This is a genomic window from Bhargavaea ullalensis (assembly GCF_042432615.1).
GTDB lineage: Bacteria > Bacillota > Bacilli > Bacillales_A > Planococcaceae > Bhargavaea > Bhargavaea ullalensis.
Genome location: NZ_JBHLWY010000011.1, coordinates 1 through 57,671, shown reverse-complemented (window position 1 = coordinate 57,671; position 57,671 = coordinate 1). Strand labels below are relative to the sequence as shown.

The 57,671-nt window shown below is 53.6% G+C and carries 53 protein-coding genes (1 of these 53 running past the window's edge); 45 read left to right on the top strand and 8 right to left on the bottom strand.

Features of this window, described 5'->3' with window-relative positions; all coding sequences use genetic code 11:
- From ACFFIY_RS03140 to ACFFIY_RS03105, 8 genes are all read left to right on the top strand, one after another.
- Positions 1-387, top strand: partial view of a pyridoxamine 5'-phosphate oxidase family protein gene (locus ACFFIY_RS03140; RefSeq protein ID WP_354197851.1) — the 3' portion only. It extends 93 nt beyond the left edge of the window; only the last 387 of its 480 coding nucleotides appear in the window; its start codon lies beyond the left edge, outside the window; its stop codon occupies positions 385-387.
- A gap of 250 nt (positions 388-637) precedes the next feature.
- Positions 638-1,717 (top strand): TRAP transporter substrate-binding protein DctP, encoded by a 1,080-nt coding sequence (dctP, locus tag ACFFIY_RS03135; RefSeq protein WP_052455725.1) that lies wholly within the window; start codon positions 638-640, stop codon positions 1,715-1,717.
- A gap of 12 nt (positions 1,718-1,729) precedes the next feature.
- Entirely contained in the window at positions 1,730-2,227 is a 498-nt protein-coding gene (locus tag ACFFIY_RS03130) for a TRAP transporter small permease subunit (RefSeq protein WP_052455727.1), read from the top strand.
- A complete protein-coding gene (locus ACFFIY_RS03125) occupies positions 2,224-3,543 on the top strand; it encodes a TRAP transporter large permease (protein ID WP_052455728.1) in 1,320 nt (439 codons plus the stop codon). The genes ACFFIY_RS03130 and ACFFIY_RS03125 overlap by 4 nt, the downstream gene beginning before the upstream one ends.
- Before the next feature lie 20 nt (positions 3,544-3,563).
- Positions 3,564-4,463, top strand: a complete 900-nt coding sequence (dapA, locus tag ACFFIY_RS03120) for a 4-hydroxy-tetrahydrodipicolinate synthase (protein WP_354197854.1) — start codon at positions 3,564-3,566, stop codon at positions 4,461-4,463.
- A 106-nt stretch (positions 4,464-4,569) separates the two neighbouring features.
- Positions 4,570-5,112 (top strand): helix-turn-helix domain-containing protein, encoded by a 543-nt coding sequence (locus ACFFIY_RS03115; RefSeq protein WP_354197856.1) that lies wholly within the window; start codon positions 4,570-4,572, stop codon positions 5,110-5,112.
- A 119-nt stretch (positions 5,113-5,231) separates the two neighbouring features.
- Positions 5,232-6,236, top strand: coding sequence for a TIR domain-containing protein (locus ACFFIY_RS03110; RefSeq protein ID WP_354197858.1), 1,005 nt, complete (start codon positions 5,232-5,234; stop codon positions 6,234-6,236).
- Complete coding sequence (locus ACFFIY_RS03105) at positions 6,229-6,441, top strand: hypothetical protein (protein ID WP_354197860.1); 213 nt, start codon at positions 6,229-6,231, stop codon at positions 6,439-6,441. Before ACFFIY_RS03110 ends, ACFFIY_RS03105 begins: the two co-directional genes overlap by 8 nt.
- Before the next feature lie 92 nt (positions 6,442-6,533).
- Here ACFFIY_RS03105 and ACFFIY_RS03100 read toward each other — a convergent pair whose 3' ends face one another.
- Positions 6,534-7,406: a LysR family transcriptional regulator gene (locus tag ACFFIY_RS03100; protein ID WP_354197862.1), complete on the bottom strand. Its 873-nt coding sequence runs from the start codon at positions 7,404-7,406 to the stop codon at positions 6,534-6,536.
- 115 nt (positions 7,407-7,521) lie between these two features.
- Here ACFFIY_RS03100 and ACFFIY_RS03095 point away from each other — a divergent pair, with 115 nt between their 5' ends.
- The 3 genes from ACFFIY_RS03095 (at position 7,522) to ACFFIY_RS03085 (ending at position 9,719) form a co-directional block, all read left to right on the top strand.
- On the top strand, positions 7,522-8,319 hold the full coding sequence (locus tag ACFFIY_RS03095) for a YczE/YyaS/YitT family protein (protein WP_354197864.1): 798 nt from the start codon (positions 7,522-7,524) through the stop codon (positions 8,317-8,319).
- A 431-nt stretch (positions 8,320-8,750) separates the two neighbouring features.
- The gene (locus ACFFIY_RS03090) at positions 8,751-9,314 is read left to right on the top strand and encodes a DUF6036 family nucleotidyltransferase (protein WP_354197866.1); all 564 of its coding nucleotides are present in this window, start codon (positions 8,751-8,753) and stop codon (positions 9,312-9,314) included.
- Between the two features lie 42 nt (positions 9,315-9,356).
- A complete protein-coding gene (locus tag ACFFIY_RS03085; protein WP_354197867.1) occupies positions 9,357-9,719 on the top strand; it encodes a hypothetical protein in 363 nt (120 codons plus the stop codon).
- A 51-nt stretch (positions 9,720-9,770) separates the two neighbouring features.
- On the opposite strand, the gene ACFFIY_RS03080 is transcribed toward ACFFIY_RS03085, so the two are convergent.
- Both ACFFIY_RS03080 and ACFFIY_RS03075 read right to left on the bottom strand, forming a co-directional pair.
- Positions 9,771-11,006, bottom strand: coding sequence for a metal-dependent hydrolase family protein (locus ACFFIY_RS03080; RefSeq protein ID WP_354197868.1), 1,236 nt, complete (start codon positions 11,004-11,006; stop codon positions 9,771-9,773).
- Between the two features lie 27 nt (positions 11,007-11,033).
- The gene (locus ACFFIY_RS03075; RefSeq protein ID WP_354197870.1) at positions 11,034-12,206 is read right to left on the bottom strand and encodes a hypothetical protein; all 1,173 of its coding nucleotides are present in this window, start codon (positions 12,204-12,206) and stop codon (positions 11,034-11,036) included.
- A gap of 327 nt (positions 12,207-12,533) precedes the next feature.
- Between ACFFIY_RS03075 and ACFFIY_RS03070 the strand changes: the two genes are divergently transcribed.
- Positions 12,534-12,683, top strand: coding sequence for a hypothetical protein (locus ACFFIY_RS03070; RefSeq protein ID WP_354197872.1), 150 nt, complete (start codon positions 12,534-12,536; stop codon positions 12,681-12,683).
- Between the two features lie 147 nt (positions 12,684-12,830).
- Here ACFFIY_RS03070 and ACFFIY_RS03065 read toward each other — a convergent pair whose 3' ends face one another.
- Positions 12,831-13,703 (bottom strand): alpha/beta fold hydrolase, encoded by an 873-nt coding sequence (locus ACFFIY_RS03065; protein WP_354197874.1) that lies wholly within the window; start codon positions 13,701-13,703, stop codon positions 12,831-12,833.
- A gap of 361 nt (positions 13,704-14,064) precedes the next feature.
- On the opposite strand from ACFFIY_RS03065, the gene ACFFIY_RS03060 reads away from it, so the two are divergent.
- The 12 genes from ACFFIY_RS03060 (at position 14,065) to ACFFIY_RS03005 (ending at position 28,522) form a co-directional block, all read left to right on the top strand.
- A complete protein-coding gene (locus ACFFIY_RS03060) occupies positions 14,065-15,435 on the top strand; it encodes a serine hydrolase (protein ID WP_354197876.1) in 1,371 nt (456 codons plus the stop codon).
- A gap of 60 nt (positions 15,436-15,495) precedes the next feature.
- The gene (locus ACFFIY_RS03055; protein ID WP_354197878.1) at positions 15,496-17,040 is read left to right on the top strand and encodes an ABC transporter substrate-binding protein; all 1,545 of its coding nucleotides are present in this window, start codon (positions 15,496-15,498) and stop codon (positions 17,038-17,040) included.
- Between the two features lie 107 nt (positions 17,041-17,147).
- Positions 17,148-18,068 (top strand): ABC transporter permease, encoded by a 921-nt coding sequence (locus ACFFIY_RS03050; RefSeq protein ID WP_354197880.1) that lies wholly within the window; start codon positions 17,148-17,150, stop codon positions 18,066-18,068.
- A 54-nt stretch (positions 18,069-18,122) separates the two neighbouring features.
- Entirely contained in the window at positions 18,123-18,983 is an 861-nt protein-coding gene (locus tag ACFFIY_RS03045; protein ID WP_354197946.1) for an ABC transporter permease, read from the top strand.
- Between the two features lie 30 nt (positions 18,984-19,013).
- A complete protein-coding gene (locus ACFFIY_RS03040) occupies positions 19,014-20,033 on the top strand; it encodes an ABC transporter ATP-binding protein (protein WP_354197882.1) in 1,020 nt (339 codons plus the stop codon).
- Positions 20,030-21,058: an ABC transporter ATP-binding protein gene (locus ACFFIY_RS03035; RefSeq protein ID WP_354197884.1), complete on the top strand. Its 1,029-nt coding sequence runs from the start codon at positions 20,030-20,032 to the stop codon at positions 21,056-21,058. Before ACFFIY_RS03040 ends, ACFFIY_RS03035 begins: the two co-directional genes overlap by 4 nt.
- A 34-nt stretch (positions 21,059-21,092) precedes the next feature.
- The gene (locus ACFFIY_RS03030) at positions 21,093-22,535 is read left to right on the top strand and encodes a serine hydrolase domain-containing protein (RefSeq protein WP_354197886.1); all 1,443 of its coding nucleotides are present in this window, start codon (positions 21,093-21,095) and stop codon (positions 22,533-22,535) included.
- Positions 22,536-22,539: 4 nt separating this feature from the next.
- Positions 22,540-23,961: a serine hydrolase domain-containing protein gene (locus ACFFIY_RS03025; RefSeq protein ID WP_354197888.1), complete on the top strand. Its 1,422-nt coding sequence runs from the start codon at positions 22,540-22,542 to the stop codon at positions 23,959-23,961.
- 13 nt (positions 23,962-23,974) lie between these two features.
- Entirely contained in the window at positions 23,975-25,000 is a 1,026-nt protein-coding gene (locus tag ACFFIY_RS03020; RefSeq protein ID WP_354197890.1) for a D-cysteine desulfhydrase family protein, read from the top strand.
- Positions 24,981-25,814 (top strand): MurR/RpiR family transcriptional regulator, encoded by an 834-nt coding sequence (locus ACFFIY_RS03015; protein ID WP_354197892.1) that lies wholly within the window; start codon positions 24,981-24,983, stop codon positions 25,812-25,814. The genes ACFFIY_RS03020 and ACFFIY_RS03015 overlap by 20 nt, the downstream gene beginning before the upstream one ends.
- A 314-nt stretch (positions 25,815-26,128) precedes the next feature.
- Positions 26,129-27,583, top strand: a complete 1,455-nt coding sequence (locus ACFFIY_RS03010; protein ID WP_354197894.1) for an ABC transporter substrate-binding protein — start codon at positions 26,129-26,131, stop codon at positions 27,581-27,583.
- 24 nt (positions 27,584-27,607) lie between these two features.
- Entirely contained in the window at positions 27,608-28,522 is a 915-nt protein-coding gene (locus ACFFIY_RS03005) for a serine hydrolase (RefSeq protein ID WP_354197896.1), read from the top strand.
- A gap of 66 nt (positions 28,523-28,588) precedes the next feature.
- On the opposite strand, the gene ACFFIY_RS03000 is transcribed toward ACFFIY_RS03005, so the two are convergent.
- Complete coding sequence (locus tag ACFFIY_RS03000) at positions 28,589-29,977, bottom strand: YfcC family protein (protein WP_354197898.1); 1,389 nt, start codon at positions 29,975-29,977, stop codon at positions 28,589-28,591.
- 121 nt (positions 29,978-30,098) lie between these two features.
- Between ACFFIY_RS03000 and ACFFIY_RS02995 the strand changes: the two genes are divergently transcribed.
- The 10 genes from ACFFIY_RS02995 to ACFFIY_RS02950 all read left to right on the top strand — a co-directional run bounded on the left by ACFFIY_RS02995 (position 30,099) and on the right by ACFFIY_RS02950 (position 42,102).
- Positions 30,099-30,896 (top strand): MurR/RpiR family transcriptional regulator, encoded by a 798-nt coding sequence (locus ACFFIY_RS02995; RefSeq protein WP_354197900.1) that lies wholly within the window; start codon positions 30,099-30,101, stop codon positions 30,894-30,896.
- A gap of 16 nt (positions 30,897-30,912) precedes the next feature.
- On the top strand, positions 30,913-32,046 hold the full coding sequence (locus ACFFIY_RS02990; protein ID WP_354197902.1) for a M20 peptidase aminoacylase family protein: 1,134 nt from the start codon (positions 30,913-30,915) through the stop codon (positions 32,044-32,046).
- Positions 32,043-33,188, top strand: a complete 1,146-nt coding sequence (gene menC / locus ACFFIY_RS02985; protein WP_354197904.1) for an o-succinylbenzoate synthase — start codon at positions 32,043-32,045, stop codon at positions 33,186-33,188. The genes ACFFIY_RS02990 and menC overlap by 4 nt, the downstream gene beginning before the upstream one ends.
- A gap of 189 nt (positions 33,189-33,377) precedes the next feature.
- On the top strand, positions 33,378-34,997 hold the full coding sequence (locus tag ACFFIY_RS02980; protein ID WP_354197906.1) for an amidohydrolase: 1,620 nt from the start codon (positions 33,378-33,380) through the stop codon (positions 34,995-34,997).
- A gap of 13 nt (positions 34,998-35,010) precedes the next feature.
- Positions 35,011-35,895, top strand: coding sequence for a nitrilase-related carbon-nitrogen hydrolase (locus tag ACFFIY_RS02975; protein WP_354197908.1), 885 nt, complete (start codon positions 35,011-35,013; stop codon positions 35,893-35,895).
- Positions 35,892-36,089, top strand: a complete 198-nt coding sequence (locus ACFFIY_RS02970) for a DUF3311 domain-containing protein (protein WP_354197910.1) — start codon at positions 35,892-35,894, stop codon at positions 36,087-36,089. Before ACFFIY_RS02975 ends, ACFFIY_RS02970 begins: the two co-directional genes overlap by 4 nt.
- A complete protein-coding gene (locus ACFFIY_RS02965; protein ID WP_354197912.1) occupies positions 36,086-37,582 on the top strand; it encodes a sodium:solute symporter family protein in 1,497 nt (498 codons plus the stop codon). Before ACFFIY_RS02970 ends, ACFFIY_RS02965 begins: the two co-directional genes overlap by 4 nt.
- 216 nt (positions 37,583-37,798) lie before the next feature.
- On the top strand, positions 37,799-39,154 hold the full coding sequence (locus tag ACFFIY_RS02960; RefSeq protein WP_354197914.1) for a sigma 54-interacting transcriptional regulator: 1,356 nt from the start codon (positions 37,799-37,801) through the stop codon (positions 39,152-39,154).
- A gap of 274 nt (positions 39,155-39,428) precedes the next feature.
- The gene (locus ACFFIY_RS02955; RefSeq protein ID WP_354197948.1) at positions 39,429-40,715 is read left to right on the top strand and encodes an aspartate aminotransferase family protein; all 1,287 of its coding nucleotides are present in this window, start codon (positions 39,429-39,431) and stop codon (positions 40,713-40,715) included.
- Positions 40,716-40,737: 22 nt separating this feature from the next.
- Positions 40,738-42,102 (top strand): YjiH family protein, encoded by a 1,365-nt coding sequence (locus tag ACFFIY_RS02950; protein WP_354197916.1) that lies wholly within the window; start codon positions 40,738-40,740, stop codon positions 42,100-42,102.
- 362 nt (positions 42,103-42,464) lie between these two features.
- Here the strand turns inward: ACFFIY_RS02950 and ACFFIY_RS02945 are convergent, their stop codons facing one another.
- Positions 42,465-43,721, bottom strand: coding sequence for a cysteine desulfurase-like protein (locus ACFFIY_RS02945; RefSeq protein WP_354197918.1), 1,257 nt, complete (start codon positions 43,719-43,721; stop codon positions 42,465-42,467).
- Between the two features lie 469 nt (positions 43,722-44,190).
- Between ACFFIY_RS02945 and ACFFIY_RS02940 the strand changes: the two genes are divergently transcribed.
- Positions 44,191-44,457 (top strand): hypothetical protein, encoded by a 267-nt coding sequence (locus ACFFIY_RS02940; RefSeq protein WP_354197920.1) that lies wholly within the window; start codon positions 44,191-44,193, stop codon positions 44,455-44,457.
- Between the two features lie 132 nt (positions 44,458-44,589).
- On the opposite strand, the gene ACFFIY_RS02935 is transcribed toward ACFFIY_RS02940, so the two are convergent.
- Positions 44,590-46,119, bottom strand: coding sequence for a long-chain-fatty-acid--CoA ligase (locus ACFFIY_RS02935; protein ID WP_354197922.1), 1,530 nt, complete (start codon positions 46,117-46,119; stop codon positions 44,590-44,592).
- 39 nt (positions 46,120-46,158) lie between these two features.
- A complete protein-coding gene (locus ACFFIY_RS02930; protein ID WP_354197924.1) occupies positions 46,159-46,944 on the bottom strand; it encodes an enoyl-CoA hydratase/isomerase family protein in 786 nt (261 codons plus the stop codon).
- A gap of 258 nt (positions 46,945-47,202) precedes the next feature.
- On the opposite strand from ACFFIY_RS02930, the gene ACFFIY_RS02925 reads away from it, so the two are divergent.
- The 10 genes from ACFFIY_RS02925 to ACFFIY_RS02880 all read left to right on the top strand — a co-directional run bounded on the left by ACFFIY_RS02925 (position 47,203) and on the right by ACFFIY_RS02880 (position 57,573).
- The gene (locus ACFFIY_RS02925; protein ID WP_354197926.1) at positions 47,203-47,640 is read left to right on the top strand and encodes a hypothetical protein; all 438 of its coding nucleotides are present in this window, start codon (positions 47,203-47,205) and stop codon (positions 47,638-47,640) included.
- Positions 47,641-47,792: 152 nt separating this feature from the next.
- Positions 47,793-49,364: a spore germination protein gene (locus ACFFIY_RS02920; protein WP_376837173.1), complete on the top strand. Its 1,572-nt coding sequence runs from the start codon at positions 47,793-47,795 to the stop codon at positions 49,362-49,364.
- A gap of 19 nt (positions 49,365-49,383) precedes the next feature.
- A complete protein-coding gene (locus ACFFIY_RS02915; protein WP_354197930.1) occupies positions 49,384-50,541 on the top strand; it encodes a Ger(x)C family spore germination protein in 1,158 nt (385 codons plus the stop codon).
- A 23-nt stretch (positions 50,542-50,564) separates the two neighbouring features.
- Positions 50,565-51,686, top strand: coding sequence for a GerAB/ArcD/ProY family transporter (locus tag ACFFIY_RS02910; protein ID WP_354197932.1), 1,122 nt, complete (start codon positions 50,565-50,567; stop codon positions 51,684-51,686).
- Positions 51,687-51,952: 266 nt separating this feature from the next.
- Positions 51,953-53,020, top strand: a complete 1,068-nt coding sequence (locus ACFFIY_RS02905) for a Gfo/Idh/MocA family protein (protein WP_354197934.1) — start codon at positions 51,953-51,955, stop codon at positions 53,018-53,020.
- Positions 53,010-53,903, top strand: coding sequence for a sugar phosphate isomerase/epimerase family protein (locus tag ACFFIY_RS02900; protein WP_354197936.1), 894 nt, complete (start codon positions 53,010-53,012; stop codon positions 53,901-53,903). Before ACFFIY_RS02905 ends, ACFFIY_RS02900 begins: the two co-directional genes overlap by 11 nt.
- Before the next feature lie 16 nt (positions 53,904-53,919).
- The gene (locus ACFFIY_RS02895; protein WP_354197938.1) at positions 53,920-54,891 is read left to right on the top strand and encodes a BadF/BadG/BcrA/BcrD ATPase family protein; all 972 of its coding nucleotides are present in this window, start codon (positions 53,920-53,922) and stop codon (positions 54,889-54,891) included.
- Positions 54,892-54,952: 61 nt separating this feature from the next.
- Complete coding sequence (locus ACFFIY_RS02890) at positions 54,953-55,309, top strand: glyoxalase superfamily protein (RefSeq protein ID WP_354197940.1); 357 nt, start codon at positions 54,953-54,955, stop codon at positions 55,307-55,309.
- 348 nt (positions 55,310-55,657) lie between these two features.
- On the top strand, positions 55,658-56,344 hold the full coding sequence (locus tag ACFFIY_RS02885; protein ID WP_354197942.1) for a FadR/GntR family transcriptional regulator: 687 nt from the start codon (positions 55,658-55,660) through the stop codon (positions 56,342-56,344).
- 11 nt (positions 56,345-56,355) lie between these two features.
- The gene (locus tag ACFFIY_RS02880; protein WP_354197944.1) at positions 56,356-57,573 is read left to right on the top strand and encodes a CynX/NimT family MFS transporter; all 1,218 of its coding nucleotides are present in this window, start codon (positions 56,356-56,358) and stop codon (positions 57,571-57,573) included.
- The last annotated feature ends 98 nt before the right edge of the window (positions 57,574-57,671 follow it).

Genomic DNA, 57,671 nt, shown 5'->3' with positions numbered 1-57,671 from the left:
CGTCCGATGAAGACGCAGGAAGTGGAGTTTGACGGGGACTTGTGGTTTTTCACGAAGAAGGAGACGGACAAGTACCGGGAGATTCTCCATGAGAAAGACGTGAACGTCGCCTACGTCGGCAAGTCCTACGTCTCCGTCCGCGGCCGCGCCGAGATTGTCGATGATCTCGCCAAGAAAAAGGAACTCTGGAGTAAAGCGTACGAGAAAATCATGCAGACGACCTACGACGACCCCGACGTCATCCTGATCAAGATCGAGGCAGAGGCCGCCGAGTACTGGGAATCCGGCAGCCTGATCAAGAACATCGCGTTCATGTACAAGCGGATGAGAGGGAAGGATGCGGAGTCGGCGGAGATTAATGAGACGGTGGAATTGGATAAGGAATAGTGAGAGTGGATTGTCCGTTGAGGGCAGTCCTTTTTTTATGGAAGGAAGTGAGTTGGGGAGCAATCTGGTGCAGATACTTCCGTGCAATATCCTTTATTTAGGATTAAGCATCAAAAGTCTTCATGTTTTCTATCCGCACATAAATTTCACTCACAGTGAAAATTCCATTGACTTTGATTCTTAAGTGAAATACCATCTCAATTAGAACTGTTTAAATAATTCAGTTTAAATGGATCGAGGGGGCAAATGAATGAGAAGAAAAGCGTGGGGACTGCTTGTTGTTGCTGTCATGTTATTGCTGAGTGCGTGCCAGCCGTATCAGACGATTCCCGATGGGGAGAGCAAGGTCTATAAATGGAGGATGGTGACTCACCAAATTCCGGGGACTGCCCGCTATGAGGGGACTGTCGTGCCGTTTGTAAAGGCGGTGGAAGAGATCACGGGCGGTCGACTGGTGATCGAGCCATTTGGGGCAAACGTTCTTTTCCCGAACGATGAGACGTTTGACATGGTGAAAAACGGGGTTGTGGAATTGGCCGCGATTTACACGGGCTTTTGGACAGGAAAGGACCCGGTCTTCGCACTGGGCGGCGGAACGATCCCGGGAGATCCCATCACCGGTTTTGATGAACACTTCTACCGGTCGGATCAGCTAAAACCCATCATCGATAAAGCCTATGAGGAGCACGGCATCAAGAACCTGGGGGCTTTTGACTATGCTCCTGAAGAGATTTTGATGTCCAAAGTTCCGATCCGGTCACTGGAGGACTTCAAAGGGAAGAACATCCGGGCGGCGGGCGTTGCCAGTTTGTATTATGGGAAGTTGGGAGCTTCGGCTATTTCTCTTTCCGCACCGGAAATTTATACGGGTCTGCAATTGGGAACAGTGGATGCAGCTGAATACAACGACTATCTCGTCAACGGGGAAATGGGCCTGGATGAGGTGACCAAATATATCATCGAACCCGCGATGCACGTCGGCCCAAGTACGGATAAGGAATTGATCGTCAACCCGAAGGCGTGGGATGAACTCCCGGATGACCTGAAGGCCGCACTGTATGTAGCCCGTGATAAGGTACGCTACGAATCGGCTATTGCCTACGGCGTGGAAAGCCGAAAAGCGAAGAAAGAGTGGGAGGAAAACGGAAACATCGAGTTCATTCAACTTCCTGAGGAAGACGTGGATGAAATGCGGCGTCTGGGCGTTGAGTTGTTGAATGACTATAAAGATAAGAGTGAGCTGAGCAGGGAGTACGTAGAGGGCTACGCCAAAGTGTTGGCAGAGCTTGGATATACGGAAGAAGCAAAAATACTAGGCTATGAAGAGTAAGGCGGTGATTGGATGAACGTATTACTGAGAGGAATTGAAGCTCTTTCGTCAGCAGTGGGAAAACTCGCAGGACTATTGATGATCCCGCTGACTCTTGTCATCGTCTATACCGTCATCATGCGCCGTTTCCTTTCCAGCGCGCCGGACTGGGGGTTTGAAGTGCCGATTTTTATATTCGGCATCATGATTTTACTTTCAGGTGCCGATACATTAAGGGTCAAGGGACATATCGCGGTAGATATCATTCTGCAGTATGTATCTGAAAAAGCGGGGAAGCTTTTGATCACCTTCGGGCTTTTGGTTGTTTTGTTTGTAAGCGCATTCCTGGTGTTCAAAGGGGTTGATTCAGCGGTAGAGTCGACAAGGATCATGGAAAGATCGTCCCATCAAAGTTCATTCAATCCGCAGATCTGGTGGTTCAAATGGTTCATTCCGATTGGCGGCTTGCTGATCTGGTTGCAGGCATGGGTGGAAATCTACAAAGTCTGGCGCGGAGGTGACGCGAAATGATGTTCATCTTCGAATACGCGCCGATCGCGATGTTTGTCCTGCTGCTCCTTCTGTTGTTCCTTGGCGTGCCGATCGCATTTGCGCTTGCTTCTGTCGGGATCGTCTTTGCTTTGATGATGTGGGGAATCGACAGTACTGCTTTATTAACGAGCGCCACATGGGGGATCATGAATAACTTCACGCTCATTGCGATCCCCCTGTTCATCCTCATGTCGGTCCTTCTTGAGAAAACGAATATCATTTCCGACCTGTTCGATGCGGTATATAAGTGGTCAGGGGGGCTGCGCGGCGGGCTGGCCATCACTGCGATTGTCGTCGGTGCAATCATTGGCGCAATCTCGGGGGTCGTGGCAGCCGGCGTGATCGGCCTCGGACTGATCGCACTTCCGCAGATGATGAGATACAAATACAACGAGACGCTGAGCCTCGGTTCGATCATGGCGGGAGGAACACTCGGCCAGCTGATTCCGCCGAGCCTGAATATGGTCGTCTACGGGGCGATCACGGGTGTCTCGGTATCAAGCCTGTTCGCAGGAGGGCTCAGCTCAGGAATCCTGCTGATCCTTCTGTTCGTGGCCTATATCCTTTTCCAGGCTTACCGGAAAGATGACATGGCGCCTGCTCTGGCAAAGGATGACCGGGCAACGACTGAGGAGAAGTTTAATTCATTGAAATCCGTCTTCCTGCCGATGCTCCTTATCGTGCTCGTACTGGGCTCGATCTTCACCGGTGTCGCGACGCCAACAGAAGGGGCGGCCGTCGGTGTGCTGGGCACCGTCATCATCGGTGTGGCTTCCAAGCGGCTGAACTGGGTGAAGATGAGAGAATCCATCTATGAGTCAATGAAGATGACGGGCATGGTCGGATGGATCTTGATCGGTGCCGCGGCTTTCAGTGCAGTTTTCTCAGGAGTCGGCGGCAATCAGTTTGTTTCTGAAATGGCAGCCAGCGCACCGGGTGGCAAATGGGGCGTACTCTTCTTTGCCCTCGCGTTCATCATCCTTCTCGGGATGTTCTTGGAGACAATGGCCTTGATCATGCTCGCAGCACCGATCATTACGCCGGTGGTCGTCGATGCAGGGTTCGATCCTCTGTGGTGGGCAATCATCTTCATGGTCGTCTTGCAGATGGCGTTCCTGACGCCGCCGTTCGGTTTTGCGATCTTCTATCTGAAGAGTGCCGTCGGAGAGCGCGTCAGCATCGGGAAGATTTACCGGGCCACGGTGCCGTTCATTATCATTCAATTGATCGCGGCGATCTTGCTGATCGTATTCCCACAGCTGGCAACTTGGCTGCCTGAACTGTTAAGAGACTAAAATTAATGGAGGTTATGAAAATGGTAGATTTTAAAGGCGTTTACCCTGTACTTGTAACACCGATGCATGAGGACGGAACTGTGAACTGGGAAGGCTTTGCAAACAATATTGAGTATTATATCGGAGAAGGCGTGGATGGACTTGCCATCAACGGAAGCACCGGAGAATTTGTCAGCCTGACGAAGGAAGAGCGTTACAAAGCAGTGGAAGTGGCGGTCAAGCAGGTGAACGGACGTCTGCCGTTGATCGTCGGAACCGCAGCCGAAACAACAGCCGACGCCATTGAATACACCCGGCAGGCAGAAGAAGCAGGCGCGGACGGGGCGTTGCTGATCAACTCTTACTATGCTCATCCGAAGGAAGAAGAAATCTATGAGCATTTCAAAGCGGTCGCAGAGGCAGTCTCTTTCCCGGTCATGATTTATAACAATCCATTCACAAGCGGAGTCGATATCTCGGTTGGAACGATTCTCCGTGTGGGAAGGGACGTCAGCAACATCACCCATATCAAAGAATCCAGCGGGGAAATCCGGAATGTCCGGGATATCTCCAGACAGGGCGCAGGATCCATCAAGACATTCTGCGGAGCGGATGACATGGTGCTGGAATCATTCCTCGTAGGAGCAGTAGGCTGGATCTCGGTCGCCGGAAATATCTCCCCGCGGACAGCGAAAGCCGTATACGACGCCTTCGAAGCAGGAGATCTTGCGAAAGCGTGGGATGTATACGACCGCCTACTGCCGCTCTGCAATTTCCTCGAAGGATCCGGCAAATACGTCCAGGTGGCCAAGCGGGCAATGGAACTGAAAGGACTGGCAGGCGGACCCCCGCGCAGGCCGCGACTCGGACTTACAAAGGAAGAGGAAGAAACGTTGAAGAAGCATATGAGAGAACTGGGTGAGTTGAAAGAGAATAGATGAATGATGTCCCGGAGTGCGAGTGCTCCGGGAATTTTTGTTGAGAGTGGAAGAGTTATGTGTATAGTGGAGATACAGATGATGAAACACGAACGGGAGTGGATGCTAAATGACTGATTCAATCGGAGGAGAGTTCAGACGGATCCGGAAAGAGAAGAAAATGACCTTGAAAGAACTGAGCGAGCGCAGCGGCCTGTCCATGAGCTTCCTGTCCCAAGTGGAGCGGGGCATCAGCACCGTGACATTCACATCGGTCAGGAAGATTGCCGAAGCCCTCGGGGTAAGCGTGAACTTCTTTTTCGAACCCGAAGAAGAATCCCCGATCAAAAGAAAATCTCTAAAGAAAAGAGCGGATCAACCGAACTTTACATACACAAGCCTCACAGGAGATCTGGATCAACCGCAATTCACACCTGCCAGGATCGAACTGAAAGCAGGCGAATCCCAAACAGCCCCCTACTCCCACCGCGGACAGGAATTCGTCTACGTCTTGGAGGGAGAACTGAAAGTGATGCTCGAAGGACATGAAGAGACGCTATATCCCCATGAATCCCTGCATATTGACTCCTCCAAGGAACACACCTGGTACAACGAAACAGACAAGCCGGTCATCCTGCTTGTGGTGAGTACGAATGAGGGGAGGGAGGGGTGAGGTTGAGGCTTGGAATGCAATTGTGCGCCTTTAGATTTGAATAATTAAAATAGTGTGATATGATATTGGGAACATGCGTTCTCGATGGAGGAATTAATTAATGATTCCAAGGAGGGTCTATGGATAATAGGATGCCAAGGGTTTTTATCGGTTCTTCAAGAGAAGCGCAGGACTACGTGGATGCCATACACCGCCAGCTGAGATATATTGCAGAGGTTACTCCGTGGACTGCTGGAGTTTTTGGAGCGAGCCGTTACACTTTGGATGATTTAGATGAGCAATTAAACAGCAATGACTTTGCAGTTTTTGTTTTCGCCCCGGATGATTTAGTGATCTCTAGGGGAGAGGGGACGTATCGGACCCGTGACAATACCGTGTTTGAAATGGGAATGTTTTGGGGTAAATTAAAAAGGGAAAGAGTGTTCTTTTTAGTTCCGAATAAGTTGTCCCGAAATGACAGAGATATGGCGGGCTTCGCGTTACCTTCTGACTTTAACGGACTCGGATCGCTTGAATATGAAGTCAGGGACGACCAAAATTATATAGCTGCAGTTAATTGGGCATGTACTGAGATTAAACAGCGAATCCAAGAGTTAAAGCATTATCCTGATCCCGTCGTCTTATTGGAGGAAATGGATAAAGATTTAACGACGATGAAAAAGATTCGGCGTTTTTATATCCGGTTTACCAAGCTGTTGATCCGAGGAGAGACCCGCCTGCATGATTGTTTATTCGAAGCTATCCGTGACTCTCATACCTGTCCGGCTGATTACGATGTGATTGGGGTAGGCATTTGGACGGCAACAGATGAAGGAATCCGCTACCTTTCCGGAGACGTGGGTATTGATCGGTTTTACCCTTTTTCTATAAATGAAGACAGGGATGAAAAGGATAAAATTCTTGTAGTGGACAGTTATTTAACCTCGAAGGAACGAGTGGTTGAGTTGGAAAGCTCCATTATTAGCGCATACTTGGTGTGTTATCCAATCAATACTCATATGATTTCTGTCCATATGGAAGGCAGGGCAAAATTATCCCTTGAAGAATTAAGAAATATGCTTGACTCCAACAGCGAGTTAATCAGAAGCGTTGAGGACATTTTAGGAGAGATGCCTAATGAATAAGAAAATGACAGTTAACAGGTCGACCAGAAAGGCAGTATATACTCCAGTGAAGAATAGAGTTATTGCTTATGCGGTTAATGGAGAAGAACAGGTCGGGCGAGTCGTTATTGAACGGGCCGCTAATTACTCCAAGCCTGAATTTCTGGAAGACGAAAACTTCTGGAAGAAGAAGATCCAAAGATTAAAGATGGTATCTGCGAAGTAACGGAGTTTGGCTAGAACTTCCTACCACGGGAAGCAAAATCGGAGTTTTCACTATCATGCCGTTGTCCGGTGTGGTAAAGCTGTTCCTTCCTTTCACTCCACCATCCCCCAAAACCGTTCCGCTGCCCTCGTGACGGGGGCGTTTTTTAATTTCACGAGAATGGGTTCGACGTGGTATTCGATTTTGGGGAGTTCGTAGATTTTCAGGTTGTTGAAGAACATGGATTTGTAGTGCATGCCCGGGATGATGGAGACGCCGAGGCCGCGGTTGACGAGGGCGACGGCGAGCGGGACGTCTTTGCATTCGGCGACGATGTCGGGTTGCAGGCCGAGCGTTTCGAACGCGCGGAGGACGGCGGTGGAGAAGGAGTAGCCTTCCATGGCGCTGAGCAGAATGAACGGGAGCCGCGCGATTTCTTCGAATGACGGTTTGTCGGACAGTTTGTCGGACCAGGATTCGGGGGCGAGCAGGACAGCTGGCTGGGTTTTCAGCTTTTTTGTTTCAACTTCTTCCAGTTTGGCGGGGCTTAGGATCAGCGTGAGATCGAGATCCCGCTGACGCAGTTTGGCAAGCAGTCCTTCCGAGTCCCCTGTGGTGATTTCCAGGTGGGTTTTCGGGAATTCATCGCGGAAAGAGGCGATGAATTCGACCAGCAGGTTATAGCAGGCGGAAGAAACACCGATTCGCACGGTCCCCGCGATGCCGGATTCGATTTCCCCGATGCGGCGTTTGATGTCGTCCATCCCGCTCAGCAGCTGCTCGGCGTATTCATAGAGCAGCCGGCCGGACTCCGTCACTTCCCATTTCTGGCGGTAGCGATGAATCAGCACCGTGCCCAGCTCCAATTCGAGCTTCTTCAATAGCTGGCTCAGCGGCGGCTGTGCGATATGGAGCGCTTCCGCCGCTTTGGAGATGTTCCCATGCTTTACGATTTCCCGATAATATTGTAGTTGGCGGATATCCATTTGATCAGCTCCATCATATGTTGTTGGATATAATATTACTACTAAATAGATATTATTAGTATAACGAGGATTGTGTTAGCATAGAAAGCATAGTCTTAGAACAGCGAGGGATGTAATGAATCATATTCATGTAACAATCAAACGGCTTTCCTTGTACGTGGTCGGCCTGTTTTTCCTGTCACTTGGCGTCAGCTTCTCGATTCTGGCCAACTTCGGCGTCTCGCCGGTGTCTTCGCTCGCCTATGCATTCTCACTGACAACGGGCCTGTCGGTCGGCATGATGACCATCGTCGCCAATCTGTTGTTTATTATCCTGCAAATTATGATCAGCAAACGGTTTAACCCACGCGAAGCAATTGTTCAATTGATGATTGCCTTTTTATTTGGCTTCTTTATGGACCTCACTCTCTATCTTCTGCAACTCCTCCCCGTCTCTGAAACCCCGGCGGTCCGCGTGCTGTTCCTGATCGTCAGCCTCTTTGTCGTGGCCGTCGGACTGCTCGATTATACGAGCGTGAAGCTCCCGCTCATGCCATACGATGAACTGACCGCCGTCATCGCGACACGGTTTAAATGGGCATTCAGCAAAGCCAAAATCACGAGCGACCTCCTGAACGTCGTCCTCGCCGGGCTCGTCTGCCTGACTTTTATTCGGACACTCGGATCAATCGGGATCGGAACAGTGGTCGCCGCCGTCTTCATCGGCAAAATCCTCGGATGGCTGATCATCCACTTTCGGGAACCGATGCTGGGCTGGGTGTACCGCGGCCATGAAGATCTCCAGGTGACAACCATTGCTGCCCAAGCGGAACAAGCAGTACTCGAAGAAAAGGAAAAAGCCGAACGCGAACGACTGGAAGCGTTGAAGCATTCTGCATCTGGGCAGGTAAAGGATGAGGACTGGTCAGTCTGAATAGGTGTAGAAGGGACACTCTTTGTGTGGTCAATGGGATCATGCGGAGGGTGTTTTTTGTTGTGTCCTATTTTGTAAACTCCATCAATCGAGGAAATCCGCTCACTCCTCGGGCGTCACCTCAGCCTGCGCCAATACGAAGATGTTGGTTAAAGTGATACGGACTGGTTGTCTTAACAGTTGTACTCCCGCCCACAAGAAGGTTAGAGCCAATGCGTTTCCCTGGCAAGTATTGATATACTCCTTGATAAATGTTGGCACCGGATGTTAAGGGCTTTATATTGTTAGCATGCGTTTTAAGAAAGAGTTAGAAGGAACATTTGTTCTTATCTGGGGCGGATGATATACTAATAGGTAATGAGCATTGAGCAGAGAAGAAAACTTTAATGAATACTTTTTATGAACCACCATAACCTGTTAGGGAAGAAGAAATGGAAAAAGATCACGATCAATACACCAAGTCAGAAGAGATTGTGGATCATTTATTTCTTCTGGATTTTCTTTGTATCCAGGCTGGAGTGAAGGCGGAACTTGTTGTCTTAGGTGGTTCAGGTATTTTATTGCAGCTTGAATTAAACAATCACACGGATTTTCGTCCTACACAAGATATTGATGTAAACGTGACATCTGCCACTAATTTTGATGCCATTTATGAACAACTAAAAAAGGCAAACATCCATCCGGTCGGTGGTGTTATGGAGGTCCCTCCTCTTGAAGACTTTCAGGAGGAAGATTCCAGACAAGAGTTGGATGTGCCGTTCTCCAATATTCGCGTATTTGTACCCTCCATTGAACTTTTAGCGTGTTGTAAAATCTTTTCTAAACGCGAAAAAGATCTTGAAGATCTCGAGAGCAGTTCCTTGTTAGAGATGTGTAATCAAGAGTTGCTTGGTGATATGATCGCCGAGTATGAAGAGAATTTGCTGAACAAACATGATCCAAATCTAAATTTACACCAGTTAGAACGTATTTTAGACGAAAAGGGTATAGTATAAGAAGAAGTGCGTAAAAATAACTTGGAAGGAGGCGACTTGGTCATGCAGCGGACAATGAGTTATTCAGATTTCCTGAAGGAATTGGATAAAGAAAAGAATTATTTAAGCGGGAAAGGAACTGCTTATCGCCAGCAAACTGTAGTCATGGCAAAGGAATTGGCAAACCAACAAAATGAGATAGACCGTTTTTTAAATCGTGATGAACTGTACAGGAATGTCAAATCTGCTTTTCCATATGCAGATAAAGAACGTGTTCAGGATGTAACAAAGATGCTGAGTGTAGCAGCCGGGAATATCCGCTTGCGGGCTGCTATTTCAGACGAAGCCGCCGAATATATCCAGTTAAAGAAAATAAACAGAAGGCAAAAGCCTTTAGCGTTAATTAAGAACTCCAATAACCGATAAGAAACGCGCTTCTCAATTGAGATGCGCGTTTCTTCATATAAAATATTTTTTTTAAATCTGCTTCACAAACTCCCCGCCCTTGATCACTGTCCGGATATTCCCTTGATCCGCCAACAAATACACATCCTCCAGCGGATTCCCGTCCACGATCACGACGTCTGCAAATTTCCCTTTTTCGAGCGTACCCACCTTATCATCCCAGCCCATGCACTCGGCGGCGACTTTGGTGGAGGCGACGATGGCGTCCATCGGGGTCATGCCGTCGTCGACCATGAGGCCGAGTTCGCGGAGGTTGGTGCCGTGTTTGAAGACGCCGGCGTCGGTGCCCATGGCGATTTTCACGCCGGCTTTGTAGGCACGGGCGAAGCTTTCTTTGTGGGCTTCGATGACTTCTTTCGACTTCTCGACGGCGGACTTCGGCATGCCGACTTCTTCTGCCGTTTCCAGGACGGCGACCGGAGCGAGGAGTGTCGGGACGAGGTACGTGCCGTGTTCCTTCATTAATTCAATCGCTTCCTCGTCAATGTAAATCCCGTGTTCGATCGAGTGGACGCCGGCACGGACGGCGTTTTTGATGCCTTCCGCTCCTTGTGCGTGGGCCATGACTTTGACGCCTTTGCGGAATCGGGCTTCTTCGACGATGGCCGAGAGTTCCTCGAACGAGTACTGAGTGAATTCGGGATGGTCGGTCGGGCTGAGGACGCCTCCGGTCGCGTGGACTTTGATCACTTCGGCGCCTGCGCGCAGCATTTCGCGCGTCTTTTTCCGGACTTCGTCCACGCCGTCCGCGATTCCGGTCGGCATGCCGCGGTAGCCGGACGGGGAGATGTCGAGCACATCTCCGTTGATCTGCATGCCGTCGCCGTGTCCGCCCGTGATCGTGAGGGCATTGATGCTGAGCTGGATGCGCGGGCCTTGGATCAAACCGTCTTCGATGGCGCGCTTGACGCCGAGGTCGGTGCCGAGTGCATCGCGGACGGAGGTGACGCCTGCATCAAGCGTCGCTTTCATGTAGTTCATCGCTTGATAGTACATGTAGCTGAACGGGGTGGTGAGCCGCTTTTCCATCGGGGTATATTCGAACATCATATGGACGTGCGTGTCGATGAAGCCGGGGAGGACCGTCTTGCCGGCAGCGTCGATGACCTCCTCGTCACCGGCTTTCGTGTAGCCCGAAGCGTCCCCGACATACGCAATTTTGTCGCCGTCCGTGACGACGATTCCCCGGACCGGCTCGCTGCCTGTTCCGTTGATGATCAGTCCGTTTTCAATGATGGTCTTTGTCATGATGAATTCCTCCAATGATAAATGGTTTTACAAGAATGAAACGAGAATGCCGGCGATGACGACCGATGCGATGGTCACCGTCGTGAATCCGCCGATCAGCATCGGCGTCAGCAGTTCGTTGAAGATCTGTTTTTCTTCTTCTTTGTTGCGGGCGGTGCTCCGGGCGACTTCTTCGCACAACAGGTAATCCGCCGGGAAGCCGAAGAGGGCGGTCAGGGCAACCGGCATTCCTTTGAATGGATCCCATTTCACCAGCTTGGAACCGACATATCCGCCGAGCGCGATGCCGGCCGTCCCGAGTATGATGATCATGGCCACTGCCGGCAGCTGCTGAAGCACTTCCTGAGGCGAAACGCCGGCCATTGAACCGATGACGACGAAAATGATGCCGAGCATCGTGATCGTAAACGAGTTGGCTTTGACGAGAGATTCATGCTCAAGGAACCCGATTTTGGCGCCGAGAATCCCGAACAGCAGGCACCAGAGGCTGTAGTGGATCGGGGTGACCGAACCGAGCACGACCCCGACAGCGCCGACAAGGAAGACGAGGAACAGCCGGATGGTCATGCTGGAGCGGACCGGACCGAGTTCTTTTTCCTTTCCCTCCCCCTCCGAAGAGGCGGCGTTCATCGGCTTGAATGTTCCGCTGTCGATTTGCCCGATCAGCCGTTTGGAGTAAGAGCGCATGAAGTTCAGGGCAAGCGGCATGCCGATGAGTCCCTGGAAAGCCACGATCAGTGCGGGGATGAGCGCGACCGTCCCGAGATTGAGTTCTGTCAGCTTCTCGGTCGTGATGATCATGGCGACGATGCCCCCGCTCAAAGGTCCGATGCCCGCCACGGCCGTGGCGAAGTCGAAGAGGAACGGGATGACCGCGAATATGAGCACGGAGGCCCCGGCGATCCCCATCAGAGAAATTACGACCGCGCGGTATTGCACCTGCAATACTTTAAGCGGGATGAGCGTGCCCATGTGGACAATCGCAGGTCCGATCAAGATCGCTCCGAGCGCGGCGAACTGTGAGCTTTCCAGCAGGTCGGACGGGAAGATGCCGGTCCAGGAGAGGATCATGAAACTGACCATCGCCGTGAGCAGCATCGGGATCCGCGCCCGCGACACGATCGACAGCCACTCCCCGAACGCAATCAAGGCGAAGATCAATACGGTGGCAACCAAAGGAGAGTGAATGATGTCTGACATGAGAAGTCCTTCTTTCTTTTTGGCGGTTTGTTCTGAAAAATCCAAGCAACTCATAACTCAATGGTCTGATTTTACTTACCGCAACAGAAGAAGTCAATGGAATTTTCAGAGATATATCGGATAAGATATTTTGTAAGCGCATTCTTTTTGAGTGGTTTTTTTGGCGCTCCATCGCTTGTATGAAGAGCGTGTTTTTGGTAAAAAATACAAATGAAAAGCGGATTGAGAAAACAAATTGGCCGTATTGCATCGAAGGTGTTTATTGGCGTTTAAGAGGAGAGGGTGAGGGGAATATTGGAAATATCGATATCGGACGGAGGAAATGCGATGTATGAACAATCCGCAGAACAAATGATGTTCCAATATGAACTGTCGCGCCTGGCCATGGATCACGAAAACTGCGAAGACCACGAAATTCGTCTGCAAATCGCCGATGACATGGAGCTGCTGGAAAGCGCGCTCTGTGCTCTTCAATGACTGCCCCGGGGTGGTCTTTTTTAATGGGAAGATTATTAGGGAGGATGAGTGAGACACAATGCGGTGCGAGTGAGACGCAAACCGATTTCCATATAGAAAAGGGCCGGGGGAAACGAATGGTTTCCCCCGGTCCTTCCTTTTCTATTATTACGCGTGCTTGGCGAGGAAGTCCGCCATGAGTTCGTTCGTTCCGCTGGTGTCGTCGGCGAAGAGGTTGTGGCTGCTGTGTTCCATGATCTGCAGTTCGCTGCCGGGGATGAGCCGGTGCATTTCTTCGCTTTCGGTGTAGTGGGTGATCCAATCATGACGGCCGGCAATGATCAGTGTCAGAACCTTTAAGGATTTCAGCTCTTCGCGCACATCAAAGCGAAGCAGGAAATCGCCAAAGCCTTTGTTGAGCGCTTCATAATTGCGTTTGACTGCGGGACGATTTGCCGGAGTTTCCTGGAGGCTTTCCGTTTTTGCGGTTTTGGTGGAGTACATGGGAGCCATCACCCGGTAGTATTCCTGGAGTTGTTCCTGGGATTCGAATTTGCCTTCCCATAGCACATCGGCCACGGCCATCTGTTCGGCATTGCCATGTTCTTTAACATGCTGTTTCGCCTTTTCCAAGAAGTTGTGGGAAGGGGATGTGGCGGCCAGGATGAGGCCCGCCGTGTGTTCCTGATGTCGGATTGCATAGCTCATTGCCACCATGCCGCCGTAAGAGTGGCCGAGAATCCAGATTCGCTCGACACCGAGATGTTGCCGCAGCGCCTCTACGTCTTCGACATTTTGATCAAGTGTGTATTTCTCCGGATCATCCGGGTCTGAATAGCCGCAGCCGCGCTGGTCAACGTAAACCAACTGGGCGGTTTTTGTAAGTTCGTCAAGGTACGGCTTGAAATTTAGATGGCATCCGCCCGGCCCGCCGTGAAGTATAAAGATGACCGGTTTGTGCCTGACTTCGCCGCCTTCCACTGAGACTCCCGCTCCGTCCACATCGTAATAAATTCTAGTGCCGTTAATTGCTGCATACATCGCAATCTCCTCGATTCATTGGGATAGTAAAAGCTCTGAAAGCACAGTTTGACCGCCCGGCACGGCCTTTTCCGCAGCGGCCACAGTCACACTAATAAACATACTATCATGGATAAACAAGCAATCAATAGAATAAATAATTATATTCAAATAATATAAAAGATTCTGTTGTATTGGCTTGATTCATGTACTATAATGGTGAGAAATCTTGAGAAGCATTTGATTCCAAAGAGAAAATATGAAGCATCCGCTTCAAGAAGATCGCTTGCTCCATAAGTCTTAATGGGCGGCCAAAGCCCAATTGGAACGGACGACTGCTCATGTGTTACCGCTTGAATAATATGATGGGGGGGTCAGCGAAGTGCAGACTGGGTTACTTTCATTGGACAAGGCTGAACGGCATATCACAGCTTTGATGGAGAAGCACTCCATTCCCGGCTATGCGATCGGAGTGAATAAAAACGGCGAACGTCTTTATGAAAAAGGGTTCGGGTTTCGTGAGATGGAAAAGCAACAACCGGTCACGATGGATACGGTATTCGGAATCGCATCGATCACCAAATCATTCACATGCGTTGCCATCATGCATCTTCAGGAAGCTGGTTTGTTGAACGTTAATGACGCGGTCACCAAATACTTGTCCGAGTTTAAAACGAAGGATCCGGAAAAGACCGCCAAGATGACCATCCGGCAGTTCATGAGCCACACATCCTCTCTTCCGCCGCTGCCTTCGCACCTCAATCATGACCGGCCGGTAAATAATTTCACGGACTACATGGAATTCATCGGGGACTTGAACATGGAGCTTCTGGGCGAGCCGGGGGAGACATTCAGTTATTCCAACCACGCCTATTCACTGCTCGGCTGTGTGATTGAGCGTGTAAGCGGTCAGTCATACGAAGCTTACATCAAGGAGCATATTCTCCTTCCGGCGGGGATGCATCGCACGGTGATCGAGTTGGCTGACCTGGAAGGGGACCCGGACATCACGGTCCTGTATGAAGCGAAGAAAGTCCGAGGGGAAGTGGTTGTTTATCCGCTGGACGGCTGGCAGGACCACGAACCGCTGGAGTTTGCCTCCGGATACTTAAAGTCAACGGTCCGTGACATGCTCCGGTATGCGGAGATTTTCCGGACAGGCGGGTGTGTTGGAGAAAACCGGATTTTGTCCGCAGACAGTGTCCGTCAAATGACGACTCCATGCATTGAAGTCGAACCCGGGAAGTCGTACGGCTATGGTTTGTTTTTGACCGAAGATCCTGACGGCTCTCGGGTGGTGGAGCACAGCGGAAGCATGGATGGCATCGCCTCACTGATGAGGATCATACCGGAGCAGGGTCTGACCGGCATTGCGATGACGAACTTATCGGCTGTTCCTTCCGGTGCCATGCTCAGAAGCACGATGAATGCCATTCGGGACATCGATCTCCATGCAACACGGTATCCGTCAGAATCGATTCAATTGCCCCAAGAAGCATTGCAAGAGTATGCGGGCACTTATCGGTCCAAAGAGGGGGTCACGGTGGAAATCGGCACGTACGGCGGGCAATTAACCTTGTTCACAGACTCTGAGTACCATCCCGTCCGCTGCATAGAAGAAGATCTGTTCATCACCAACATCAGGGATGATGAAGAAATCATGCAGTTTCTCCGTGACGGGTCCGGAGCAGTCATCCGGCTCGCCTATCACTCCCGGCAGCTGATGAAACAAACCGGCAACGATGAGCAATAGATTCAACCAAATTTATTCATACAGGGGGAAAGCAATGTGAAAAGGATCGTAGCAGGAATCATGTTGACTTCGGCAATGATGCTTGCGGCCTGCAACCCGGGGGCCGACGCGGGCGAGAAGAAAAATGCGGGTTCAAACAGCGATGAGTTGGTGATCGCGCATGTCAGGGAGCCGGACACGGTCGATATTCATAACACGACCTGGACAGACGATGCAAACACACACTTGTATGGCACTTTGTTCAGGTTTGATGATGAAGGAAATGTGATCGACGGGCTGGTCGAGGATTATAAAGTTTCCGATGACTCAAAGTCCGTCACTTTTACACTGAAAGAGGGCTTGAAGTTCCATAATGGAAACCCGATCACTGCAGAAGCCGTTGTCAGCAACCTGCAACGCTATCTCGATGTTTCCCACGGAACTCATCTCGGACCGATTGAATCGATGGAAGCCCTCGATGACCGGACGTTCGTCATCAACTGGGAAACGCCATTCGCTCCATTCTTCAGCAACACGACCACGTCAAATGCGGGCGGAGTACTCGATACGTCCGTTCTGGATGCAGACAACGCTGGGTTTGAGAAGAACCCTGTGGCGTCCGGCCCGCTGAAGCATGTGGAGACAAAGCGCGGCGAATCGATTACGTATGAGCCGTTTGAAGATTACTACTGGGGAGAGGCGGGCGCTCCTGAGTTCAAGAAAGTCACGTTCCGTTTTGTCCCTGACGATGAAACAAGGATGCTTGAATTCAAAAAAGGATCGGTTAACGTATTGACCGATGTCCCGCCACAAAGCATCAAAGAACTCGAAGCCGACAAGGACGTGACGGTCCAAAAAGTTCTGGATGCCGGCAATACGTACATCGGCTTCAACATGAAACGTCCAAAGTTTGAGGACATCCGGGTAAGGCAGGCACTTGCATTGGCAATCGACCGCACCCCGATCGTTGAACAAGCGCTGCAAGGCGCTGCTCAGCCGATTTACGGCCCGCTGCCTCCAACGATTTTCGGATACAGCCAAGAAGTCGAAGATAAAGCCAAGGATATGTATTCATACGATAAAGAGAAAGCAAAACAACTGCTGGCAGATGCAGGCTGGGATGAAACGAACGGAAAAGGCATTGTGATGAAAGACGGCGAGCCGCTCACAATCGAACTTTGGAGCACAGACGAGCCGGCGATGCAGCGAATCGGCCAGATCGTCCAGAACCAGCTGGCTGAAATTGGCGTGGATCTGAAGCTTGTTGTAAAGGAAGACTCTGCGATCCGTGCCCAACTGCCGGAAGGTGCGCACGAAATGGTGATCTGGCAATACGGCTGGTACGATGCGGATATTCTACAGGCTTTGTTCGGCAAAGATCAGTCCACACGCATGCACTGGGAGCCGGAAGACCTGAACTCCATGCTCGTTGATGCGAGCGCTGAAATGGATATGGATCAGCGGCTGAAGGACTATGAAGAAATCGGTGACTACCTTGTTGAAAACAGCCCTTGGATTCCGCTGTTTGTCCGCGAAAAGGTGACTGCATTCCGTGGTGTTGAAGGGCTGCATAAGCACCCGATTTCGGACATGCTCATCTGGGACGGCGCCAAGTTCGGTAATTAAGCAACCTGTATCCAATGCAGTGAAGGAAATCGGAAAAGTGGATGACGCTTTTCCGATTCTTTTTTTAAAGCTTCCATATCTCCAACATAAGAAAGGAGTCAATCAGTATGTCTTCTTACCTTTTAAAGAGAGTGTCCTCCATGGCGCTCACCCTTTTTGGTGTCTCCATCATTGTCTTTTTGATGGTTCACTTGATTCCGGGTGACCCTGTTACATACATCTTGGGGGATTTCGCGACAGAAGATGCAGTGAATAAGCTGGAAGCACAATTGGGCTTGGACCAGCCGCTTCTCATGCAGTACTTCTCTTATATTCTCGGCGCACTCCAAGGCGATCTCGGTACTTCTTACATCACCGGTTATACGGTGTGGGAAGAGATATTGAACCGGATTCCCGTAACGGCACAGCTCGCCCTGTACAGCGTCATCTTGGGAACCGTTTTCGGTGTTTTACTGGGCGTATTGGCTGCAGTCAAGCAAAACACGATTTTTGACCGCCTGGCGATGATGATTGCGCTGGTCGGCATTTCGGCTCCGGGATTCTGGATTGCCCTGTTCCTGATCTTGATTTTCTCTTTCCAATTCGGTTGGTTCCCGATTTCGGGATATGACGGCATCTACTCGCTGATCTTGCCTTCGGTTACGCTTGCCCTCGGTTCAGCCGGCAATATCGCCAGGATGACCCGTTCCAGCATGCTGGAGGTGATCAGGCAGGATTACATTCGGACCGCTCATGCAAAAGGGGCAAATATGTATCGTTTGATCTTCAAGCACAGTCTTCAAAACGCCATGATTCCGGTGGTTACACTGATCGGACTGCAGTTTGGGTATCTGCTTGCAGGGGCAGTGGTGACCGAAACGGTTTTCGCCCTGCCCGGCATCGGCAATTTGATCATTGACTCGATTTCGACCCGTGACATTCCAACCGTCCAGGGACTGATCCTGTTCATCGCTTTAACGTTCATCGTTGTGAATCTGCTCGTTGATGTGGTTTATACGATGCTCGATCCGCGGATCAAGTATGAATAAAAGGAGGGGATCAAAGTGACGACGCCACAAATCGAACACCCGAAAGAATTGTTGATGATAGAGGAGGATCCAAAGTCAAAACCCTATTTTATAAACGTCTTGATCCGGTTGTCAAAAAACAAGAGTGCACTCCTTGGAGCGGCTATTTTGCTTCTGTTCACCATTGCCTCTGTGTTTGCCCCGCTCCTTGCCACTCATCCGATCAATGAGATGAATTACGGAGAAAGTTTGGCCGGGCCAAGCTCGAGCCACTTCCTTGGAACAGACGAGTTTGGCAGGGACTTGTTCTCCAGAATCTTATACGGCGGCCGTGTTTCCCTACTGATGGGGCTTGTCGTCGTATCCATCGCCGGCACGGTGGGGGTTCTGCTCGGTGTGATTGCAGGCTACTTCAGGAAGATTGACATCTTCATCATGCAATGTGTGGATGTTCTGCTTGCGCTGCCGTCGCTGCTTTTGGCCATTGTCATCGTCGCCATCCTAGGCGTCGGATTGACGAACGCCATGATTGCGGTCGCCATCGCGGTCATTCCTTCGTTCGTCCGGGTTGTCCGGGGGTCGGTGCTCTCTGTGAGGGAAAGTGAATACGTGGAGGCGGCGCGTGCACTGGGTGTGAAGAATCATAAGATCATTTTTAAACATATTTTGCCTAATATCGCGTCTCCAATCATCATTCTGGCCACGCTCGAATTCGGAAGCGCTATCTTGGCAGCCGCTTCACTCAGTTTCCTCGGGTTGGGTGCGCAGCCGCCAAACCCCGAGTGGGGCGCTCTTGTATATGTCGGCAAGTCATTCTTGAGCCAAGCCTGGTGGATGACGGTGTTCCCGGGGCTTTGCATCATGCTGGTTGTATTGGGATTCAACTTGCTGGGTGACGGCCTGCGGGATGCGTTGGATCCGCGTCTGAAACTGTAATGAAGGCAGTTTGAAAGAGGAGGTTGAGCGATGGAAAGCGTGAAAGAACGCAACAGCTTTGAAGTTCGGACAGAACTGGTGAAAGTAGAGAATTTGAACATTCATTTCAAGAAAAATAAAAAAGAAACCATGGCGGCCGTCAGAGATGTGAACTTCCATATCCTCGCAGGGGAAACACTTGCCGTAGTGGGGGAATCCGGATGCGGTAAAAGTGTGACCGCCCTCTCCATCATGAAACTGATTTCGCCGAACGACGGATTCGTGGAAGGTCAAATCCGTCTGGGCGATACTGATCTCAATAAGCTGACTGAAAAGCAGATGCGGGATGTGCGCGGCAATGAGATCTCAATGATTTTCCAGGAACCGATGACTTCGCTGAACCCGGTCCATAAAATCGGTGACCAGATCAGCGAGGTATTGAAGATTCACCATGCGACGCCGAAGAAGCGGCTGAAACAAGAATCAATCGACATGCTGAAAAAAGTCGGAATCCCTCGTGCAGACAAGATTGTGGATGAATACCCTCACCAGCTTTCAGGCGGGATGAGACAAAGGGTCATGATCGCGATGGCGATGGCTTGCCGGCCGAGGCTGCTCATTGCAGATGAACCGACCACTGCGCTTGATGTGACGATTCAGGCACAGATCCTGGACCTGATGAACGACCTGAAAGAAACGATGAACACTTCCATCTTAATGATCACGCATGATCTCGGTGTCGTGGCAGAAGTCGCGGACCGGGTGGTGGTCATGTATTACGGGCAGATTGTGGAAGAGGCCGATGTCATGACGTTGTTCAAAAGTCCGAAGCATCCCTACACCGTCGGACTGCTGAATTCAATTCCGAATATCCACGCGGAGGAAGATGAACGCCTTGAGCCGATCAATGGCAATGTCCCGAATGTCGGAGCAGTGAAACAGGGTTGCCCGTTCCGGTTCAGATGCAATTTTGCAATGGCCAAATGCGGGGAGGAAAACCCGCCTATCTTCAAACATGGCGAACAAGGAGTCCGGTGCTGGCTTTATGAGGAAGGGGGAGCAATCGGATGAATGAGGAGCAAAATGTCTTATTGGAAGTAACGGATTTAAAGACGCATTTTCCGGTTGGGAAATCGATCTTTGGAAAAGCAAAAGGAGCCGTAAAAGCGGTGGATGGAATTTCGTTTGTATTGCGCGAAGGAGAGACGTTGGGCGTTGTAGGAGAGAGCGGATGCGGAAAATCTACTACCGGCCGCAGTATCCTTCAGCTGATCAAGCCGACAAGCGGTTCTGTCAAGTTCAAGGGACAGGAAGTGACAAATTTAAAAGGGGATGAAATGCGGAAATTGCGCAGTGAAATGCAGATTGTATTTCAAGATCCGTATGCCTCCCTTAATCCGAGGATGACGATCAGCGCAATTTTACACGAAGCTCTCGAAACGCACCAGATCGGCAAGACAAAAAAAGAACGGGAGCAGCGGATCCAGGAACTGCTGGAAGTGGTCGGGCTCAATAAAAGCCATGCCTCCCGTTATCCTCATGAGTTCAGCGGAGGCCAAAGGCAGCGTATCGGGATTGCCCGGGCGATCGCCGTTAATCCGAAGCTGATCATTGCGGACGAGCCTGTTTCGGCCCTGGACGTTTCCGTACAGGCCCAGGTCGTCAATTTGTTCGAGGACCTACAAAAATCCCTTGGGCTGACTTACATTTTCATCGCCCACGATTTAAGCGTCGTCAAGCATGTCAGTGACCGGATTGCAGTGATGTATCTCGGACGCATGGTGGAGGTTTCAAACAAGAAGGACTTGTTTGCAAACCCGCTTCATCCCTACACGCAAGCCTTGATGTCCGCGGTTCCGGTCCCCGATCCGAGCATTAAAAAAGAACGGATCATATTGGAAGGCGATGTGCCGAGCCCGGCCAATCCACCGGCAGGATGTCCGTTTAATCCGAGATGCAAGTTTGCCATGGATGCCTGCCGATCCGTGAAGCCAAGACAGATTGAAGCCGAGGCGGGCCACTTTGTAAGTTGTCATTTATACGATCCTGAAATCATGAAGAGCGAGCAGAAACGGGATATGCCGGTTCCTGTATAAAAAGCAGACATTTCTGAAGGAGAGACTCAAACAGATGGAAAACAAGCCAATGCGCCAGTTTGAAGACTTTACAGAACAACTGATCCACAATCACCAGATCCCGGGTGTTTCGATTGGTCTCAATCAAGACGGCAAAGCAGTTTATTTCAAGGGGTTCGGACATCGGAATGTTGAAAAGAATTTGCCTGTCGAGCCTGAAACAGTGTTTGGAATTGCCTCCATCACCAAGTCATTCACAGCCGTGGCGATCATGCAGCTGCAGGAATCCGGAAAGCTGTCTGTGCATGACCGTGTCAAAAAGCATCTTCCGGAATTCCGGACAACAGATCCGGAGAAGACAGAACAAATGACCATCCACCACTTTTTAACGAATTCCTCGGGCTTGCCGCCATTGCCTTCCCTGGTCTATGCCAATAAACGCTCCATGGATGAAGACCCGTCGACTGCAGATTATCCGGGTCTTGAAATCGACGAAGATGACCAACAATCCCCGCTGGATTCCTATGAAGACTTGATGGACTTTATAGGAGGTCTGGAATTTGATCTGCTGGGTCCGCCGGGACTGCATTTCAGCTACTCCAATGATGCATTCGCCTTGCTGGGGGCGATTATCGAACGGGCGAGCGGGATGCCTTACGAAAAATACGTCAAAAATCATATTTTGGATCCGGCGGGAATGAAAAACAGCACATTTGAACTCGATGAACTGTCCGCCCAGGAAGACATTACAATGTTGTATGCAAAAAAAGAGAGCCGGAACAACACGACCGCGATTTATCCTGCGCCGGTATGGTGGGATGCCCCTTCGATGAGGGCGGCGGGTTACTTGAAGTCCAGCGTGCAAGACATGCTGAGGTACACCGAGATTTACCGGAACAACGGAGTAGTTGACGGAAGGCGAATTCTATCCGAGGACAGTGTGCGCCAAATGACCTATCCCTACATTGAAATAGAGCCAGGAAAGTTTTATGGGTACGGCCTGGTGATCACACCCGACTATTACGGCCATAAATTGGTTGAACACGGTGGAAATCTGAAAGCGATTGCATCTTTGATGGCAGTAGTTCCGGAGATCGGCCTGGCCGGCGTCGTATTGACAAACCTTGCCGGCGTCCCGGCTTCGACCATTTTGATGGGGGCGCTCAATGAGCATCAAGGGTATGATGCGGAACATCCTCATATCCGTTACCGGGATGCCGAAATTTCTGGCGAAGAGCTGGAAAAGTACACCGGAACCTACGCTTCAAACGAAGGAATGAGTTTCTCGATTTCCGTGAACCAAGGTTCGCCGGTATTCACTACTCAGGGATCTTCGTACCCGATCCGCTTTATCGGGGAAGACCGCTTCTTGGTGGATATTGAAGACCAGCAGGAAATTCTGAGCTTTAAATCAGACTACCAGGGGAACATTGACCGGGTTTCCTATCATTATCGGCAATTTCCAAAAGTAAAAGACACGAGCAAAGCGGGGGTGTGAAGAAATGAGCGTAATCCAAGTCGAACAAATTGACGGCCGCATCGAATCCTTGAAGGGGAAGTATAGGATTCCGGGGGTTGCCGTCGCTATTGCAAAAGACGGCAAGCCGGTTTATGAAAAGGGGTTTGGCCACCGGAACATCAGACAAGAGCAACCGGTAACGATGGACACTGTGTTTGGGGTTGCCTCCATCACAAAGTCATTCGTCTGTGTTGCCATTATGCAGTTGCAGGAAGCCGGGAAACTGAATGTGCATGACCCTGTCGTTGACTATCTTCCGGCGTTTCAGGTTAAAAACGGAACGGTCGATTCCATTACCATCCATCATTTGATGACACATACTTCCGGACTGCCGCCGCTGCCGACGTTGTTTTATGCAGGCAGGGAAAGCCGGATGAAAGATCCGTCACTGGCGGATTATCCGGGGCTGAAATTCCAAAGTGGTGATGACGGAGAGTCGATTGAAACATACGATCAATTGCTCCGGTTTATTTCACAACTGGATTTTGATTTGCTGGGGGAGCCGGGAACGGAATTCAGCTACTCGAACGATGGATATGCCATGCTCGGCATGATCATCGAAGCGGTGAGCCATGAAACGTTTGAAGGTTACCTTCGCAAGCATGTGTTCGAGCCACTGCAGATGAATCATTCCTGTGTCTTGATCGACGATCTGAAAAACTCGGATGAAGTTACAATGCTATATTCCAAACGCAAAACTGAAGAAGGCGAGGAAGTGTATGAAGCCCCGATCTGGTGGGATTCACCTGCCATGAGAGGAGCAGGTGCCGTCAAGTCCACGGTGAGGGACTTGCTAAAGTACGCAGAAATTTACAGAACAAACGGCATATCGGGCGGCAGGCGGATTTTGTCGGAAGCCAGCGTGGAAGCGATGACCTCGTGCTATATCGAATGCTCGCCGGGCCAATTTTATGGATACGGTCTGATGGTCACGCCGGACTTCTTCGGAAGTAAGCTGATCCAGCACAGCGGAAACTCCAAAGCCATTGCCTCCCACATGTGCATCATTCCTGAGCGGGGAATCACAGGCGCGGTTTTGACCAACCTTGCGGGAGTTCCGGCACCGACAATTCTGGAAGGTGCGATTAATCTGATGGAAGGGCGGGAATTCGACGCCTTCCCTGTGGAAGCCGGCGGACACTCATACACCGACCGTGAACTGAGCGGCTACACCGGGCGGTATGTATCCAGTGAAGGGATGGAGCTGGCCGTTGCCCAGGATGGCACGAAGCTATTGTTCGAAGTACCAGGCGAGGAACAGCCGATCCAGGCTGCCGCTTTATCGGAAGACGTGTTCCTCATCTACGTCCGTGACCAAGCCGAAATCGTGCAGTTTAAGTGGAAGGACGGCCAAGTTGAGCGGGTCTTCTTCCACCACCGGCAATTCCCGAAAACCAAATCATGAAGGGGTGAAGGTGATGAATGCCACAACCAGGGCGAAAAGAAACTATACGAGTTATATGACGCCGCTACAGTTCCTGGGGAATTTCACGGAAGCTTTGAACGGCCCCAATATTTATATGAAGCGGGATGACTTGTCCGGACTGACCGCCGGAGGCAATAAAACCCGCAAGTTGGAGTACATCATGGCGGATGCGATTGAACAGGGCGCAGACACGATCATCACATGTGGTGCCACGCAGTCCAACCACTGCCGGCTTGCACTGGCCGCCGCCGTCAAAGAGGGGCTCAAGTGTTCCCTGGTATTGGAAGAAGTCATATCGAACAGTTACCATCCGGAAGCAAACGGAAATATCCTCCTGTATCACTTGCTCGGCGCCGACATCACCGTCGTTCCGAAAGGCACAAACATGCAGGAGGAAATGGAGAAAGCCGCTGAAAAGGTTCGAACGCAGGGGGGGCGCCCATACGTCATCCCCCTCGGCGGCTCCAATGTGCTCGGCGGATTGGGCTACGTCAAATGCGCCCATGAAATTATTCAACAGACAGAGGAAATGGGCGTGAATCTGGATGCCATCGTAGTGGCGTCCGGGAGCGGGGCGACCCATGCAGGGCTTTTGGCCGGTTTGGTTCAATCACGCCGTCCGATACCTGTGATTGGCATTAGCGTATCGCGCAACAGTGAAGATGCAGAAGGAATTGTAAGGGGGTTGGCAGAGGGCATATTGGAGGAGTTGGTTGTTCCAAAAAGCTTATCTGACCGTTCCGTCCAATGTTTAGATGACTATGTGGGCGACGGGTATGCCATCCCAACGTCTTCCGCCCTGGAATGCATCCGGTTGTTGGCCAAAACAGAAGGCATTTTGCTTGATCCCGTTTATACCGGCAAGGTGATGGCGGGGCTGGTCGGCCTAATAAAAGAGAAAGTGTTCAATAAGGGAGACAATATTCTCTTTATCCATACGGGTGGCCTGCCGTCTGTTTTCGGTAGCGCCTCTATTCTAATCGGAAGCGGAAAAAGCGATGGACGAGATTCTAAGTAAGATTAAAGAACAGCAGCCAACTTTTTCGAACGCACTCAACAAAATCGCCGGTTTCTTTTTCAGCGATCCAAAGATATTCGCCGTCAGCTCCGCCAAAGAAGCGGGTTACAAAATCGGCGTCAGTGAAACATCCATTATCCGGTTTTGCCAAAAGCTCGGCTATGAAGGATACGGGGAGCTGCAACAGGATGTCCAAAGCCGGATCTTTGAAAAAAGCAGCCTGTCAGTTTATGTGAGCCAGAAGGAAAGTCAGGATGATTCAATTAAAAGTACAATGGCGCGAGACTTGGAAAACATCAAGAAATTGATGGAGAACTCTAGTGAAGAAAACTTGACGGAAGCCGTTAAGCGGTTAAGCCGATCAGAGCGGACGCTGGTTACTGGTGCAGGACCGTCTAGTTCAATGGCTGCCTGGTTCAGTTTTGCACTCGACATGGTGTGCGGGAATACGCGGGTGTTTTTTCCTGACCATGACAATATTCTGCTGCGGATCAATGAATTGAACGAAAACAGTGTGTTCGTCGCCTTTACTTTTCACCGCTACAACAAAGGAACGATCCTCAGTGCCAAAACAGCCAAGGAAAAAGGTTCGTTTGTCATCGGAATTACGGACCACCGGTTTTCTCCGATTTCGGAGGTGGCCGATCTGCTCCTTCCTGTAGAGCTGGGGATTAAGTCCTCATTGGACAGTGCACCGGCAGTGTTTTCACTGATGAACAGTATTGTTTTCGCTATTTCCTCGCAAAACCCCGAGTTTATCCAAGAACGCATGAAACTGTTGGACACGGCAAATGCCAGAGACTTCTTTATTTAAACGATTGTCTGTTAGTCATTGTAATGGGGGTGATGCATGAGAATGAGGGAGATCAAATGGCAGAAGGATAGTCAGTTGAAGTGAAATCGTCAGGAACATGTTCTTCTCCACTGCATGAGTTACAGTCAGTGATCTATCCATCAATGCAGACAATGGAATGGATCACACAACGATGACCTGAAAATGGAGGGACCGAGATGAAGAAAGGTTCAAAGTTATGGGTGGTGATTGTTATATCTGTATTGTTGCTGAGTGCCTGTGATATGGGGAAAGCAAGTGAGGGGAAAAACGGGAAGGGGAACCGTGAAATTGTCGTGGCCACGGTTACGGAACCAGATTCAGTGGATGTCCATAAAACAAGCTCGATCAGTGACCCGACCGCCGCTGCCTATCTCTCATTCCTGAATATGGATGACCAAGGGAGCACCATTCCGGGGGCCATCAAAGATTACGAGGTATCAGATGACGGTAAAGAAATCATTTTCAGCCTGGAAGAAGGACTCACTTTCCATTCCGGGGAGCCGTTCAACGCGGATGCACTGAAGAGTTCGATGGACAGATTCCTTGAGACGTCCCCGTTTTATGATAACGCCGGTGAGATCACCGATATTGAAGTGATGGATGATTACACGATTAAGTTTACATGGGCCGAGCCGTATGCCCCGTTTTTCAGCAATGCGGTTTCGCCATACTTGGCTCCGCTTGATACGTCCGTGTTGGACGGAAACGGAGAGGGTTTTGAGAAGAACCCGAGCGCACTGGGGCCACTCAAAATCACGGATATCAAGCGTGGCGATTCCATTACGTATGAACCGTTTGAAGATTACAAGTGGCCTGACGGCAAACCGAACTTTGACAAGGTGAAGTTCAGGTTTGTTCCTGACGAAGAAACACGCGCGTTGGAATTCAAAAAGGGAACCGTCAATATCCTGATGAATGTTCCGGGACAATATGTGGGCGAGTTGGAGAAAGATCCCGAAGTCAACATTGAGAAGGTTCCTGACTACGTCCTGAACTATTTGGGTTGGAACAACAAGTTGCCGAAGTTCCAGGACGAGCGGGTCAGAAAGGCCATCGCCCTGGCAATCGACCGGGCACCGATCGTGGATACTGCACTCGAAGGATTTGCCAGACCGGTTTACGGTCCTCTTCCGGAAGCGACATTCGGCTACAGCGAAGAAATTGAAGAAAAAGCGAAAGAAATCTATGCACGGGACACAGAAAAAGCGAAGAGCCTTTTGGAAGAAGCCGGTTGGACAATAAATTCCAAAGGCCTGGCTGAAAAAGACGGTGAGGAATTCAGCGTTGAATTGTGGGTGGACACAGACCCTGTGAATCACCGGATTGCACAAATCCTGCAGAACCAGCTGATGGAAATCGGGATCAAAATGAATATCTCGACCCAGGAGTCAGCTGCCATCATTGAACAGACGCCGCAGGGCAAGCATGAAATGATTTTGTGGGCGTACGGCTGGCTGGATGCGGATGTCATGTACTTCCTCCTGTTCGGAGAAGGCAGATCTACGCGGTTGCACTATGAAGATCCGGAGCTGAACCGAATTCTCAAAGAGGCACGAGTGGAAATGGACGTAGACAAACGGTTGGCCCTTTATAAGGAAGCACAAGAATTCGTGATGAAAGAAACTCCTTTTGTTCCTCTGTATGTGAAAGAGACGATTCATGCCACCCGCGGACTGGATAGCTTCAAAGCCCATCCGATCAGAAACTACATTGAATGGGAGCATGTAAAGGCTTCAGAAAACAACTAATCGTTTAGTGGAGGCGGAGAAGTCATGTCATTACAACAAAAAATCGAAGACGTACTAAAGGAGCAAAAAGGGGAGTTCGGCATTTACATCAAGCATCTTCAAACCGGAGAAGAAGTCAGGGTCCATGATGACCGCTTGTTCCAGATGGCAAGTGTCTTTAAAGTTCCCATCCTATTGACGCTTTTTGAACAGGTGAATCAAAGCAGACTGAAATTAGACCAGCGCATCACCATTACAGAAGAAGACAGGGTGCCGGGATCCGGTGTGTTTCAGGAGATGGATGTTGACCTGTCGGTGACGATCAAAGATCTTGCGACGATGATGATCATTGTCAGTGATAACTTGGCGACGGATATGCTTTACCGGCTGCTTGGCCGGGATGCCATCCAAAAGACCATGGATGAATTGGGTCTGGAGCAGCTGACCATCAGGCATTCCTGCCGGGAACTGCTTTGTCTGACGGTTGGTTTGGAAGCGGCACCCTATAGCCCCGAGAGCCATAAAGAGTTGGTGTCAAGATTATATGGCGAGGGAGACTACAGCGACAGCTACGTGTTGCAGACTGACCAGGAAAACAATGTGTGCACACCAAGAGAGATGGCCGTGATTTTTGAGAAGCTGGCATCGGGCGACTTTATCAGTGACAAAGTTTGTGCAGACATCCTCGATATCTTGTTCCGGCAGCAACTGGGCCAGCGGATTCCCGGCCGCCTCCCGTCTCACGTCAAAGTAGCCCATAAAACAGGGACGATCGCCACGACGGTGAATGACGCAGGGATTGTGTATTTGCCGGGCGGAAAGGGTGAATACGTCATCAGCGTCTTCTCGGTCGGCAATGAAGAAACATATAAAGGCGCCGAGACGATCGCCTTGATATCAGAGTTGGCCTATCACCATTTCGTTGAAAACACAGCGGGCAGTCCTGTGTTGGCTGATTAAAGGCAATAATCACAAAAGCGGAATCTCCAATTGGAAATTCCGCTTTTCTTTATTTCTATATATCCGTCAAAACGGTCCCCAGCCCATCCATACGCCGATCATGAGGTAGACGGCGCCGATGACGGTCCAGATGAGCAGGAGGGGGGCGACGAACTTGGCCCACTTGGTCCACGGCACACCGGCGACCGCGAGGCAGGCCATGAGGACGCCGGATGTCGGCGTGATGATGTTTGTAAACCCGTCGCCCATTTTGTAGGCCTGCACGGCGACTTGGCGCGGGACTTCCATGATGTCGGCGAGCGGGGTCATGATCGGCATGACGATGACGGCCTGGCCGCTTCCGGATGTGACGAGGAAGTTGAACAGCTCATTTGCGATGAACATGGCCACTGCACCCGCTGCGCTTGTGAATGGCGTCATGACCATGGCCATTCCTTCGACGATGGTGTCTAGGATCTTGCCGTTTTCCAGGATGACGACGATGGAGCGGGCCATCCCGATGATGAGGGCTCCGTAGACGAGTCCTTTGGCACCGTTGAAGAACTCGGCGACGAGGTTGTTCGGGGTGATCCGGTCGATGATTGCCGTGCCGACGGCGATCACGAGGAAGATGGCGGCCATTTCATTGAGGCCCCATTGGTGCTGGAACACGCCGTAGACGTAAATGCCGATGCCGATGGCCAGCCAAAGTAGAACAAGCTTATGTACAAGCGTCATTTGCTGGTTTTGGTCCACTTCGGCGTCTTTGTCGACTTTCGGGAATGGGTTGTCGCTTAATACGCCTTTGGACGGGTCTTTCTGGATCTTCTTCGCGTACCAGAAGATGTAGAGCATGGTGACGAGAACGATGGTGGCGAAGATTACCGCACGGAAACCGACGCCGGAGAAAATCGGGAGTTCTGCGATCTGCTGGGCCGTTCCGGTCGTCAGTGGATCGAGGAACGCTGTGGCGAAACCGGAATAGGCGCCGAGGTAGATGATCGACACCCCGACAATGGCGTCAAACTTCATCGAGCGGGCCAGGATGATGCCGATCGGAATGAAGGCAATGACAGCGTTGACGACGATGCCGAGCGCCCCGAAGATGGAGAACAGGATCATGACCCCGGCAATCAAGACAAGCTCTTTGTTTTTCGTTTTTTCGATTGTTTTCAGGATGAGTGCGTCGATGGCGCCGGTTGATTCGATGACCGCGAATGAACCTCCGATGATGAGGACGAGGAAGATCAGCGGGGCAGCGGCAATCATGCCTTCCTGGATGGCCAGGAACACGTCCAGCAGACCGGCTGATGAAGATTCAATCTGTGAATAGCTGCCCGGAACGACGATGGTGGCCGTATCGGTTTCTTGCCGTTCATATTCGCCTGCCGGAACGACCCAGGTCAAAACGGCAGCCAGCGCAAGGATGATGAACAAGATGACATAGGCATCAGGCAAAGCCAATTTCTTTTTCAATGGATGACCTCCCTCTCCGAAAGTGTTGAGTTTTCGGAATGTTGTATTGACTAAGAATAGGTTAAACCATATAATTTATTTTATCAATAAAAAATTAATTCATTTAAAGCGGGGCAGTGCGATGTCTTATCGGGAGAAAACGAAACAGTCATTTGATTCGTTGACGCCGGGGTTGAAGAAAGTGGGAGAGGCGCTGATGACCAGTCCGATCCTGTTTGCGACAAAGCCGGCGCGCCAGGTGGCGGAAGTGCTTGGAGTCGGGGAGACGATGATTGTCCGTTTTTCAAAAGCCATCGGGTTCGGCGGATTCGGAGAGCTTCAGAAAGATGTAAGGAAAGCATTGATGACCGGGCCATCATTGAGCGAGGAGCGGGCCACGGGGAATGACAATTCATTTGCCGGGGTGATCAGAAGTGATATCCAAAACCTGCAGCGAACCGCGGAAGGGCTGGACACTGAAGTCGCCGATGCGATTGTCGGGATGCTGGCCGAAGCGCAAACTGTGCAGGTTGTCGGCTATTATCAGTCGTTTCCGTTTGCCCACTGGTTTTCGTTCCTGCTGAATACCATCAAGGAGGATGTTCGGCTTTTCCGTCCTGAAACGGACATCGGCATCACGAAAAAGGGGCCGGATCATTGTGTGGTGATCTTTTCGTATTACCGGTATGCGCTCGGGACGATCCGTCTCGCGGAAGAAGCAAGGGCTAACGGGAACCGGGTGATCGTTATTACGGATTCCTCCGTTTCGCCTGTCGTGCCGCTTGCGGACCGGGTGCTCGTCCTGGCGGGTGCGGAAAAGTCGGCCATTGAAAAAGGGCCGGTCACTTTTTCGGTGATGAATGCCTTGCTGCTCCATGTTGCGGAACGGGTGGGGAAGCTGGACTTCATCAATCCGGCCAACCAGTATTTCATTCAATAAGAAGGGGGAGTTTCACATGAACGAGCTGAAGGAACGCGTACAAGAGACATTTGAGCACTTCCATGAACACCCGGAGCTGAGCTGGGAAGAAGTGGAGACGACGAAGAGGGTCGCAGAGCTGTTGGAGGAAGCGGGATGCCGTGTGCGCACGTTTGACGATTGCACGGGCGTTGTGGGTGAAATCGGGAATTTCGGCGAGGGCCGTCCGGTGATTGCGGTCCGTGCCGACATGGACGCGCTGTACCAGGAAGTGCAGGGAGAGATGAAGGCCAACCATTCATGCGGCCATGATGCGCACATGACGATGGTGCTCGGGACGCTTTGGACTATTCGGCAGCATCCTGAGATTCTGGACAAGATCGGCATCCGGTTCATTTTCCAGCCTGCGGAGGAAGTCGGCGCGGGCGCCTTGAAGCTGGTGGAAAAAGGGGTGGTCGACGATGTGGATTACTACTATGGCATCCATCTTCGCCCGTTCCAGGAAACGCCGGACGGAAAGGCGTCGCCGGCCATCGTGCACGGGGCGACCGGCTCGATTGCATTCGAGATCAGAGGCGATGACGCACACGGCGCACGGCCGCATTTAACGCACAATGCGGTGGAAATCGGCAATTATCTGATCAATGCGTTCCATACGATCCATCTGGACCCGAACATCGCCCATACGGCGAAAGTCACGCGTTTTCTCGCCGGCGGGCGCAACATCAACATCATTCCGGGAAGCGCACAGATGGCGCTCGACATCCGGGCGCAGACAAATGAAGTGATGGACCAGCTCCGCGCCAGGATTCTGGAAATCATCCAGTCTGCAAGGGATCTGTACCACGTGGAGATCAACATCACGGAGGATTTCGGAATTGCCGCTGCAGAAGTGAATGCGGAGGCGGAAGAAGTGGCACGCCAGGCGATCGTCCGGACGCTGGGGGAGGAAAACCTGACCGATCCGATCATTACGCCGGGCGGGGATGATTTTCATTTCTATACGATCAAGCGTCCGCAGGTGAAAGCGACGATGGTCGGCCTCGGATGCGGGCTTGCGCCGGGACTGCATCATCCGGATATGTCATTTAACCGGGAAGCGATGATGAACGGCATCCGGGTGCTGTCCGAAATTCTCGCGATTCATGCAGAAGGAGTGGAAGAAAGATGAAATCCGTCAAATTGAGTGAAGTCCGCCTGCACCATGTGAACGTCTCGTTGATCGCGCCGTTCACCACGAGTTTCGGAACGATGGAAAACAAAGATGTGTGCCTGGTGGAGGTCGTGGACGAATCCGGCGTTTCCGGCTGGGGTGAAACCGCGACAAGCAACGAACCTTATTATAATGAAGAAACGACTGCAACGGCCGTTTACATGCTGAAGGAATTTTTCATTCCCCGCCTGTTGCACCGGGAGATCAAACATCCGTCGGAAGTTCATGAGATGCTCCAGTTTGTGCGTCGCAACAACATCGCCAAAGCCGCCATCGAGACAGCGATCTGGGATGCGTTCGCAAAGAAAAACGGGCAGTCGATTGCCGGATTGATCGGCGGAACCAAAGAAGAAATCGAGTCCGGCAAGAGCATCGGCATCCAGGAAAGCCCGGATGTGCTCGTGGAAAAAGTCCGCGGATATGTCGAGGAAGGATTCCGCAAAATCAAAGTGAAGATCAAGCCGGGTGCCGACATTGAATACATGCGGGCCGTCCGCGAAGCGTTCCCGGACATCGCGCTCATGGCAGACGCCAACTCGGCCTATACACTGGATGACGCCGAACATCTGAAGCAGCTGGATGAGCTGGACCTGCTGATGATCGAACAGCCGCTCGCCCATGATGACATCATCGACCATGCGACACTGCAGAAACAGATCAAGACGCCCGTGTGTCTGGATGAAAGCATTCATACTTATGAAGATGCTCGAAAAGCGATCGAACTCGGCAGCTGCCAAATCATCAACATCAAAATCGGACGTGTCGGCGGCCTGGAAGAGTCCCGCCGGATCCACGACCTGTGCATGGAAAACGGCATCGCCGTCTGGTGCGGCGGCATGCTCGAAACCGGCGTCGGACGCGCACACAACATCCAGATGACGACGCTGCCGAACTTCACCATTCCCGGCGACACCGCCCCGTCGAGCCACTACTGGACCGAAGACATCGTCACACCGGAAATTGAAATGCATGACGGCTTGATCCGGGTGCCGGACGGCATCGGGATCGGCTATGAAGTGGACCCGGTGAAACTGGCGAAAGTGAAGCAGTCGGAAGACCGCATCACGAGCACGGAAACAGCGCACCCGATTCCGGAGTGAATAGCGAATAAGTGAGGACAAGCCCCTGACCGGTGTTGCGGTCAGGGGCTTTTTAGGAGAAATCGGCTGCGGACCCCCCAGCCTGTACAGTTCGTCCGGCAGTCCGGTTCAATGTTTGACACAGTGTAAAAGTGATGGAGGGGCCGGACTTTGTATAATTGAAATAGTCAAATTTCAAGGAGGAGACCGATGAAGGCAGATATCGTGTTCCAAAACGGAGAAGTCATCACAGTCAATGAACGAGACGAAGTCTGCGAAGCGGTGGCTGTGGCGGGCAACCGGATTGTGGCGGTCGGGTCGGATAAGGAAATGTCGGACTGGATCGGCCCGGATACCGAGGTAGTGAATCTGGGCGGAAAGACGCTGATGCCGGGAATCATCGACGCGCATCTTCACTTTGTTCTTTATGGGCTGAATCAGATGAATATCAGCTGCAAGCAACCGGAGATGGATTCCGTCGCCAATGTTTTGAAAGCGCTTCAAAAACGGGCTTCTGAAACGCCGGCGGGTGAATGGGTGCGCGCCTGGGGATTCAATGAGTCGGCCGTCTCAGAAGAGCGTTATCCGACAAGAGAAGAACTGGACGCCGTTTCGGCGGAGCATCCAATCATCATTGCCCGCACATGCAGCCATATCGGGATCGCCAATTCAAAAGCACTGGAGCTTGCGGGCATTGAGGCGGAAACACCGGATCCCCCCGGCGGCATCATCGAACGGAACCCGGATGGATCGCTGACCGGCAGGCTGATCGAGAATGCCTATATGGCGTTCAACGCGGCCGCCCGTTATTCCACTGAGGAGCTGGCGCAGGCCATGCAGCTGGCCCAGCAGCAGTTCTTTGAAAAAGGGATCACGAGCGTCCACGAGGCGGGGGCATTCGATGAGGAAAGCTACCGGATGATGCAGCTGGCATCCGGTGACGGAGACTTGAAGCTGCGGATCTACGCCATGATCGGCACATTGAATGATTGCCGGACATTCACGCTCAACATGATGGAATCGGGAGTTGTGACGGGGACAGGAAATGACCGGTTTAAAATCGGCCCGGCGAAGCTGTTCCTTGATGGCAGCTCCACAGGACCGACGATTGCAACGCGTGAAGGGTACACGAGCGATCCGGACGATCATGGGATTTTGGTTTATTCGGATGATGAAGTGTACGAAGTGCTCGGCGAAGCGCATCGCCGGGGATATCAGCTGACGGTGCATGCACAGGGCGACCGGGCGGTGGAGCAGTATCTCGATGTGATCGAACGGGCACTGAAAGAGCATCCGCGCAAGCACCGGCACCGGATCGAGCATGCGGGCGTAACGCCGCCGGACCTCCAGAAGAGGATGAAGGAACTCGGAGTGATTCCGATTCCGAATCCGCCGTTCCCCTACGAGTTTGGAGAAACCTATTTCCAGCATTACGGTGAGCGGACGGAATTCATGTATCCGGCAAGGGACTTCCTCGATCTGGGAATTCCGTGTGCCGCCGGATCGGACGCGCCGGTGACGACGGTCGAGCCGATGATCGGGCTGCATACCGCGGTGAACCGCAAAACCGCCGCCGGCAATGACTTTGGCATTCGTCAGAGAGTCAGCCTGCTTGAGGCGATCCGGATGTACACATACAATGCGGCCTACGCCAGCTTCGACGAGCAGAAAAAGGGCAGCCTTGAAGCAGGAAAGCTGGCCGATCTCATCGTGCTGGACCGGGCGATCTTGAAGGAGCCGGCCCACCGGATCAAAGAGGCCCGCGTGGAAATGACAATGATCGACGGCGAAAAAGTGTTTGAACGAAAGCCGTCGGCCGTAAAGGGATAAGGGGGTTGCGGAGATGGAGGTTCAGGTGACGAGCTGCCAGATTGAAATCCGGCCGGTCGGAAGCTTTCTAGAGTTTGAGGAGCAGGTCAGGCATGCATTTGAAAGGGTGCCGGCAGAAAGTGACTACGTGTTGTTGCCGGAACTGTTTACACTCGGGCTGCTGACGACCTTTGAAGATTTTGAGTCGATGCCGGTGACCGATTACCGGAGGCTGGCCGGATTTTTGGATGAATACAAGGCTCTGTTCTCGGCACTGTCAGAAGAGCGCGGGCAGGTAATCCTTGCCGGCACCACACTGGAAGAAGACGGCGGCCGGCTGTTTAATACGGCGTTTATCTTCAGCCCGGACGGCCGGATTCAGAGCCATCGAAAAACCCATATCTTCCCGGGCGAAGCGGCCTGGAATACATCGGAAGGAGACAGGCTGGAGGTCTTTTCCGCCGGGCCGGTGACTTTTGGCATGGCGGTCTGCTATGAGATGGAGATACCGGAAATTTCGGCGATCTATCAGCAGAAAGGGGCCGATCTTATCTTCTGTCCGTCATTTACCTTCACGCCACACGGGTTTTGGCGGGTCCGTCACTGCACGCATGCACGGGCAATCGAAAATCAGGTGTATGCCGTGCATTGTCCGACTGTCGGACCGGGCTACGGGATCATCAAGCCGGGGTTTGGAACCGGTGCGGTTCTCTCTCCTTGCGATCTTGCCTGGACGGAAAGCGGTGTGCTTGCGGAGGGTTCTGAGGAGGAGCGCATTGTGACAGCAAAACTTTCAATGGAAGCACTGTACGAGAATCGCCGGACGGGTGCCGCCACGACTGTGCGTGACCGGCGGCGCAGAAAGAGTTTATATGAGAATGAATCGGGCGGAGTGGACCGGGGAGGAATGATCAGATGAAGAAACCGCAATTGCTGTTGCTGATCCCGTTCATCGGGATGGCGTTCTGTTTGCCATTGGCCAATAAAATCGAGCCATATGTTCTGGGCCTTCCGTTTTTCATGTTCTGGATTGTCCTTTGGATGGTGCTGTCATCGCTGATCATGTGGATCGTGTACCGTCTTGAATATGGCCGGAAGGAGGAAAAAGCATGAACAGTGCACTGCTGATCATCTTCCTTTTTGCGGGGGTTGCGCTCTACCTCGGCATACGGGCCACAAAGGGCAAGGAAATGAACGTCGACGAATTCGCGGTCGGAAACAAGGGCTTTGGAACGCTGTTCATCTTTCTGTTGATCGCGGGTGAGGTGTATACGACATTCACGTTCCTCGGAGGGAGCGGGTGGGCGTATTCCCACGGGGTTGCGGCGTTTTATGTACCGGCCTACATCTGTCTCGCCTACGTGCTGTCTTATTGGATGGTGCCGAAGATTTGGCGGTTTGCGAAAGACAACGATATCATTTCACAGCCGGCGTACTTCTCGGCGAAGTATAAAAGTCCGGTGCTTGGTATTGTAGTTTCGCTGCTCGGAACGGTTGCACTCATTCCCTACATTGTCATTCAGCTGAAAGGGCTCGGGATCATTGTCGGGGAGGCGTCATACGGGGCGATCAGCCCTGTGATGGCAAGTGCAATCGGCGCCGTGATCATCACAATCTATGTGACGATTTCGGGAATCCATGGTTCTGCCTGGACGGCGGTCATGAAAGACATCATGATCCTGCTCGTCATCATTTTCCTCGGTCTGTACATACCGATTCATTACTTCGGCGGATTCAAGCCGATGTTTGAGGCAGTGCAGGCAGTGAAGCCGGAAGCACTGACTTTGCCAAGTGAAGGATTCAGTCTGGTCTGGTTCATTTCAACAATTATTCTGAATGCATTCGGTTTTTATCTGCTGCCGCAGTCATTCTCGGTAATCCTGTCGGCAGACGGAGAAAAGGTACTGAAGAAAAATGCGATTACGCTGCCGATTTACACGATCCTTCTTCTGTTTGCCTTCTTCATCGGATTCGCGGCAATCATCCAAGTTCCGGGCCTGCAGGGAGCCGACGGGGATCTGTCGCTTCTGCGGCTTGTGATGAATACCTTCGACCCATGGGTGGTCGGCATTGTCGGAGCGGCCGGTCTCCTGACGGCTCTCGTTCCGGCGTCTGTCATGCTCATGTCGGCATCCATCGGTCTCATGACGGGAATCTACCGGCTGATCAAGCCGGATGCGACCGACCGCCAGCAGTTGAGGGTATCCAAAGGCCTCGTCTTCGTCATCATCGCCATCGCATTCGCCTTCACGGTGTCCGGCGGAGAAGCTCTTGCGTTGCTCAACATCATGTCGTACAGCCTGATCACGCAACTCGTGCCGGGACTCCTGTTCAGTTTCACCCGTTCGAAGTTCATGAATAAAGTCGGCGCGATGACCGGCATTATTGCAGGTACGGGCATGGTTCTCCTTAACGCCATCACGGGAATGAAGCTGGCCGATATCTTCCCGAATATACCGGCGTATTTGAATGACCTGAACACCGGAATGATTGCGCTCGCCGTGAACTTCGTCATTGCGATCGCAGTGAGTCTGGCCACGAACAACCTGATTGAAAAAAGCGGGGAAAAGATGCTGCGGTCACAGAAGGCACTGAATGCCGATTGATGAACGGAGTTGTCGCTCCTTCTTCCTTTGATAAAGGAAGAAAGGGCGACAACTCTTTTTTGCGGAATCAAAGAGGTGGAACAGGATGGGCTGACAAGTATTTTTACTCTTCCAAAAAAACGCTTGCCCTCCGTACGGCCATTCTGTATACTTCTATTCAAATATAAATAATCAAACAAAATTGAATAATCACCATCAAGGGAGGTGTGGCAGGACATGTCTGCGTTTTACTTGGATTCGAATCCGGTTCCGGAAGTGATTGATTCTTCGCAGGAGGATTTGATCGTCACGAACCGGGACGGGATCATCGTAAAAGTCTCGAGGCAGAGCGGTCTTCATTACAATCTGAGTGCGGAAGAGCTTCTCGGTGCGTCGGTTTACGATCTGGAGAAGCAAGGGATTTTCGCGCCGGCGATCACACCGCTTGTCTTGAAAGAAAAGAAAAAGGTTGTGGTGATCCAGGAAACGCCTGCAGGGAGCCGGGAGCTGATCATGGGGTTTCCGCTGTTTGACGCATCGGGCGATGTGGAGTTTGTCGTCAGTTATTCGTATGAGTGGTCGGAGCTGCAGGTGATTCAGGGCCATATCAGCGGGTTGGAGGCGGAGATGGCGAGCCTGCGGGAAGAGCTGAGCCGCCTGCGGAAGGAATCGGTGGACACGTCGGGTCTTGTGCTTTCTTCACGGCCGACGTTGGAAGCGTTTACGACCGCTTTTGAGGTTGCCGATCTTGAAGTGCCCGTGATGATCTACGGTGAGCACGGGACGGGGAAGGCGACGCTCGCGAAGGAGATCCACAAGCGGAGCGGCCGGAGCGGCCAGGCATTCCTGACGCTTGACTGCCGGACAATTCCGGAAGCTTTGTTCGAGCGGGAGCTGATCGGTGACGGCCGTGGACATGCCGGGCTGCTTGCCGTTGCGGATGGCGGCACGCTTTATCTTGAAGGGATCGACCGGTTGCCGCTTCATCTGCAGACCCGGCTCGCCGCACTCTTGAAGGAGAAGAAATACCGGGCGGGGGACGGGTCGGAACTGACTTCGTTCGATGTGCGGTTCATTTGTTCGGCGGAAGGCGATCTGGGCGGGGCCGTGGCGGACGGGGAGTTTCTCAGCGAGCTGTATTATTTGCTGCAGATCGTGCCGATCGAGCTGCGCCCGCTCATGGAGCGCCGGGAAGATCTGTCGATGCTGATTCCGCTCTTCCTGGATTCTTTCAACGAAAAGCACCGGAAGGAACGGGAACTGTCGCGGGAGCTGTTCGACGGGCTGCTGAATCTGCCGTGGCCGGGAAATATCGACGAGCTGCAGAACGTGATGGAGCGGCTCGTCGTGTCGGGGCGTGAGCGGGTGCTCGTGCCGGACGACCTGCCGATGGAATACCGGCTTGCGTCGCCGTCCGCTTTATCCGATATCGGACTCGACGGGCGTTCGCTGCCGAGCATCCTGGAAAGCGTGGAAAAGCGCGTGCTGAAAATCGCGAAGCAGCGCTACGGGACGACGACGGAAATGGCAAAGCAGCTCGGCATCAGCCAGCCGTCGGTCGTCCGGAAGCTGAAGAAATATGAAGGCAAATGATTGGAAGAACAGCAGAGGTAGGGACTCAGCCCGGATTGGTAGGGATTTAGCCCACATAGGTAGGGATTCAAGCCAGTAAGGTAGGGATTCAGCCTTGATTGGTAGGGATTCGAGTAACCAAGGTAGGGATTCGGACCCGCGTGGGAAAAACACTGCTCCAATCAAACACACCAAGAAACCAAACGTTCCATGAACAGGAGGATGCAACATGACCAAACAACTGGACACATACGAAACTGAAACGGCAACCGCCGAACAGCCCGGCTGGACATCGATGGTCGACAACATCGGGAACTTCCTCGCGCCGAGCATGGCGAAGGATCACCCGAATCTGCCTGTCGTGAAAGCGGAAGGCTGCTATTACTACGGCGCGGATGGCCGGAAGTATCTGGACTTCACATCGGGGATTGCGGTCGAAAACGTCGGCCACCGGCATCCGAAAGTCGTCGAGGCGATCAAGCACAGTGCGGACCACCTTGTCCACGGACCGTCCGGCGTCATTATTTATGAATCAATCCTGAAACTCGCCTATGAACTGCAACAGGTGCTGCCGCCGAAGCTCGATAACTTTTTCTTCGCCAACAGCGGGACGGAAGCAATCGAAGGCGCCCTCAAGCTCGCAAAATATGTGACGAAGCGGCCGTATGCCGTGTCGTTCACGGGATGCTTCCACGGCCGGTCGATCGGCGCGCTCAGCGTGACGACGTCGAAAAGCAAATACCGCAAGCATATGCAGCCGTCCTGGCTTACATATCAGCTGCCGTACGCGCTGCCGGAATACTTGCCGGAAGGCGCGGACTCGGAAGAGTACTTCGCAGACAAGCTGGAGCGGGATGCGAAGAGCCTGTTTGCCCATCAGGTCGATCCGTCGGAAGTCGCCTGCATGATTGTCGAGCCGGTGCTCGGGGAAGGCGGCTACATCATCCCGCCGAAATCATGGCTGAAGAAAATCCGCGAGATCTGCGACCGCCACGGCATCCTGCTCATCTTCGACGAAGTGCAGACCGGCTTCGGCCGTACGGGAGACTGGTTCGCGGCGCAGACATTCGGCGTCACGCCGGATATCATGGCGATTGCAAAAGGCATCGCGGCTGGACTTCCGCTCAGTGCGACGGTCGCTTCGAAAGAACTGATGGAACAGTGGCCGCTCGGCGCGCACGGCACGACGTTCGGCGGGAACCCGATCGCCTGCTCCGCAGCGCTCGCTTCACTGGAAGTCCTGAAGGAAGAAAAGCTGATCGACAACTCGCGCGACATGGGTGCGTACGCCCTGGACCGGCTTGCGCGGATCCAGGAGAAGCATCCGGTCATCCGCGATGTGCGCGGCACCGGTCTCATGATCGGGATCGAACTCCAGGATCCGGAAACAGGGGAGCCGGACGGAGCGGCGGTCATGGATGTGCTCGACCGGTGCCTGGAAAAAGGCGTGCTGTTTTATCTGTGCGGCAACTCCGGAGAAGTGATCAGGATGATTCCGCCGCTCACCGTGACGAAGGAACAGATCGACGAAGGGCTCGACATTCTGGAAGCAGTTTTGACGGAGCGCGAACGAGCGCACTGAATCCATTTCGGGGGGAATGAACATGTCCGTTGTTTATAAAGGGGAAGGGGCTGCGTCCAAGCGGGCCGCATGGAAGTTTTTGATTCCGTCTCTGATCGGGGCACTGCTGTTTTTGCTGCCGATCAAAGTGAACGGGGAAATTACCATCGGCGTCGGTGTGATGGCCTCGGCCATGCTCAAGGCGGGAGAGGCGTGGATTCCCGGTTTCATCCTGGGGCTGCTTGCCTTTACGATGATCATGACGATCGTGGCGGTGGCGGCAAAGCCGTCGTTCATCGTTAACCAGCCGTTCCTGAAAGGGCTGTTCCTCGTCGGACCGTTCGGGCTGATCACGCGGATTTTCGGATTCGCGGTCGGATTCATGGCGTTTTTCAAAGTCGGTCCGGAATTCATTTCATCCGGCGCAACGGGCGGGGTCGTGCTGTTTGACCTGGCGCCCGTGCTGCTGACTTGGTTCTTGTTCGCAGGGGTCATGCTGCCGCTGCTCGTGGAATTCGGCTTGATGGAATTTGTCGGGACGCTGCTCAGAGGATTCATGGGACCGGTGTTCAAGCTGCCGGGCCGCTCGTCGATCGACACGATGGCGTCCTGGATGGGTGCGGCTCCGGTCGGCGTGCTCGTGACGATGAAGCAGTATGACGAAGGCTATTACACAAAGCGGGAAGCGGCCGTCATCGCGACGACCTTTTCAATCGCGTCGATTTCATTTTCTCTTGTTGTTGCAAATGTCATTGGCCTTGGACACATGTTCGTCCCGTTCTACGCGACGATCGCGATCGCGTCAATTGCCGCTGCGATCATCATGCCGCGCATCCCGCCGCTTTCGAGGAAAGCCGACGAATATGCGCCGGGCGTGGTGCCGCAGATGGAAGAAGACATGCCGGCGGGCGTGTCCAAGCTGAGCTGGGGCTGGAACCAGGCACTAGCAAAAGCGGACAAGGCGAAAGGCCCGAAAGCGCTTGTCCGTGAAGGCGTCGAAACCGTGCTCGACATCTGGCTCGGCCTCATTCCGCTCGTCATGAGCCTAGGGGCGCTGGCCTTGATCGTGGCGGAATACACCCCGCTGTTCCAGTGGATTTCCTATCCGCTCGTCCCGCTGCTCGAACTGATGCAGATCCCGGCGGCAAACGAAGCGGCGCCGACGATGCTCGTCGGATTCGCCGACATGTTCCTCCCGTCGGTCATCGGCAGCGGCATCGAAAGCGAGCTGACGCGGTTTGTCGTCGGCACACTGTCGCTCACGCAGCTCATCTACATGTCGGAAATCGGCATCCTCATCCTGAAATCCAACATCCCGGTCAACTTCCGGGAGCTCCTCATCATCTTCATCCAGCGGACGGTCATCACCCTGCCGATCATCGTGCTGATCGCGCATTGGTTGTTCTGAATAGGAAAGAATGCGAAAAAGCAGCCGTGGAAGGCTGCTTTTTCGTTTTGTCCGGAGTACCGGTGGATGGTGTACAAGAACACCATCAGTCGAAGGAATCACACAGAGAACCGGACAGAATCGCTCCATGAATCCACTCACCCCGGCAACGCGCTCACTCATGGCGTCTATGATTCCACTCACCCGGGCAACGCGCTCACTCAAAGCCTCTATGATTCCACTCACCCCGGACAGCACCATGGATCGAAGAACTCCATCAGTCGAAGAAATCCGCCCGCTGCCCCCGCTCACGTCGCCCCTGTCTACTCGAGCTGCGTTTTGCGGCATCTTCGACGGACGCTTTTCCCGCACGTCTCGCGTATTTACACAGAGAACTGGACACAATTTGCCGGTGTCCGGATGATTTGGCGCGTGGCGTCGATGAACCGGTCGACTTCATCGTCGGTGGTGTACGGGGCTAGTCCCGCCCGGATCCAGCTGCCGGCTTCGAGGACGCCTGCCCGCTCGGCGAGTCGGGTGGCGTAAAAGTGTCCGTCCGCGACAAAGATGGAAAACTCCTCGGCCATTCTTCGGCTGAATTCGGCGGGGGACAGGCCGTCTGCCGTGAAGGCGAGCGTCGGGGTTTTGGGCACGGAATCGGGCGCCTGGTAAAGACGGATGCCGTCCATCTCATGGAAGGCCCGCCGGATCCGGTTCGCGAGCCGGTTTTCATGATCTTCAATCCGGCGGTAACCGTCCAGGATCCGTTCCCGCCGGGTGTTGCCGTTTCCAAGGCTTTCAATGAATCCGACGGCCGCCTTGACGCCGGCAATGGCGGCAAAATTTTGCGTGCCGGTCTGCAGATTGTCCGGATAGTGGTTGTCCGACGGTCCGACTTTGTACGGTTTGAGTTTCTTGAAAACTTCCGTCCGGATGACGGCCATGCCGATATGCGGTCCGAAAAACTTGTAGGCCGAGAAAAACAGGAGGTCGGCGCCGAGCTTTTCCCGGTCGATCGGCATATGCGGAACCGCATGTACGGCGTCGACGGAGGTGAGGGCACCGGCCGCTTTTGCCCGTTCCATGATCGGACGGATGTCGGGAATGGTGCCCACCGCGTTGGAAGCAAGTGTGACGGCGACAAGACGCGTGCGGTGACTGATTTGTTCATCGAGTCGTGAAAGGTCAAGCGTCAGGGTGGAAGAATCTACCGGAATCCAGTTCACCTTCACGCCCTTTTCCTCTGCAGCCGACAGCCAGGGGTCAATGTTCGCGGGATGGTCCATCTCGGTCAGGACGATTTCGTCGCCCGGCTGCCAGTCGCGGCTCAGCGCCCGGGCGACGGAAAACGCAAGCGATGTGGCGTTTTGACCGAAGGCTATCTCCTCGGGGCGGGCATTCACCAGATCCGCCACGGCTTCCCGGGTATTCCGGATGCTTTTTTCCGTCTCCGCGCTTGTCGGAAACTGGCCGTGCAGATTGGCGGTGCCGCCGGTCATATAGCGGATCATCGCATCCATCGCGCCCTTGACGACCTGTGATCCGCCGGGCCCGTCCAAAAACACGGCCGGCCTGCCGTGATGGGTGCGTCCGAGCGCCGGGAACTGGTTGCGGATTTCATCGATCGGATATGCAGACATGAAAACGACCTCCTTGAATATAAAATCGAATTCCGGAAGAGGCGGGATGCCGGTTCCTGTCGACCCGACAATTCTGGATGAATCGCCTATTCCGGATATCGAACTATTTCGACACGCCTTCCCCGAAGTCCTATGAACAATTTTTGAATCAATAGAGAAAGCCGGTTTGCGGCGGCGGGGAAAAGGGAACAAAGCATCAGGTACAAGTGAAGGAAGACGGGGTGGCATTTCCGAATGACCATTGTATTATCAACCATATTTTGCTAATATAAATAAACAAAATGGTTCCCTCCGAACAGTGCCGCCAACATCGGCACTGATTATTTTTTGGTTGGAATTAGTTCAATGGACTTACACTCAACGAGAAAGAAAACACTGATTCGGACTTGTTCGCGGTATTTATGGGCATAAAGACACGCATTGGGATGTCGTGTTAAAACAACCCTGACAATGAAGGAGATGAAATCGGATGGATGCTGTACTGGAACATGAGAGAGAAGTCACCGATGTTTATAGGCTGGACATCCTGCGTGCCGATTGGACAGAGAACTGGGATTTCATCGTGGAGCTGGAGGCCGATTCGCCGGAACAGCTGGGAAGCGACCATGCTCTCTTGTTTGCCAAGACCGTGGCGGGACGCCGGCGGTGCAAAATTTATCGCTCGGTTGGCCCGATCCTTCCCGGCACAGGCAAGATGAAGTACCAGCGGGCATTTCGTTTTTCGAGGTGGGAATAAGCCGGAAAATCAATATGGCGATTTTTGAACAGGCAATAGTCAAATTACACCCGGTGGCAACTTCGAACGGAGATGACAAAACGGCAGCGTGCGCATCAGGCGCGTGCTGCCGTTTTGGAATAGGCCGGTGTCTCAGCCGGCCGGGATGTTCACTTGTTCGCGCAGTTTGAATTTCATGAGCTTGCCGGAAGCGTTTCGCGGCAGTTCCTCTTCAAAGAGGATGTTTCTTGGAATCTTAAAAGCAGATAGGTTCTTCCGGCAGTAGGCCTCGAGCTCATCCGGATCGATCGTTTCTCCCTTTTTTGGAACGATCACCGCCGTCACGACTTCGCCCCACTTGGGGTCGGCAGTTCCGATGATGGCGACATCTGCAATCTGGGGATGCCCGTGAAGGACGTTTTCCACTTCTACGGAGTAGACGTTTTCGCCGCCGGTGATGATCATGTCTTTGCTGCGGTCAACGATGTAGACATAGCCGTCTTCGTCACGGTATCCGAGGTCTCCCGTATGAAGCCAGCCGTCCCGCAGGGTGTCCGCCGTGGCTTCCGGCTTTTTGTAGTATTCCTTCATGATGGTCGGACCTCTCAAAATCAGTTCGCCGACTTCTCCGGGCACAGTTTCGCGGCCGTCCGGCGTGACGAGTTTGGCTTCGGTGAGCCACAGGCCTTCTTTGCCGGCGGAGCCGACTTTGGTTTCGTGGCCGGCGGGGGACAGGAAGATGCCGGACGGACCGCCTTCGGTGAGGCCGCACAGGCTGTAAAAGTTTTTGGTGTTGAAGAACTCGATGCACGCATTCACCTGTGAGGCGGACATCGGCGCGGCCCCGTAGGCGAACCGCTTCACCGAAGATGTGTCATAGCGGTTCTTGTCTTCATGGGCGAGCAGGGCGTTGTACATCGTCGGCACGGCAAAGAAGTTGGTGATCCGGTATTTTTCGATGTCCCGGAACACGGCGGCCGGATTGAAGTCGCGGTGGATCACATGAGTCGCTCCGAGGAACAGGCCGCTCGTCAGGCAGATGATGAGCTGGGCGGCATGGAAAAGGGGCGCGAGATGGATAAAACGCTCCTCGGTGTTGTAGCCGAGCATGCCGATGAGCCCCACCATCGTGCTTGTCACCCGCTGATGGTCGAACAAGGCACCTTTCGGGTGACCGGTCGTTCCGGAAGTGTACAAGATATGAAGATCGTCGGTGTCCGCAAGTGGAACCTCCGGGTTGGAAACGTTTTCAGAAAAAGCCGATTCGATGGTCCGATTGCCGCTGATCGCAGGTGGTCCGGTGGTGATCACCTGACGGATGGCGGGGATGTCGCTGATTGTGCTCTGGATCATTTCTTCGTATTCTGAATCACAGATGACGAGAACGCTGTCGGACTGGCCGAGGATATAGGCGAGCTCCCGCTCCACGAGCCGGAAATTCATCGGTACGAGAACGGCGCCGATTTTGACGCATGCAAGATAGGCGATGGCGAAGTGGTCGGAGTTTTTCATCATCAAGGCGACTTTCTCGCCTTTTTTTATTCCTGATTCCATCAGTCCATTGGCCAGCCGGTTCACTGTTCTGTTGAGGGCTTCGTACGTGTAAGTCCGATCTTCATAGATGACTGCCGTCTTTTCCGGATGCCTTAACACGTTTTGTTCAAATACCTGTACGAGATTCATGTCCCATCCCCCTAAAGTTTTGGTCCGGTGGCTCGATCGTCAGTAGCCCCTGAATGCCGGCCGGCGCTTTTCGGCGAACGCGGACAGGCCTTCTGTCAGGTCGTGCGATTTGGTGTGTTCCCGGAGTGACAGCAGTTCTTGTTTCAAGGCAATCTCCAGCGGCTGTTCCATGCCGTCCGCGACGAGTTCCTTCATCTTCCGTAGCACCAGCGGGCTTTTCGCGGAAATTTTATCAGCCGTGTCCTGGACGGCGGCCTCCAGATTTTCTGGCGGGACCACTTCCTGGACCAGGCCGAAGTCTTTCATATCATCTGCACTGAGGAAGTCTCCCGTGAACAGCAGGTATTTGGCCCGGTTGATGCCGATTTTTCTCGGCAATTTCACGGCGCCGCCGCCTCCCGGGATCACGCCGAAATTCGCATGACCGTCACCGATTCTTGCTTTCTGTGAAGCGATGACAATGTCCGCCGTCATGGCAATTTCCAGCCCGCCCGCCACCGTGATGCCATTGAGTGCTGCGATTAATGGCTTGCTCAACTTTTCGAGTTTGCCGAACACCGACCCGACAAGGTCCAGCAGGCCCGGTTCAAGGGAGTCTTGCGTTTCAATGTCTTCCAGCAATTCCTTCAGGTCTGCCCCTGCACAAAACGCTTTTCCTTTTCCTGAGACGATTACAACCCGGACGTCTTCATCGTGTTCGGCCCGGATCACCGCTTCTTCAAGTGCGCGAAGCAGTTCTTTGCTGATGGCGTTCATTTCCTCGGGCCGATTCAAGTAAATCCAGGCGGACTGGTTTCGTTTCTCGTACAAAATCGGTTCTGTCATCTGTCTCCTCCTACATTTCATTTTCAATTGGGCATCCCGGCTCATTCACCTCCGAAATAGATGTCAGAATAATTGTACTTCATAATAAATTAAGAGACAATCTCGTTTTGGAATGGGGTGCATTGGAAATTTCAACTATTTTACTGCAAAGGATCAAAAATAGGATATAATTGATTAGAATTAAAGAAAATATTGGTGGATTTACAATGGAAGTGGGGGAACGGGATGAACAAAAAGCGGGTTCAACGCGGCGGCTTTGTGATGATGGCTTTGTTCGGTGTGCTGGTCATCGTCAGCCTGAATGCGGGATTAATAAGAAGCACCCATCCGGTTGCCTGGCTTCTGTTGGCAGGCGCTTTTCTGAGGGTCTCGGTGTTTTCGGGAACCATCATGGGAGGAAGGAGAACAAGGAAAACGCAAGTGCCGGCCTCACCGGCAATGAAGTCTAAAAAAGGCACAGGGTCCCCGTCATTGAGGAAGATGGACCATGAAGCAGTCCCGGTTAACAGCCGCAAGCTGTCGAAGGTTCATGCGGAAGTGCTGCTCGATGCAAAAGAACGGAAATTGCGGCATCTTGCCATCAAACGGGACCGTTTACAAGAGAAGTCGGAAATTGCGGAACTGGAAATGGAGATTCGCCGTGTGGCAAAAGAGCAGGAAGAAACAGAAGAATACTTGATGAGCCTGAAGGGATAAAGAGCCCGGCTCGTCCCCGCGAACGATCGACACCCTCTTAAGATTTCATTGAGGCTGTCTTTTTTTTGCCCAAATCTTTCATCCTATGTATAATCCATCTCCCTTGTTTTCATACTGTCTGTAAATATGGCGGGAGAGGGGGCCGGATGGCAATGACCGATAGGAAGCAAGATGCGTCTGCCGTGGATTCCGGACGGGACCGCCTGCAAAAGAGTCTGCAGGAGAATCTGCTTTTGTTAAAGGTGACTTTGGGAGAAAGCTCGGACATTGTCTGCCGGGAGGTCGCAATTGGCCGGGAAGGGATTCCGGCCGGTATTTTGTACACGGATGGTTTGACGGATACGGCCTCCCTCCAGGATTTTCTCCTGGAAACGCTGATGATCGATTTGCCGGAAATAGAAGTAAGAGAGGGCGGACAGCCGGATGCCGCCTTCCTGGAAGAGCTGAAAGAACGGATTTTGACGGTCGCAGAAGTGCAGGAGTCCGACACGGTTTCTTCCTTGCTGGACAGTCTGCTGTCGGGGGATACACTCCTGCTCGTGGACGGGTTTGCCGCCGGCCTGGTTATCCCGAACCGAAAATGGGCGGAGCGGCAGGTCACCGAGCCGAATTCACAGACCGTTGTCCGCGGTCCGCGGGATTCGTTCACGGAAAATATCCGGGTGAACACGGCGCTGATCCGGCGGCGGTTGAAGGATCCGAATCTATGGAATGAATCAAGAAAGGTCGGCACACGGTCCGGGACCGAGGTGGAGCTGATGTATATCCACGGCCTGGTCGAGGAAAGTGTGCTGGACGAGCTGCGCAGAAGGCTGGACTTGATCAAGATCGACGGGATCCTGTCAAGCGGATATATCGAGGAGTTTATCCAGGATACCGACTATACGATGTTCCCCACGATCTACAACACGGAGCGGCCGGACGCGGTGGCGGCCAACCTGCTGGAGGGAAGAATTGCGATTCTCGTGGACGGCACTCCATTTGTGCTGATCGTGCCGGCGCTGTTCGTCCAGTTTTTCCAGTCTCCCGAAGATTATTATCAACGGGTGTTATTTTCAAGTTTTATCCGGCTCCTCCGTTATGCTTCGTTTTGGATCGCCATGCTGCTCCCGGCCTTTTATATCGCCATCACGACGTTCCACCCAAATATGCTGCCGCCGCCACTTTTGATCAGTCTGGCCGCCCAGCGCGAAGGTGTCCCGTTCCCGGCACTCATGGAGGCCTTCATCATGGAATTGGCGTTTGAGATTCTGAGGGAGGCCGGGCTGCGGATGCCGCGGAATATCGGATCGGCCATTTCCATCGTCGGCGCGATGGTCATCGGGACGGCGGCGGTGGAAGCGGGGATCATTTCCGCTGCGATGGTGATCGTCGTTTCCCTGACTGCCATTGCCAACTTCGTTTCCCCGGTGTACGACCTCGGATTTACGGTGCGGATCATGCGATTCGGCTTCATGATCATTGCGGGTTGCTTTGGTTTTTACGGCATCATGATCGGTCTGATCCTTATGATTTTGCATATGTGCAGCCTGCGTTCGTTTGGCGTCCCTTATACGAGCCCGCTCGCACCGTTTAACTGGAGCGATCAAAAAGACACGATGATCCGGGCGCCGATCCCCCGCATGTTCCGGCGTCCGAAGCTGATCGGGAAAGCAAACCCGGTCCGTCAGCAGCCGGCCGTACCCGGAACTCCGGATACGGACAACTCTGAATCGAAAAGGTGATTCCATGAAAAAGCCGCTCTTGATCATACTGATCTGTTGCTGTTTTCTTACCGGTTGCTGGGACAAGCGGGAATTGAATGAGATCGCCATCACCGTCGCATTCGGGATCGACAAGTCGGACGACGGTGGTTTCCGGGTCTCCGCGCAGATTGTTGTGCCTTCTGCCATATCCTCAACCAAAGGAGCTGAGGCAACCCCCGTCCTCCTGTTCCAGGCGGATGGCGAGACCGCTTACGAAGCGATCCGCAAGATGACGAAGCAAGTGCCACGGAAGATTTACCCGGGTCATCTGAAGCTTCTTGTGATCGGAGAGGAAATGGCGAGAGAGGGGATTTGGGACTCGCTGGATATCTTCGTTCGTGACTGGGAATTGCGGCCTGATTTTTCCGTTGTTGTTTCAAAAGACCGTCCGGCCTCGGAAATTCTGGCGGTTCCGACCGCGCTTGACACGATTCCGGCCAACAAACTCTTTGAGATGCTGGAAAACTCTTCGGATAACTGGTCGGCAGTCCAGAAGATCTCTCTTCATGAGCTGCTCGCTGATATATCCAGCGAAGGAAAGGATGCCGTGCTGACCGGTGTGATGTCAACCGGCGATCCCGGTGAGGCCAGCAAGGAAATGATGGGGGAAATCCGGCCGGCCGTCCGGCTGTATTTTGATAATCTGGCCGTCTTTGAAAAAGACCGGCTCGTCGGCTGGCTCGGCGCGGAACAAAGCAAGGGCTTCAACTATGTGTCCGGAAATATAAAAAGTACGGTCGAAACCGTTTCCTGCCCAGAGGGGGGAAACGTGGCCATTGAAGTGACGAAGTCGGATTCCAAAATCAAGGCAAGCTTCAACGGTGAAAGTCCGGAAATGGAAATCACGGTCAAGAACAAAGGCAATGTCGGATCCGTCCAATGCGGACTTGACATGAAAAAGCCGGAAAGTCTTCACACCTTGGAGAGTCTCTTTGAAAAGAAACTGACGGGCACCATCGAGGAAACGATCAAGGAAGCCCAGTCTCGAAGGGGCTCTGATATTTTTGGATTCGGGCGGACCATCCACCGGTCTTATCCTGACAAGTGGAAGAGCCTGAAAAGTGAGTGGGCCGATCACGGCTTCTCGGATGTTCCGGTAAAGGTCAAGGTGGAGATGGACATCCAGATGACCGGGACATTGCTGAACCCGCTTTGAGGACAAGTAGGAGGACGGCTGAGATGAAGGAAACCGAGAGAATCAGTGCCTATCAATTCGGAGTGCTCGTCTTTTTTTTCACGACGGGCACAAGTATCTTGGCAGTGCCGGCTGTTTTGGCGGAAAAGTCCGGACAGGATGCCTGGCTGGCGGCTGTTGCAGGGACGTTGGCCGGAATGGTCATCATCGCTCTTTATGGTGTGCTGGCCCGCTGCTATCCGGGAATGTCACTTTTTGAGGCGATGGAATGGGTTCTCGGCCGATGGATCGGAAAGGTCATGGTCGCGGTATTCATCGTCGTCATGATGAATTACGCGTCCAGTTTGCTTTATTACCTGGGTGCATTTCTGCAGACGGAAATGCTGCCGAATACGCCGATGCCCGCGCTGAATCTCCTTATGCTCGCGGCCGTTCTGCTTGGTTTGTTTCTCGGGCTGGAGACGATTGCCCGTGCATCAGAAATTTTTATTGTGATGTACTTCCTGTTTTTGTTCCTGTTGTTCATTTTATTGCTGCCGGAAATCAAAGTCGAGAACATCCGGCCGGTTTTTGAGCATGGAGCCGGAACGATTGCCCGTGCCTCTTTTCCCCTGATTGAGGTGTTTGCACTGAACACGGTCACCATGCTCGTGATTTATTCTGTTTCCACCAACAGTGAGAAAGGGGCCGGCCGTTCGATGTTGGTCGGCAGCGCGATCAGTGCGGCGGTGATCATCTTGCTAACGCTTTTATGCGTCACCGTACTGGGCGGCGACAATACGGCGAAACAGCAATACCCGGGATATGAACTGGCCAAGAGGATCGACATCGGAAACTTTATTCAGCGGATCGAATCGACGATGGCTTTCCTGTGGCTGATTACGCTGTTTTTCAAGACTTCGATTTACCTGTATGCGGCGACGCTCGGGACTTCCCGGCTGTTCGGGACAGGGAATTACAGGACATTTATTCTGCCGCTGGGGACGATGGCTTTTCTTTTGTCCCTGACCCTGTTTCCGAGCATCATCGAGTTTAAAGAGTGGCGGGCAACCGTCGGAGTGAAACTTTCCATTTTATCGGGCATTGTCATTCCGCTGTTGCTCGCGGCCGTGTACGTCATCCGCCGAAAACAATTGAAAAGGAAGAAAGTAGCCGAACGGTGTTAAGGCGGACGCGACGACCATGCGAAGCAGCATGGTCGTTTTCGCGTTTTCGGAAAGCGTCTCACTCGCGGCGCATAGCGTCTCACTCGCGCGGGTTAGCGTCTCACTCGCACCGGATTGCGTCTCACTCGCCGCACTTAGCGTCTCACTCGCCCCTTTATGCCTTCCGTTCCTTCCATAATTGTGTGTTGAAACGCTCCGCCCGCCCATATGATGAAGGAAAGTCGGCGACGTGGCGGGTGCGGGCAACGGAGAGGGGGATCGGGAAGTTGGGCAAGCTCAGGGTGGGTGTGATCGGGGCGGGGATGATTTCGGATTATCATTTGCAGTCGTATGCGGCGAACGAGGAGACGGAGCTTCACGGAATCTACGATTTGTCGGCGGAGCGGGCGCGGGAGAAGGCGGCAAGGTACGGGGTCAACAAGGTGTACAGGTCGACGGCGGAACTGCTGGCGGATCCCAAGATTGACGCGGTGAGCATCTGCACCTGGAATGACACGCATGCGCAGTTGTCGGTTGACGCTGTTTCTCACGGGAAACACGTGCTCGTGGAAAAGCCGCTCGCGATGACATATCCGGAGGCGCTGAAGATCCGGGATGCGGCTGCCGGGCGGAGTCAGGTGTTCCAGGTCGGGTTCGTTCGCCGGTTCGCAGCGGGGACGCGGGTGCTGAAGAAGTTCATCGACGACGGGCTGCTCGGCGGGATTTATTACGCAAAGGCGACGCATCTGCGGAGGATCGGCAATCCGGGCGGGTGGTTCGCGGACCGGTCGCGCTCCGGCGGCGGGCCGCTCATCGACCTCGGGGTGCACTTGATCGACACGGTCTGGTACCTGATGGGGAAGCCGAAAGTCGCGCGGATCAAGGGGGTGACTCACCGGGAGCTCGGCAACCGGGCGAACGTCGGGAACCTGTCGTTTTATAAGGCGGCCGACTACAGCGCGGACAAGAACGACGTCGAGGACCTGGCCGCGGCGCTGATCGAGTTCGAGAACGGCGCCTCGCTCTTGCTCGACGTGTCGTTCAGCCTGCATGCGAAGGAGACCGAGACGAAGATCCAGCTTTTTGGGAAGAAGGGCGGTGCGGAACTGGAGCCGGAACTGTTGCTCGTGACGGAACAGCACGACACGATTTTGAACGTGCATCCTCAGATTGACCACTTGACGCTTGATTTTGACGAGGCGTTCGGGTCGGAGATCGATCACTTTGTCGCATGCTGCCTCGGAGGCGGGGGGACGCATGCGCCGCTTGAGGACGGGCTTGAGGTGATGAAGATGCTGGACGGGATCTACGAGTCGGCGAAATCCGGTCAGGAGGTGGTGTACGGTGACGGTTAGGCTGAATAATCCGGTCGGGGTGATCACGGACAATCTGCGGCTGCCGGTGCGGGAGGCGCTGGTGAAGGCGAAGGAGATCGGCGCGGACGGGGTCCAGATGTATGCGGTATCGGGCGAGCTGGAGCCTTCGCAAATGAGCCCCGCCAAGAGACGGGAGCTGACGGGGTTTATTGCCGGGCTCGGTCTGGAGGTGTCGGCGATTTGCGGGGATCTCGGCGGGCACGGGTTTCAGGATCCGGCGGCGAACCGGGAGAAGATCGAGAAGTCGAAGCGGATCATCGACTTGGCGAAGGATCTCGGGACGGATGTGGTGACGACGCATATCGGGATCGTGCCGGAGGATGAGTCGGGGCGGATGTATGCGGTGATGCAGGAGGCGTGCGGGGAGCTGGCGGCTTATGCGAAAAGTGTGGACGGGTATTTCGCGATCGAGACGGGACCGGAGACGGCGGAACGGCTGAAGCGGTTTCTTGATTCGTTGCCGGGCGACGGGGTGTCGGTGAATTATGATCCGGCGAATCTCGTGATGGTCACGGGGGACGATCCGGTGAGGGGGGTGCATCTGCTGAAGGACTATATCGTTCATACGCATGTGAAGGATGGTGTCCGGCTTGCTTGTGTGGATCCGCGGGATGTGTACGGGATGCATGGGTTCAATGAGGGCAGTTCGCACGGGGACATTGCGGCGATGGTGGAAAGCGGGGCGTTTTTCCGTGAGGTGCCGCTCGGTGAGGGGGCGGTCGGGTTCGATGCGTACTTCCGGGCGCTTGCGGACATCGGGTATGATGGGTATCTGACGGTGGAGCGCGAGGTGCGGGCCGATCCGGTGCGGGATATTTCAGAGGCGGTACGGTTCATCAATCAGTACCGGTTCCCGCCGTGAGAAGGGGGTGTTTCGGATGACGGTGTTGGCGATCGACGGGGGCGGCACGCAGACGGCGGCGGTTTTGTGCGGGTTGGACGGGCGTGTGCTGGCGCGTGCGGAGGCGGGGCCGAGCAATCCGACGGTGATGAGTCCCGGGGAGTTTGCCGCGGTGCTGTCGGGTCTGATTGGGCGGCTGCGCGCTGCGGACCCGGAAGCGTTCGAGCAACTGGCGTTCTTGCATGCGGGAATGAGCGGCGTGATGGAGAGCGGGGGCGGACGGCTTGTCCGGGAGGCGGCGGGCAAATTGCTGCCGGCCGGGTGCAGGCTGAGTGTGTCGAATGACTCGGTGAATGCACTCATGGCCGGGACGCTCGGCGCACCGGGCATCGTCCAGGTGGCCGGGACCGGGGCGATTACATACAGCCTGGATGAGGCGGGCGCGGAGCACCGGGTCGCCGGGTGGGGGTGGCTGTTCGATGACCGGGGGAGCGGGTTTGACCTCGGGATTGAGGCGTTGCGGAGCGTGTTCCGGGCATATGACGGGCGGGGTGCGGAGACGGCGCTGACCAGGGCGGTATTGAAACATTTCGGCGTGGCTGAGGTGCCGGATCTGATCCCGCTGCTGTACGGGGACGAAGGCGTGCATCCGCGTAGTTTGGTCGCGCCGCTCGGGCGGTGCGTCGTTGAGCTGGCGCGTGAGGACGCGGCGGCGGGCGCGATTGTCCGACGGGCGTGCGGGGAGTTCTGGGAGTGTGTGGTGAGCTGTTTTCGCCGGAGTGCGTTTTCGGGGAGTTCGGTTCCGGTCGTGCTGGCGGGCGGCGTGTTTTCGGATTTCGGGCTGTTCCGCGGTGAGCTGGAGCAACTGAGGGCGGGGAGCGGCTATGAATTCCGATTCGTCGCGCCGAAGATGCCCCCGGTCGGCGGAGCGGCGATTGCCCCGCTTGAACTGGCACCGGGTGCGGCCGAGGCGTTTGCGGAGAAGTTCAATGAAACTTACGGCGAGTGAGCGGGGCTTCTGATCGATGATATAATGAGGGTTCAGGACAGCAACGGGCGGAGGAGTTGGGATGGTCATACCGATATTGCGGATGTTCGACCGCGAGAAGACGTACGCGTTTTATGTGGACTACCTGGGATTTGCGCTTGAATGGGAGCACCGGTTTGATGAAGGCATGCCCGTGTACGCCGAGCTGTGTCTCGGCGGAAATGTGATTCATTTGAGCGAGCACCACGGCGACGCGACGCCCGGGAGCGCCGTCCGCATCGGGATGAACGGGCTGGAAGACTTTCTGGAGCGCCTGCGAGGACGTGATTACCCGTTCATGAACCCGAAGATCGAGCAGGCGCCGTGGGGAATGAAGGAACTGACCGTGATGGACCCGTCCTCGAACCGGATTGTGTTTTATGAGGAGACCGGGGAGTGAGCGGGATAAAGATAAAGGCAACGCTCATAAAAAGGAGGAGAAGGGACGAGATGCAGACGCCTGCACCTCGTCCCTTCTCTTCTTTGTTCTGTTTTCATTCTGCCATGTGAGCCTGCGCCTCAACTCGCGCCACTCGCGGCCAAACTCGCGCCACTCGCGGCCAAACTCGCGCCACTCGCGGCCAAACTCGCGCCACTCGCGACCCAACTTACTCCACTCACACCAGCATCAAGTCCCGTTAATCCCCAATAGTCCCCTCAAACCAACGCCGCCTCTTATTTACACACCCGCTCCACATATGTTAAACTGTCAATCGTCCAATCATCCTACAAATTTGAGGTGAATTGAATGTCGGCAATTTCGAAGGCGAGCCGGGCATCGCTGGTGGATCAGGTGGTCGGCCAGATGGAGGCGCTCATTGACGGCGGGGAGTGGCCGGTCGGGGAGCGGATTCCGACGGAGATGGAGCTGGTCGGGGAGTTTGAGGTGAGCCGCAATACAATCCGTGAAGCGACCCGGGCGCTGGTTCACGCGGGGCTTTTGCAGTCGCGGCAGGGGAGCGGCACTTATGTGTGCTCGTCGAGCGTGCTGGAGGCGGCGATCCGGAAGCGGGTGGACCGGGCGGATGTGCTCGATACGCTGGAGGTCCGGCATGCATTGGAGCGCGAAGCGGCGCGGCTTGCGGCCGTCCGGCGGAACGCGTCGGATCTGGAGGAGATGCAGTCGGCTTTGATTGCCTGCAAGGAGATGCTGTCTGCGGGCGATCCGCAGGGCTATATGTCGGCGGATCTCGCGCTGCACCGGGCGATTGTGCGGGCGTCGCACAATCCCGTCCTCATCGATTTGTATGGGCATCTGATTGACCCGCTGGAGTCGTCGATCCGCAATATCCTGGATGCGACGGCCGATCAGAGCGGGCACCGGGATGTCCACGATGCGCTTGTCGAGGCGATTGTCCGGCAGGATCCGGACGGGGCGATGGATGCGGTCAATGCGTATATCCACCGGTTCAAAGACACACTTTTACATAGATAAAGGGGACGACCATGAGATTACAACAACCAGAGTTACTTCAGCAAGAGGAATCAAAGGTTAAAATGATCGCAAGCGCGGAGGTGCTGCTTGTATTTTTGGCGATCATCAGCGTCGGCGCGAATCTGCGGGCGCCGCTCACGTCGGTCGGACCGCTTGTCGGAAATATCCGGGCCAGCCTCGGCATTTCAAGTTTTGCCGCGGGCTTTCTGACGACGCTCCCGCTGCTCGCGTTTGCCGCCGTTTCGCCGTTTGCGCCGAAATTATCGCGGCGCTTCGGGATGCAGACGGTGCTGTTCGGGGCGTCTGTTCTCATCACGGCCGGCGTGTTCCTCCGCATGGTGAGCCACGTCGGGCCGCTGTTTGCCGGCACGCTGCTCATCGGACTCGGCATTGCGTTCGGCAACGTGCTCATTCCGGGGCTGATCAAATCGAGCTTCCCGCATCATATCGGTCTCATGACGGGCATTTACGCCGTGTCGATGAATGTGTGTGCGGCGATTGCGTCGGGCCTGAGTGTTCCGGTCGCCGGCCGGCTCGGCTGGAACGGGTCGCTCGGGTACTGGGGATTCATTTCCTTAGTCGCGATTCTCGTGCTGCTGCCACAGGTGAAACTGCGCAGGAGTGTTTCTGCCGGCAGGGCGGCGGTGCAGAAGGGCGCGAACATGTGGAAGTCGAAGCTTGCCTGGTGCATCACGGTGTTCATGGGGCTCCAGTCGCTCATCTTCTACACGACCGTCGCCTGGCTGCCGGAAATCATGACCGAACGCGGCATCACGGTCAGCGCCGCGGGGTGGATGCTGTCGATCATGCAGTTTGCTTTGATCCCGTTCACGTTCATCATCCCGATCATCGCCGGCAAAATGAAGAGCCAGATTCCGCTCGTCATCCTGACGGGAGCGCTGTTCATCGGCGGCACGCTCGGCATCCTGTTCGGCAGCACGTCGCTTATGGTGGTGTGGGCAATCCTGATCGGCATCGGCGGCGGGACCGCATTCAGCCTCGCGATGATGTTCTTCAGCCTGCGCACGCGCAGTTCCCAGGAAGCGTCGGAGCTGTCCGGCATGGCCCAGTCGTTCGGGTATCTGCTCGCTGCGGCCGGCCCGGCGCTGTTCGGTGTTTTGCATGATGCGACGAACAGCTGGACACTGCCGCTCCTGCTGCTGCTCGGCGTCTCGGTGGCGATTTTGCTTGCCGGGCTCGTGTCGGGAAGGAATGTGCAGATCCGGTGAGTGAAAATGAAAACCGTCCTTCGGGGCGGTTTTTTTTATGTGCGCCCAGCATGGGCGCAGTCTATAGGGTGCAAGTCCCGAGCTGTGAAGGCAGAAGT

What these genes read in the sequence shown, in the direction of transcription:
- dctP (WP_052455725.1), top strand. Translation starts at nt 638, where the DNA reads ATGAGAAGAAAAGCGTGGGGACTGCTTGTTGTTGCTGTCATGTTATTG.
- ACFFIY_RS03130 (WP_052455727.1), top strand. Translation starts at nt 1,730, where the DNA reads ATGAACGTATTACTGAGAGGAATTGAAGCTCTTTCGTCAGCAGTGGGA.
- ACFFIY_RS03125 (WP_052455728.1), top strand. Translation starts at nt 2,224, where the DNA reads ATGATGTTCATCTTCGAATACGCGCCGATCGCGATGTTTGTCCTGCTG.
- dapA (WP_354197854.1), top strand. Translation starts at nt 3,564, where the DNA reads ATGGTAGATTTTAAAGGCGTTTACCCTGTACTTGTAACACCGATGCAT.
- ACFFIY_RS03115 (WP_354197856.1), top strand. Translation starts at nt 4,570, where the DNA reads ATGACTGATTCAATCGGAGGAGAGTTCAGACGGATCCGGAAAGAGAAG.
- ACFFIY_RS03110 (WP_354197858.1), top strand. Translation starts at nt 5,232, where the DNA reads ATGGATAATAGGATGCCAAGGGTTTTTATCGGTTCTTCAAGAGAAGCG.
- ACFFIY_RS03105 (WP_354197860.1), top strand. Translation starts at nt 6,229, where the DNA reads ATGAATAAGAAAATGACAGTTAACAGGTCGACCAGAAAGGCAGTATAT.
- ACFFIY_RS03100 (WP_354197862.1), bottom strand. Translation starts at nt 7,406, where the DNA reads ATGGATATCCGCCAACTACAATATTATCGGGAAATCGTAAAGCATGGG.
- ACFFIY_RS03095 (WP_354197864.1), top strand. Translation starts at nt 7,522, where the DNA reads ATGAATCATATTCATGTAACAATCAAACGGCTTTCCTTGTACGTGGTC.
- ACFFIY_RS03090 (WP_354197866.1), top strand. Translation starts at nt 8,751, where the DNA reads ATGGAAAAAGATCACGATCAATACACCAAGTCAGAAGAGATTGTGGAT.
- ACFFIY_RS03085 (WP_354197867.1), top strand. Translation starts at nt 9,357, where the DNA reads ATGCAGCGGACAATGAGTTATTCAGATTTCCTGAAGGAATTGGATAAA.
- ACFFIY_RS03080 (WP_354197868.1), bottom strand. Translation starts at nt 11,006, where the DNA reads ATGACAAAGACCATCATTGAAAACGGACTGATCATCAACGGAACAGGC.
- ACFFIY_RS03075 (WP_354197870.1), bottom strand. Translation starts at nt 12,206, where the DNA reads ATGTCAGACATCATTCACTCTCCTTTGGTTGCCACCGTATTGATCTTC.
- ACFFIY_RS03070 (WP_354197872.1), top strand. Translation starts at nt 12,534, where the DNA reads ATGTATGAACAATCCGCAGAACAAATGATGTTCCAATATGAACTGTCG.
- ACFFIY_RS03065 (WP_354197874.1), bottom strand. Translation starts at nt 13,703, where the DNA reads ATGTATGCAGCAATTAACGGCACTAGAATTTATTACGATGTGGACGGA.
- ACFFIY_RS03055 (WP_354197878.1), top strand. Translation starts at nt 15,496, where the DNA reads ATGTTGACTTCGGCAATGATGCTTGCGGCCTGCAACCCGGGGGCCGAC.
- ACFFIY_RS03050 (WP_354197880.1), top strand. Translation starts at nt 17,148, where the DNA reads ATGTCTTCTTACCTTTTAAAGAGAGTGTCCTCCATGGCGCTCACCCTT.
- ACFFIY_RS03045 (WP_354197946.1), top strand. Translation starts at nt 18,123, where the DNA reads ATGATAGAGGAGGATCCAAAGTCAAAACCCTATTTTATAAACGTCTTG.
- ACFFIY_RS03040 (WP_354197882.1), top strand. Translation starts at nt 19,014, where the DNA reads ATGGAAAGCGTGAAAGAACGCAACAGCTTTGAAGTTCGGACAGAACTG.
- ACFFIY_RS03035 (WP_354197884.1), top strand. Translation starts at nt 20,030, where the DNA reads ATGAATGAGGAGCAAAATGTCTTATTGGAAGTAACGGATTTAAAGACG.
- ACFFIY_RS03030 (WP_354197886.1), top strand. Translation starts at nt 21,093, where the DNA reads ATGGAAAACAAGCCAATGCGCCAGTTTGAAGACTTTACAGAACAACTG.
- ACFFIY_RS03025 (WP_354197888.1), top strand. Translation starts at nt 22,540, where the DNA reads ATGAGCGTAATCCAAGTCGAACAAATTGACGGCCGCATCGAATCCTTG.
- ACFFIY_RS03020 (WP_354197890.1), top strand. Translation starts at nt 23,975, where the DNA reads ATGAATGCCACAACCAGGGCGAAAAGAAACTATACGAGTTATATGACG.
- ACFFIY_RS03015 (WP_354197892.1), top strand. Translation starts at nt 24,981, where the DNA reads ATGGACGAGATTCTAAGTAAGATTAAAGAACAGCAGCCAACTTTTTCG.
- ACFFIY_RS03005 (WP_354197896.1), top strand. Translation starts at nt 27,608, where the DNA reads ATGTCATTACAACAAAAAATCGAAGACGTACTAAAGGAGCAAAAAGGG.
- ACFFIY_RS02995 (WP_354197900.1), top strand. Translation starts at nt 30,099, where the DNA reads ATGTCTTATCGGGAGAAAACGAAACAGTCATTTGATTCGTTGACGCCG.
- ACFFIY_RS02990 (WP_354197902.1), top strand. Translation starts at nt 30,913, where the DNA reads ATGAACGAGCTGAAGGAACGCGTACAAGAGACATTTGAGCACTTCCAT.
- menC (WP_354197904.1), top strand. Translation starts at nt 32,043, where the DNA reads ATGAAATCCGTCAAATTGAGTGAAGTCCGCCTGCACCATGTGAACGTC.
- ACFFIY_RS02980 (WP_354197906.1), top strand. Translation starts at nt 33,378, where the DNA reads ATGAAGGCAGATATCGTGTTCCAAAACGGAGAAGTCATCACAGTCAAT.
- ACFFIY_RS02975 (WP_354197908.1), top strand. Translation starts at nt 35,011, where the DNA reads ATGGAGGTTCAGGTGACGAGCTGCCAGATTGAAATCCGGCCGGTCGGA.
- ACFFIY_RS02970 (WP_354197910.1), top strand. Translation starts at nt 35,892, where the DNA reads ATGAAGAAACCGCAATTGCTGTTGCTGATCCCGTTCATCGGGATGGCG.
- ACFFIY_RS02965 (WP_354197912.1), top strand. Translation starts at nt 36,086, where the DNA reads ATGAACAGTGCACTGCTGATCATCTTCCTTTTTGCGGGGGTTGCGCTC.
- ACFFIY_RS02960 (WP_354197914.1), top strand. Translation starts at nt 37,799, where the DNA reads ATGTCTGCGTTTTACTTGGATTCGAATCCGGTTCCGGAAGTGATTGAT.
- ACFFIY_RS02955 (WP_354197948.1), top strand. Translation starts at nt 39,429, where the DNA reads ATGGTCGACAACATCGGGAACTTCCTCGCGCCGAGCATGGCGAAGGAT.
- ACFFIY_RS02950 (WP_354197916.1), top strand. Translation starts at nt 40,738, where the DNA reads ATGTCCGTTGTTTATAAAGGGGAAGGGGCTGCGTCCAAGCGGGCCGCA.
- ACFFIY_RS02945 (WP_354197918.1), bottom strand. Translation starts at nt 43,721, where the DNA reads ATGTCTGCATATCCGATCGATGAAATCCGCAACCAGTTCCCGGCGCTC.
- ACFFIY_RS02940 (WP_354197920.1), top strand. Translation starts at nt 44,191, where the DNA reads ATGGATGCTGTACTGGAACATGAGAGAGAAGTCACCGATGTTTATAGG.
- ACFFIY_RS02935 (WP_354197922.1), bottom strand. Translation starts at nt 46,119, where the DNA reads ATGAATCTCGTACAGGTATTTGAACAAAACGTGTTAAGGCATCCGGAA.
- ACFFIY_RS02930 (WP_354197924.1), bottom strand. Translation starts at nt 46,944, where the DNA reads ATGACAGAACCGATTTTGTACGAGAAACGAAACCAGTCCGCCTGGATT.
- ACFFIY_RS02920 (WP_376837173.1), top strand. Translation starts at nt 47,793, where the DNA reads ATGACCGATAGGAAGCAAGATGCGTCTGCCGTGGATTCCGGACGGGAC.
- ACFFIY_RS02910 (WP_354197932.1), top strand. Translation starts at nt 50,565, where the DNA reads ATGAAGGAAACCGAGAGAATCAGTGCCTATCAATTCGGAGTGCTCGTC.
- ACFFIY_RS02895 (WP_354197938.1), top strand. Translation starts at nt 53,920, where the DNA reads ATGACGGTGTTGGCGATCGACGGGGGCGGCACGCAGACGGCGGCGGTT.
- ACFFIY_RS02890 (WP_354197940.1), top strand. Translation starts at nt 54,953, where the DNA reads ATGGTCATACCGATATTGCGGATGTTCGACCGCGAGAAGACGTACGCG.
- ACFFIY_RS02885 (WP_354197942.1), top strand. Translation starts at nt 55,658, where the DNA reads ATGTCGGCAATTTCGAAGGCGAGCCGGGCATCGCTGGTGGATCAGGTG.
- ACFFIY_RS02880 (WP_354197944.1), top strand. Translation starts at nt 56,356, where the DNA reads ATGAGATTACAACAACCAGAGTTACTTCAGCAAGAGGAATCAAAGGTT.